The organism is Cellulomonas sp. zg-ZUI22, assembly GCF_017353535.1.
GTDB lineage: Bacteria > Actinomycetota > Actinomycetes > Actinomycetales > Cellulomonadaceae > Cellulomonas > Cellulomonas wangleii.
The window spans coordinates 114,542-172,212 of record NZ_JAFMUZ010000002.1; the positions used below are offsets into that span (position 1 = coordinate 114,542).

Consider the following 57,671-nt stretch of genomic DNA (forward strand, 5'->3'; position numbering starts at 1 on the left):
TGCACGACGCGGAGGACATGCTGCAGGAGACGTACCTGCGCGCGTGGCGTGCGATGCGCGGGTTCGAGAACCGCTCGTCGCTGCGCACGTGGATGTTCCGCATCGCGACCAACACCTGCCTGACGCACCTCGAGGGCCGGCGACGCCGTCCGCTGCCCACAGGACTGGGCGCGCCGGCCGCGGACCCCCGCGAGCAGCCGCGGGAGGACCGCACCACGCCGTGGCTGGAGCCGATGCCCGACCGCCTCGTGTGGGCGACGGCCCCGGCCGACCCGGCGGAGACGGCGGTGGACCGTGACACGGTGCGGCTCGCCTTCGTCGCCGCGCTGCAGCACCTCACGGCCCAGCAGCGGGCCGTGCTGCTGCTGCGGGACGTGCTCGCGTGGTCGGCTGCCGAGGTCGCCGACGCCCTGGGGCTGTCGGTGGCCGCGGTGAACTCGACGCTGCAGCGGGCGCGGGCCCACATGGCCAACGTGCAGGACGTCACGCCCCTGGAGCCCACGGACCCGCGCCACCAGGAGCTCCTCGCCCGGTACGTCGCAGCCTTCGAGGCCTACGACGTGGCGGCCATCGTCGAGCTGCTCGCCGCTGACGTCGTGTGGGAGATGCCGCCCTTTCCCGGCTGGTACACCGGTCCCCGCGCGGTGGGCGAGCTCATCGGGACGTGGTGCCCGGCCCGGGCGGCCGGCGACATGCGCCTGGTGCCGACGTCGGCGAACGGGCTGCCCTCGTTCGCGATGTACATGCGCGACGCGCAGGGTCGTCACCGGGCGTTCCAGCTCCAGCAGGTCGCGGTGACCGCGGCGGGGGTGCGCCACGTGACGGTGTGGTTCGACGACGACCTGTTCGCACGGTTCGGGCTGCCGACCGAGCTCGACTGAGGCCGCGCCGCCCGGCGGGCCGGCGCGCGGACGTTCCCGGGGCGAGCGGTGCGCCGCCCGTCCGGGAGGCGGACGGGCGGCGCGTTGGCCGGGCGGACCCGGCCGGGTCAGCCGCCGACCTGCACCTCGAGGGGAAGGCTCGAGGTCTCGCCGGCGGCGTTGCGGAACGTCGCGACGACGGTGTGCGTGCCCGGCGCCCAGCCTGCGGTCGACGTGCTGACGGTCTGGCGGTGCGGCGTGCGCGCGACGAGCTCGCCGCGGTCGACCTCGACCCCGTCGGCGGTGACCACGTAGGAGGTCGCGTTGGTGCCCCACCACAGGGTCGCCGTGACGGTCGGCGCGCCGTCGGTCCCCGTCGCGGCGGTCAGCCGGGGCGTGCCGGGGCGCGCGTCGCGGACGGCGACCGTGAGCGGCGCGGACCGGGTCGTCCCCCACGGGTTGAGCGCCTCGGCGACGTACGTGTACGTGCCGTCGGGCCGCCCGGAGACCGCGAACGCCACGCGCTGCGCGTGCGGGGTGCGGGGGTCCACCCGCTGCGCGTCGACGAGCACGCCGTCCTCCAGGAGCCGCACGACGGTGGCGTTCTGCCCCCACCACAGGGTCGAGGTGACGGTGAAGTCGCCGTCGTGCAGACCCGTGTCCCAGCCGTTGTCGTGCGACAGCCGCGGGGCGTCGGGGGCGCGCGACGCGCCCGGTGTGCCCGACGGCAGCGTGGCGCCGGCACCCCCGCGGACGGCGTCGGCGACCTGCGCCGCGGGCTGCACGTCCGGTGCGTAGTGGTCCGCGGGGGTCCACCGTGCCGCATCCACGAGCGGGGTCGGCGCCGTGGCGTTGAAGGCGGCGACCAGGTCCACGGGCTCGCCACGGACCAGCGTGCCCTCCTCGCGCAGCATGGTGCCCTTCCAGGCCGTGACCACCGACGCCGGGTCCACCCCGGGGGCCAGGTCCACGACGTTCTGCTCGGCGACGATGCTCGACTCGACACCCGCGCCGAGGAGGTAGGCGTACCCCGTGGCGCGGGTCTGCTCGTACACGTTGTTGTAGACGTGGACGTCGCCGTACCGCACGCGGGGCGCGCGCTGGCCGACGTCCGTCCAGAGGTTGTGGTGGTACGTGACGCGGTGCTGCCCGCGGTCCTGCGTGCGGGAGTCCGACGATCCGACCAGGCTCGTCTTGTCGTGGTCGTGGAAGTGCGTCCACGAGACGGTGACGAGGTCGGAGCCGTGGGTGATGTCGAGCAGCCCGTCGTGCACCTCGTACGGGCGCCCGTAGACGGTCCGGGTCGTGGCCGGGGGGTGGTCCCCGTCGTCGAGCCGGACGTGGTCGACCCACACGCTGGTCGACGACCACACCGAGAGGTTGTCGTAGGCGGAGTTCCAGTTGCCCGCGTCCGTGTCGCCCGGGTCCCACTGGGGGAAGCAGTCCGACGCGTCGGACAACGTCAGGTTGCGGACGATGACGTTCGACGCGTCCCGGATCCGCAGGTTCGCCCCGACGATCCGCGCGTCACCGACGCCCACGATCGTCACGTTCGACCCCACGTGCTGCTGCGTCTGGGCGGCCTGAACGGCCGCGGCCGCGACGCGGGCGTCCTCGAGCGGCCCGCTGGGGTCCGCGCGTCCCCACGGGCCTTCGGGGTCGAAGTGCGCGATGTAGTCGGCCATCGAGAAGGGGGACCCGGTCCCGGCGACGGTGACCTGGCGGGCGAGGTCGTCGCACGTGGCCCGGGACCCGTCGGGCCGGGCGAACGCGTCGATCGTGCCGCGGACGTACACGATGCGGGGCTCGGTGACGGTGCGCGCCGTGGTCCCGGTCGAGCCCGGGCGCCCGCCGAGCGCGTCGCGCAGCTGCGTCCACGAGTCGACGACGTACACCTGCGCCGCGGACGCGGCGGCGCCGCCCGTGGTGCCGGTCGCCTGGACCTCGCGGCCGTCGGGACGCGAGACGCCCGACCACGAGGCCCACCCGTCGCCGGGGGCGAGGGTCTCGCGGCCGAGGTCGCGGGCCGCGGCACCCGGGGCGCCGCCGTCGGTGGCGGCCGCGGCAGCCGGGGCGCCGACCAGCACGGTCACGAGGGCGACGAGGGCCGCAGCCCGCCGGCGGGGCGCGCGGCGGGCGTCGTGCGAGGGCCGGACGGCACGCATGGGGGACTCCTTCGTCTCCGGGTCGACGTCCGAGAAACCGGTTTCCCGTCGACGGGGACGAGCGTGGCACAGATGCGTCGGAAAACGCAATCCCGACGAGTCGGGCGGTGCGACGACCACGGGCCCACGAGCCGGCCGACCGAGGTGGTCGACCGGCCCGCAGGCCCGTCGGGACGATGCAGGTCAGGCCGTGGGTGCGCCCGTGGGCGCACCGGCGCGCCCGCGTCCGCGGCCGCCCCGGCGGCGTCGGTGCGGGGCACCGCTCACGTCACCGGCGCCCGTGTCGCGGCCCGCGGCCGGACCGGAGCCGCGCGTGGCGCTGCCCCGGCCGCGACCCTCGCCGCTCGCGTCGGTGCGAGCCGGGCTGCCCGACTCGGACGTCCAGGCCGTGGCGGGGCCGGCGGGACGCGACGCGGCGCGCGAGCCGGAGCGACGACGTGCGCCGGCGTCGGGCTGGGTCGCCGGGCGGGCGCCACCGGTCGGCGCGGCACCGCGCGCCGCGGTCCGGCCACGTGCGGGGGCCTGGGTGCGACCCGAGCCCCCCTGGCCGCCGGAACGGGTGCGGCCGGACGCGGACGAGCGGTCGCTCGTCATGACCGCGCCGGACACCGGACCGCTCGGGGCGGGCGTGCCGCCGTTGGCGGTGGGGACCGAGCCGGGTGCGTCGGCGAGCCGGCGCACGAGGTCGTCGCCGGGGGTGACAGCCACGGGCGTGACGGTGATACCGGCGGCCCGGGTCATGGAGCGCACGTCGGCGCGCTGCTCGGGCAGCTGCAGCGTCAGCACCGTGCCGCTGGCGCCGGCGCGTGCCGTGCGACCGGAGCGGTGCAGGTACGCCTTGTGCTCGGCCGGCGGGTCGACGTGCACGACCAGCTCGACCTCGTCGACGTGGATGCCGCGGGCGGCGATGTCCGTGGCGACCAGGACGCGCGAGCGACCCGAGGAGAACGCCTCGAGGTTGCGCTCGCGGGCACCCTGGCCCAGGTTGCCGTGCAGGTCGACCGCGGGGATGCCAGCGAGCGTCAGCTGACGCGCCAGCTTCTTGGCGTGGTGCTTGGTGCGCATGAACAGCACCCGCCGACCGGGGCCGGCCGCGAGCGTCTCGACGACGGCGCGCTTGGCGGCCGCGTCCGCGACCTCCAGGACGTGGTGGGTGCTCGCGACGACGGTCTGCGCGGCCGGGTCGACCGCGTGCTCCACCGGGGAGGTCAGGTAGCGGTCGACGAGCGTGCCGACACCGTTGTCCAGCGTCGCGGAGAACAGCAGGCGCTGCCCGCGCGCCGGCGTGCGGTCCATCAGGCGGCGCACGACGGGCAGGAACCCGAGGTCGGCCATGTGGTCCGCCTCGTCGAGCACGGTGATCTCGATGCCGTCGAGCGTGACCAGGCCCTGCTTCAGCAGGTCCTCGAGGCGCCCCGGGCAGGCGACCAGCACGTCGACGCCGCGGTCGAGCGCGCTGACCTGGCGCGACTGCGCGACGCCGCCGAACATCGTCGCCGTGCGCAGACCGACGGCTGCGGCGAGCGGCGCGAAGACCGCGTCGATCTGCGTGGCCAGCTCACGGGTGGGGCACAGCACCAGGGCGCGCGGGCGTCGGGCGCGGCGCTGCGTGCTCGACGCGGCGAGGCGCGCCACGACGGGCAGGGCGAACGCGAGCGTCTTGCCGGACCCGGTGCGGCCGCGGCCGAGCACGTCGGCGCCCCGCAGGGTGTCCGGCAGCGTCGCCGTCTGGATCGGGAAGGGGGAGGTGATCTGCTGGGCGGCGAGGGCGCGGGCCAGCACCTCGGGCACGCCGAGGTCGGTGAAGGTCGTCACAGGGAAAAGGTGCCTCTCGGGCTGAAGAGTCGGGGTCCGCCGCACGATTCCCGGGGGGACTCCACGACGCGGGCGCGCGGTCGATCGCGCTGCCTCTCGGGGTCCACCCTCTCACACCCCGCGTCCGGCGGCCCGGACGGTCGCCGTCGCCGCAGGTCAGCGGCCCCCCACCGAGGTGTCGGTCGGGGCGTCGAGCACGGCGCGCACGGCGTCGGTCGCCGCGGGCGTCCAGCCCGGCGGCGGCGCCACGGCCGCCCAGGCGTCGGCGTACTCGCCCACGTACGTGTGCCCGTGCCCCGCCGGTGCCTGACCGGCGACGAACAGGTCGATGAGCACGCGCCAGAACGTCGCCACGGGGAACCAGCGCACGTCCGGCAGGACGTCCTCCCCGCGCGGCTCGCGCAGCCAGTCGGGCTCGTGCAGCAGCAGGTCCGGCGTCCACCACACCACCCCGTCGGAGGGGTGCTGCAGGTACACGACGCGCGGGTCCTCCCACGTCGCCGTGCCGTCGTCCGCCAGCGAGGCACCGTCCACGTCGCGCAGGGTCCGGCCCCAGCGGACCGTACGGCCCTCGTCGAGGACCGGGCGGATCTCGGGCGACCCCGCCTGCCGGTCCGACGTGAGGCCACGCCACAGGGGGGTCGTGCCGGGCGTGCCGGCCCAGACCGCGCCGTCCGTGCGTGCGGCGACGTCCTGCAGGCTCGCGAAGGCACCCTGCGAGCCGAAGCCGCCCAACGAGATGCCGAACGGGTACAGCGCCGGTCGGTCGTCCTCCGGCAGCTGCGACCAGCGCGCGTGCACGGCCTCGAACAGCGCACGACCCGCCGCGACCGGCGTCGCGCGGTCCCCGACGAAGTTCACCCAGCTCGGCAGGTAGGAGTACTGCATCGCGGCGATCGCGCTGTCGCCGCCCCACATCATCTCGACGGCCGTCGCCGACGCGGGGTCGACCCACCCCGTGCCGGTCGTGGTGACGACGACGAGGACCGACCGGTCCCACGCGTTCGTGCGGTCGAGCTCGTCGACGACGAGGGACGCGAGCTCGTCGAGGTCGTCGTCGCTGTCCAGGCCTGCGTAGACCCGGATCGGCTCCCGGACCTCACGGTCGAGGCCGGCGGCGGCCGACAGGTCGGCGAGCTGCGCGACGTCCGGGCCGCCCGAGACGAACCGCCGCCCCTCGCGACCCAACGACTCCCACGGGGACAGGGACGCCGGCGACCCGCTGCGCAGGGGGTCGGTCGGGCGCACCTCGCCGGGGTACGTCTGCTCGTCACGGGCCGCGTACGTCGTCGTCATCAGGTGCCGGACCCCGGCGACCAGGGTGCCGTCGACCAGCAGGTACGTCGCGACGGCCACCACGACCACCGCGAGCAGACGGGCCGGCACCGGCGGCAGCAGCCGGCTCGTCAGGCGTGCCAGGCCACGCACCGCCGCTCGCAGCCCGCGGGCGAGGAGCACGAGCAGCAGAGCCACCAGCACGGCGAGCACGAGGACGAGCAGCGGCCGCGCGGCGGGCGGCGGCCCCATGTCCAGCAGCGCGCGGGACCGTGCCTGCCAGTCGGCGTCGACGACCAGCGCCGCCACCACCACGGCCAGGGCGACCGCGCCGCCGACCAGCCGCGCGGCCGGTGCGCGGCGCTCGGGCCACGGGGCACGCAGTCCGATCCGTCGTCCGCCCCACCCGAGGGCGGCCCCGACGGCGTAGCCGATCGCGGCGCAGACCCCGCCGATGACGCCCTGGTACAGCGGGCTGCGCGGCAGGAGGGACGGTCCGAGCGCCGCGGCGAAGAGCACCAACGCCCCGACGAGCCCGGCGGGGGAGAAGCGCAACCACCAGTGGGCGACCGCGGACGCGGCACGCGTCCCACGGCCGGGCCCTGCCGTCCTCGACCCGCTCGCGCCCGATGCGTCGGTGCGGGGAACCTGCGACGAGGGCTCGGGGGTCGGGTCCCGCGACCGGCCGCCGCTCGGCCCGTGCGGGGGCGGTCGGCCCGCGTCCGCCGGGTCGTGCGCCGTCGCCGCGTCCCGCGACGCCCCCCTCGTCATCTCCGCACTGTGCCACGGAACGGTGTCCCGGACCCGGCGCCGCGGTCTGCGGCAGGTCCCTGCGGGATCCGGCGCCCCGGTGGGTACGGTGTGTCCGAGCGGCCGTGGGGTCGGCGGACAGGTGGCAGGGATGAGCGACACGGGGTACGGCGACTTCGAGTTCGAGCGGCGGTTCGTCGCGCGCGACGTCCCCCCCGAGCTGCTGGACGCCGCCCCCGCACTGATCGTGCAGAGCTACTACCTCGCCGACGCCGGGTTCGCGCTGCGCGTGCGGGCGCAGGTGTCGTCGGTCGTCGGGGTCGACGTGCGCACGGACGAGACGACCCTGCTCGAGCGGTACGCCGACCAGGTCGACTTCTGCGCGGTCACCGTCAAGGGGCCGATGAACGGTGGCACCCGGTACGAGGCGGAGCGCGAGATCGACCCGCTCGTCGGCGTCGAGATGGTGCGCCGCGGCGGTGCGCGGGTCGCCAAGGTCCGTCACTCGGTGTGGCTCGGTGAGGACGGCTGGGTCGTCGACGTGTTCGCCGGGGCGAACGCGCCCCTCGTCGTCGCAGAGGTGGAGCGCGGCGGCCCGGTGACGGACCTCGCGATCCCGGACTTCTGCGTGACCGAGGTGACGGTGGACCCACGGTTCGCCAACGACGGTCTCGCCCGCGCGCCGTACGCCGCGTGGGCGGCGGCGTGGCAGGCCGAGCTCGAGCAGGAGGGCCCCCGGTTCCTCGAGGGGTTCGGGCACGACCACCGCATGACAGGCATCTAGGCAGGCCCCGCCGCGCCGGGCTCCCGGGGCGGCGCGACCGGACGCCCGGCGTCCTGGCCTCGAGGGCTGCGTCCCGGCGCCACCCTGCCTACAGTGGCGGACCGGTGCGCGGACCGTCCGCGCCCGGGAGGTGAGGTGGTCGTGGCGGGTCTCGGCGGCGGAGCGCGGGTGCGCGGGTGCGTGGTCGTGCTGCTCCTCGCCGTGCTCGCGGCGTGCACCACGGGCACCCCCGGCGACGCCCCGGAGGCGACCACGCCGGCTCCCTCGGCCTCGCCGGACGCGCTCTCCGTGGTCCCCGCGGCGAGCCCGGCAGCGGCCACGGTCGTCGACGGGGACGAGGCGACGGCCGCGGTGAGCACCTCGGCCGCCCTGCTCGACGTGGCGCCGGTCGCCGTCGTGGCGGCAGCGGGTGACGTCGCCGGCGGGCTGACGGGCGCCACGGCGGCGGTCGCGCTGGGCGCCCCGCTGCTGCTGGCGGGTGGTGGGACCGACGCCGGTGCCGAGCTGGCGCGCCTGGGCACCGCCCACCTCCTGGTGGTGGGCGACGTCCCGGACGACGCGCTGCCCGCCGAGGTGGCGCGCGTGCGGGTGCCGTCCGGGGCCGACGGCGCTGCGCTCGCCGCGGCGACCGGCCACCGGTTCGGGTCGACCACCCCCGTGCCCGCCGGCGGGGAGGCCGACGCCGTCCGCGCCCTCGCCGGACCGGAACCCGACGTCCTGGTCCTCGACGAGGCGCCGGCGCCCGCTGCGCCCGCGAGCCCGGCCACCGCGACACCCGCCCCGGCCGGCCTGCCGTCCACCGCGCCCACGGCGGTGCCGGACGTGCTCGCGCTCGCGGACGGCCCCGTGCCCACCGCGGCGCTGGCGACCCTGCGCGCGCTCGACGTCGACGTGCTCGACGTGCCCGGAGGTGACCCGCGGGCCACCACGGTCACGGTGCAGGCGCTGGCGCAGGCCGACCCGGCGGCCGTGGTCGCGTTCGGGCCGACGTTCGGGCAGCCCGACCTGCTGGCCGCCCGGGTCGCGACCGCGCGGACGGGCGTCGAGCTCCCGGGTGGCGGCCAGCTCGTCTTCCCGGCGGTCGCGGGGCAGCCCGGCAAGAAGTACGTGGCGCTCTACGGCACGCCCGGGTCGGGTGCGCTCGGGGTGCTGGGGGAGCAGGACGTCCCGGCGACCGTCGCCCGCGCGCAGGAGCACGCGGCGATGTACACGGGCCTGACGTCCGACACCGTCGTGCCCGCGGTCGAGATCATCGCGACCATCGCCTCGGCGGGGCCGGAGGACGACCAGACGTACTCGCGCCGCCGGGCGGTCGACGACCTGCGCCCGCTGGTCGACGCGGCGGCCGCCGCGGGGCAGTACGTCCTGCTGGACCTGCAGCCCGGGCGCACGGACTTCGTCACCCAGGCGCAGGCGTACGCCGAGCTGCTCGAGCTGCCCCACGTGGGGCTCGCGCTGGACCCCGAGTGGCGGCTCGCGCCCGACCAGGTGCACCTGCGTCAGATCGGGTCGGTCGGGATCGACGAGGTGAACGCGACGGCGGCCTGGCTGGCGGGCTTCACGCGGGAACGGGCGCTGCCCCAGAAGATGTTCGTGCTGCACCAGTTCTCGCTGCGCATGATCACCGAGCGGGAGCGGCTGGACACGTCGTACGACGAGCTGGCCCCGCTGATCCACGTCGACGGGCAGGGCTCCCAGGGCGCCAAGGCCGGCACGTGGGCTGCGCTGCGGGCGGGTGCCCCGCCGGTGCACTGGGGCTGGAAGAACTTCTACGACGAGGACCTGCCGATGCTCGACCCGGCCGCGACGTACCGCGTGGAGCCTGTCCCTGACCTGGTCACCTACCAGTGAGCCGCGCCGGGCACGCCGCGCCCGCCGCGTGTCGCGGCGCTACCGTGGCCCGGTGACCCAGACCCCCGCGACCGACGTGCGCGTCGGCGTCCAGATCCAGCCCCAGCACGCCGACTACCGCCAGATCCGGGACGCGGTCCGCCGCGCGGAGGACCTCGGCGTGGACGTGGTGTTCAACTGGGACCACTTCTTCCCTCTCAGCGGGGAGCCGGACGGCAAGCACTTCGAGTGCTGGACGATGCTCGGCGCCTGGGCGGAGCAGACGAGCCGCGTCGAGATCGGCGCCCTGGTCTCGTGCAACTCCTACCGGAATCCTGATCTGCTGGCCGACATGGCCCGCACCGTCGACCACATCAGCGGTGGGCGCCTGATCCTGGGGATCGGTGCGGGCTGGTTCGAGCGGGACTACACGGAGTACGGGTACGAGTTCGGCACCGCCGGGTCGCGGATCGCCGACCTGGGGCAGGCGATGCCGCGGATCCGGTCCCGCTGGGCGGCGATGAACCCCGCCCCCACGCGCGACATCCCCGTGATGATCGGCGGCGGCGGTGAGCGCAAGACGCTGCGGATCGTCGCCGAGCACGCCGACATCTGGCACTCCTTCGGTGACGTCGACACGCTGCGCCGCAAGAGCGCGATCCTCGACGAGCACGGCGCCGCGGTCGGGCGGGACACCGCCGCGCTGGTCACCCGCTCCCTGGGCGTCGACGGGTCGGACCCGGACGAGGTGGGCGACGAGCTGTACGCCGCAGGTGTGCGGCTGTTCACGTGCGGCACGACCGGGCCGGACTACGACCTGACCGAGGCGGAGCGGTGGGTGCGCTGGCGCGACACGCGGGGCTGACGCCGAGGTGAGAGCGTCGGGTGGTCGCGTCTAGGCTCACCGCGTGGGAGGTCCGACGAACGACGTGCCGGCGCCCGGGCGGCTGCTGCGCGCGCGTCGACCCGTCGGGCGGGTGCTGCGTGCGGTGCGCGGGTGGCGCCCCCGCCACGGGTGGTGGTCGGCGATCGCGCTCGTCGTCGCGGGCGTCCTGGTGTCCGTCGTGGTCGGCGTGACGACCGCGAGCGTGCAGGCGTCCCTCGGGCCCCACGTCACGCGCTACGACGTCACCACCGACGCGACGGTGACGATCGACTTCGGCCCGCTCGGCACGCTCCAGCTCGACTCGCCGCTGCCGGCGACCCTTGGCCTGCGGGCCACCGTGCAGGAGATCCCGGCGACCGTCACCGAGCTCGGCGAGGCGCGCACCCTGGAGGCGCTCGGGGAGGACCTCAACGCGTACGTGGCGTTCTTCTCCGGCCCGGCCGCGGCCGTGCAGGACATCGCGAACGCCCTCGTGCGGGACGCGCTGCTGCGGTCCGGGACCACGTTCGTCGTGCTCGTGGCCCTCTTCTGGCTGGGGCGTGCGCTGCTCGGCGGCCCGCGGAGCAGCGAGCTGACGCAGCAGCTCGCCGCGCACGCGCGCCCGCTGACCGCCGGCGGCCTCGCCGTCGTGGTCGGCGCGACCGTCCTCACGTCGAGCGTCGGGCCCCAGGACCGGCGGGAGCAGGAGCAGCTCGCCTCGCCCGTCTTCGACGGCACCCCGCTGGAGGGTGCCCGCGTGACGGGCAGGCTGGGCGGCGTCATCGACACCTACGGCGCCTACGCGGTGGACGCCTGGCGGCAGAACGAGGAGTTCTACCAGGCGGCCGACGCCGCGCTCGTCGTGGCGTGGGAGGACTGGGAGGAGCAGGAGGCGCTGCTCGCCGCCGAGGCGGCCGCGCAGGCGGCCGCGCAGGAGGCGGCGCAGCGCGCGACCGGGTCGGACGACGGGACGGCGACGCAGGAGGACGGTGTCGAGGGGGACGGCTCCGTGGGGGACGGTGCCGAGGCGGACGGTTCCGTGGGGGACGGGACCGTGGGGGCGGAGGTCGACGGGGGCGCCGCCGCGTCCCTCGACGGCGACGGTGGCGGCGCCGGCGACGGTCAGGACGGGACCGCAGGCGCGGCGGACGCCCTCCTCGGTGCGGGGGACGACGACGTCGCCGCGGCGGACCGTCCGAGCGCGTCGCCCAGGAGCCCTGCGCCGTCCGAGGAGCCCGAGCCGGAGGTCGAGCCCGTGCTGCTGGTCGTCGTGTCCGACCTGCACTGCAACGTCGGGATGGCCCCGCTGATCGGCACGCTCGCGCGGCTGTCGGGTGCGGCGGCGGTGCTCGACGCGGGCGACACGACCATGAACGGGACGTCCGTGGAGCAGTACTGCGTCACGTCCTTCGCGCGCGCCGTCCCGCCGGGGGTCGCGCTGGTGACGGCTCCGGGCAACCACGACTCGCGCGAGACCACGGCGAACTACGCGCGTGCCGGCGCGACCGTGCTCGACGGGTCCGTGATCGACGTCGCGGGGGTGCGCGTCCTCGGTGACAGCGACCCCAACGAGACCCGGGTCGGCGCCGGCGGCACCGCGTCCGCGGCCGACGAGACGGTTCCCGAGGCGGCTGAGCGGCTCGCCGCGACGGCCTGCGAGGACGGGGAGGTCGACCTGCTGCTGGTCCACACGCCGGCGGTGGGCGACGAGGCACTGGCGGCGGGGTGCGTCCCCGCGCAGGTGTCGGGGCACCTGCACCGCCGGTCGGGTCCGGAGCAGGTCGGGCTGGGCATCCGGTACATCTCGGGGAGCACCGCGGGCGCCACCCTCAACCAGCCGACGGTCGGCCCGTTGCGCGGCGTGGCGGAGATGACCGTGCTGCGGTTCGACCCGGGCTCGCGCCGGCTGCTGGACCTCCAGGTCGTCCGGGTCGCGCCCGACGCGACCGTCACGGTCGGCAGCCCGCAGCCGTGGCCCCTGCCCGCGGTGGTCGGCCCCGGTGACGCGGCGGACCAGGGTGGGGACGGCGGTGCGGCGGGCGACGAGGCTGTCGGCCGTGATCCCCAGGAGGAGCCCGGCGCGACGCCGGACGGCGGCACCGACGCGCAGGACGGCTGAGCGCGGGACCGCGTCCCGGGGGGCGAATCGGGCGCAACGGGTTGCGCATCCGTGACGGAGATGATCGCCTGGACCCGAGCCACCACGCCGGCCCACGGGAGAGCCGCGCGGTGCGCCGGGGGGAGTACGCGTGCGACGTCTCGCGATCGCGGTGGTCACCGTGGGGTTCGTGCTGGTCGGCGCCCTGCCGGCGCTGGCCGGGTCCGGTGAGGACGTGCTGCGGCCGGGCGAGCAGCTGGGTCCCGGTGAGGCGCTGCTCGCGCCGGGCGGCGCACAGGTGCTCGTCATGCAGCCGGACGGCTCGCTGGGCATGTACGCGCTGGACGACGTGGTGCGCTGGACGACCGGCCGCGGTGTCGCGGGCTCCGTCCTGAGCGCCGACGCCACCGGCGACGTGCGACTCGTGGCGCCGGACGGCGCCGTGGTGTGGAGCACCGGGACGGGCGGCTCCGGCGGGACGCTGCGCCTGCAGGACGACGGCGACCTCGTCGTGCAGGGTGCCGACGGCGCGGTGGTCTGGAGCAGCGGGACCGCGCAGGCCCCGTCGTCGCTCACCGGCCCCGGCCGCCTGGCCGGCGACGACGTGCTCTCGTCACCGGACGGGCGGCACACGCTCCTGATCGGCCCCGACGGGGTGCAGCTGATGGGACCCGACGGCGCCGTGCGGTGGGCGCCGCAGGCCCCGGTCGGTCCCGAGGAGTCCGACGCGTCGTCGAGCGGGCGGTCGCAGCGGGCGGGCACGTCGGCCACACCGCGACCGTCACCCTCCGCAGCGCCCCGTGCCCCCGCCGTGGCGCTCGAGCTGCGCGAGGACGGCAACCTCGTGGCCCTCGACGCCGACGGCGCCCCGGTCTGGCGCAGCCGCACCGCCGGGCACGGGCCGGCGACGCTGACGCTGCAGGACGACGGCAACCTCGTCCTGCTGGACGCGGCGGGCGCCCCCGTGTGGAGCTCGAGCACGCCGATCGGGCCGTCGGCCCTCGAGCCGGGGGGTGAGGTCGCGGCGGACGCGTTGCTGGGCTCGCCGTCGGGGCACCTGGGGCTGGCGGTGCGCGACGGTGCGCTCGTCGCCTCCTGGGACGGGGAGCCGTTCTGGTCGTCGCCCACCGACGGTGCGGCGTCCGTGCGGCTGCAGGAGGACGGCGACCTCGTGCTCCTCGACGCCGCCGGAACGACGGTCTGGTCCACCGGCACGGCCGGCAGGACCGGGGCACGGCTCGTCCTCGAGGAGCGTGCGGTGCTCCTGGTCACGCCCGACGGTGAGGTGCCGTGGCAGGTCCCGGTGCCGGAGGGCCTCGCGGCCGCACCCGTGGACACCGCACCGGCACCCCGGGCGCAACCGACCGACTGCGCGCTGGTCGACGGGCCGGTGGCCGAGGCGGACGTCGTGCGAACCGGCAGCGGCATCCGCGTCCACCCGTGCCTCGCGGACGCGGTCGACGCACTGGTCACCGCGGCGCGCGACGACGGGGTGGAGCTCGGCGGGGGCGGCTGGCGCAGCCCCGAGCAGCAGATCGCGTTGCGCCGCGCGCACTGCGGTCCGTCCGACGCGGACATCTACGACAAGCCCGCCTCGGCGTGCTCCCCGAGCACCGCCCGGCCGGGCAGCTCGCGGCACGAGCGCGGTCTGGCGATCGACTTCACCAGCGGCGGCCGGTCCCTGTCCGCCGGGTCCCCGGCGTACGCGTGGCTGGTGCAGAACGCGGCGGCGTACGGACTGTCGAACCTGCCGGGGGAGCCGTGGCACTGGAGCGTCGACGGCTCCTGAGACCTCTACGCTGGACGGCGTGACGCAGAGCCCTGTCCCCGCGGCCGCCGACCTCAGCGCGGTGACCCAGGACTACCTCAAGGTCATCTGGGGGGCGCAGGAGTGGTCGGACGCCCCCGTGACGACCAAGCTCCTGGCGGGGCGCCTGGGAGTCGGACCGTCGACCGTGTCCGAGACCGTGAAGCGCCTCGCCGACGCCGGGCTCGTCTCGCACCGGCCGTACGGTGCGGTGGAGCTGACCGCGGCGGGCCGGGCGCACGCCCTGGCGATGGTGCGCCGGCACCGCCTCATCGAGACCTACCTGGTCGAGCGGCTCGGCTACGGCTGGGACGAGGTGCACGACGAGGCCGAGGTGCTCGAGCACGCCGTGAGCGACCGGTTCGTCGAGCGGGTGGCCGACCTCCTGGGCCACCCGGACCGGGACCCGCACGGCGACCCGATCCCCGCCGCCGACGGCACCGTGCACCTGCCCGACGCCCGGGTCATGTGGGAGGTCGAGCCGGGCGACTACCGGGTCGCGCGGATCTCCGACGCGGACCCGGAGCTCCTGCGGTACCTCGAGGGTGTCGGCCTGGTGCTGGACGCGCCGGTCGTGCTCGACGAACGACGCGCCGTGACGGGCGTCGTCAGCGTCCAGGTCGACGGCCGTCCGGACCGCGTGGAGCTGGGCGAGGTCGCCGCCTGCGCGATCTGGCTCACCGCGCGGCACTGACAGCCCCGGGGCCCGGCGTCGTCCGGCCCCGGCCCTCGGTACGATTCACGGGTGAGCGACCAGTCCCCGAACCCGACCCCCGACGACGTCCCGTTCCGCTACACCGCCGCCCTCGCGCAGGAGATCGAGCTGCGCTGGCAGGACGAGTGGGAGAAGCGCGGCACGTTCTTCACGCCCAACCCGGTGGGTCCGCTCACGGACGGCCAGGGGCGGCACGCCGACCCGGCCGCGCGGCCCTTCTTCGTGATGGACATGTTCCCGTACCCGTCGGGCGCCGGGCTGCACATCGGTCACCCCCTGGGGTACATCGCCACCGACGTCGTGGGCCGGTTCCGGCGCATGTGCGGGGACAACGTGCTGCACGCTCTGGCCTTCGACGCCTTCGGGCTGCCGGCCGAGCAGTTCGCCGTGCAGACGGGCCAGCACCCGCGCACGACGACCGAGGCCAACATCGCGATCATGCAGCGCCAGCTGCGCCGGCTGGGCCTCGCGCACGACCCGCGCCGCTCGTTCGCCACGATCGACCCGGACTACGTGCGCTGGACGCAGTGGATCTTCCTGCAGATCTTCGAGTCCTGGTACGACGAGGACGCGCCGCGCCCCGACGGCGGCACCGGCCGCGCCCGTCCGGTCTCCGAGCTGGTCGAGGAGTACGCCGCGGGCACGCGGCCGCTGCCGACGGACGTCGAGGGCGTCACCGAGGGCGCGACCTGGGCCGACCTGGACGAGGCGACGCGCCGCCGCGTCGTCGACAGCCGACGCCTGGCCTACCTGTCCGAGACGCCCGTCAACTGGGCGCCCGGGCTGGGCACGGTCCTGGCGAACGAGGAGGTCACGGCCGACGGACGCTCGGAGCGCGGCAACATGCCGGTGTTCCAGCGCAGCCTGCGCCAGTGGAACATGCGGATCACGGCGTACGCCGACCGCCTGACGGACGACCTGGAGCGCATCGACTGGCCCGAGAAGGTCAAGGCCATGCAGCGGCACTGGATCGGCCGTTCGACGGGCGCGCGCGTCCGGTTCGCGGTGCAGGGCGGCGAGGAGGTCGAGGTCTTCACGACGCGGCCCGACACGCTGTTCGGCGCCACGTTCCTCGTCGTCTCGCCCGAGCACCCGCTGCTGGACGAGGTGCCGCAGGCGTGGCCCGACGGCACGGTGGACACCTGGACGGGCGGGCACGCCTCGCCGGTGGACGCCGTGGCGGACTACCGCCGGCAGGCCGCCGCCAAGACGGCCGTGGAGCGCCAGCAGGACGCGGGCCGCAAGACCGGCGTCTTCACGGGCCACCTGGCGGCGAACCCGGTGAACGGCGAGCTGCTGCCCGTGTTCACGGCCGACTACGTCCTCATGGGCTACGGCACCGGCGCCATCATGGCCGTGCCCGGCGGCGACGAGCGCGACTTCCAGTTCGCCGAGGCCTTCGGGCTGCCCGTCGTCTACACCGTCGACGCGCCCGAGGGCACCCCGCCGGGTGCGCGCACCGGTGACGGTGCGGTCATCAACTCGTCCAACGACGAGATCAGCCTGGACGGCCTGCCCGTCGCCGAGGCCAAGGACCGCATCGTGGAGTGGCTGGCCGCCCGCGGCGCGGGGGAGCGGACCGTCACCTACCGTCTGCGCGACTGGCTCTTCAGCCGCCAGCGCTACTGGGGCGAGCCCTTCCCGATCGTCTACGACGAGGACGACCACCCCATCGCGCTGCCCGCCTCGGCGCTGCCGGTCGACCTGCCGGAGGTGCCGGACTTCTCGCCGCGCACCTACGACCCGGACGACGCGGACTCCGAGCCGGAGCCGCCGCTGGGCCGCAACCCCGACTGGCTGTACGTCGAGCTGGACCTGGGCGACGGGCCGAAGCGTTACCGCCGTGACGCCAACACGATGCCCAACTGGGCCGGTTCGTGCTGGTACTACCTGCGGTACCTGGACCCGCACTCCGACGACGTCCTGGTCGACCCGGCGCTCGAGGAGTACTGGATGGGCCCCGGCCACGGCGCCCAGCCGGCCGGCTCCACGGGCGGCGTCGACCTGTACGTCGGCGGTGTCGAGCACGCCGTGCTGCACCTGCTGTACGCCCGGTTCTGGCACAAGGTCCTGTACGACCTGGGCCACGTGCGCAGCTCGGAGCCCTTCCACAAGCTCTTCAACCAGGGCTACATCCAGGCCTACGCCTACACGGACGAGCGGGGCGTGTACGTGCCGGCTGCCGAGGTCGTGGAGGACGAGTCGTCGCCGACGGGCTTCACGTGGGACGGGCAGCCCGTCAACCGCGAGTACGGCAAGATCGGCAAGTCGCTGAAGAACGCCGTGTCGCCGGACGAGATGTACGAGGCGTACGGCGCGGACACGCTGCGCGTGTACGAGATGTCGATGGGCCCGCTGGACCTGTCGCGGCCCTGGGAGACGCGTGCCGTCGTCGGGGCGCAGCGGTTCCTGCAGCGGCTGTGGCGCAACGTCGTCGACGAGACCACGGGCGAGCTCGTGGTGTCCGACGACGAGCCCGCGGTGGAGACGCTGCGCCTGCTGCACCGCACGGTCGCCGACGTGCGCGCAGACATGGAGGGCATGCGGATCAACACCGCGATCGCCAAGCTCATCGTCCTCAACAACCACCTGACGACCCTCGACCGCAGCCCGCGCTCGGTGGTCGAGGCGCTCGTCGTCATGACCGCTCCGGTGGCGCCGCACGTCACCGAGGAGCTGTGGGCGCGGCTCGGCCACGACGAGTCGGTGGTGCACGCGGAGTTCCCGCAGGCCGACCCGCAGTACCTGGTCGAGGAGACCGTGACCTGCGTGTTCCAGGTGCAGGGCAAGGTGCGCGGGCGGGCGGAGGTCTCGCCGTCGACCGGTGAGGACGCGCTCCGCGAGCTCGCGCTCGCGGACGCCGGCGTGCAGCGCGCCCTCGCGGGTCGCGACGTGCGCACGGTCGTGGTGCGTGCCCCCCGGCTCGTCAACGTGGTGCCTTCCTGAGCCCCGCGACGGGTCGGCACGCGCCCCGGGTCGCTGTCGTCACCGACTCCACGGCCGCGCTGCCCCCGGGCCTGGCGGCGGAGGTCGGCGTGCACGTGGTGCCGCTCGAGGTGAGCATCGACGGCGCGCGGTACGCCGAGGGCGTCGACGTCACGCCCGAGCAGCTGCTGCAGGCGCTCGCGCGCGGGTCCCGGGTGACGACGTCGCAGCCGCCGCCCTCGGCGTTCGCGGCCGCGTACGAGCAGGCGGCCGCCGAGGGTGCCCACGCGATCGTGTCGGTCCACCTGTCCGGCGAGATGTCGGGGACGGTGCGCTCGGCGCGGACCGCGGCGACGGTCAGCCCGGTACCCGTGCGGGTGGTCGACTCGCGTACCGCTGCGCTCGGGCTCGGGTTCGCCGCGGTCGCCGCGGCGCGGTACGCGGCGACGCCGCTGCCGGACGAGCCGGACGACGCCGACACGGAGGACGGCGTCGGCGGCACCGTCCGGCGCTGGGTGGCGCGCACGGTGCACCGGACCTCCGCCCCCCGGTGGCCGGACGCCCAGCAGGTCGCCGACCTGGCGGCTTCGACGGCGGCGGGCAGCCGGGTGTGGTTCCTCGTCGACTCCCTGGAGCACCTGCGCCGGGGCGGACGGCTGGGGACGGCGGCCGCCGCGCTGGGCACCGTGCTGGGTCTGCGTCCGCTGCTGACGGTGCAGGACGGCCGGCTCGTGGTCTGCGAGAAGGTCCGCACCCGGCGGGTGGCCCGCGAGCGCCTGGAGCAGCTGGCGCTCGCCGACCTCGTCGGCCGGCCCGGCGCCCGGGTAGCCGTGCACCACGTGGGCCCGTCGGACGTCGCGGACGAGGTGGCTGCGCGCCTGGCGGAGGCGGCGGGTCCCGCGGTCGGCGAGGTCGTCGTGGCCGACGCGGGCGCCGTGCTCGCCGCGCACGTGGGCCCCGGTCTGCTGGCGGTCGTCGTCACCGACGCGTAGGGGCCGCACCGCCGCCGGCCGCGCCGCGGCTGGCACGCCGCGCGCCTGCAGGCGCGAAGGGCGGTCGACGAGCCGACCCCAGGACCGCGGGTGCGCCGTACGATCCACCGCCGGGCCGTCGCCCTCGGGACGACGGCTCGGGTGGTCCTAGCGTCGCGACGGTGCCGCCCCTCGACCGCCGCCGCCTCCCGCCCGACGTCGCGCACCGCCTCGCCGCCCTGACGGCCACCGCGCGCGACGGCCGGACGGGAGGGGCGCACGGACACGACCCGGGGGCGGACCCCGGGAACGACGTGCCGGGGGGTGAGGCGCGGGCCGCGGACACCGGCCGACGACCCGGGCCCGCCCCCGGTGAGGACGGGTCGCCGGCCCTGCGCCGGACGGTCGCCCCTGGTCACCGCCCGGCAGGGCACCCCCTGGCGGATGCGGCGGTACCCGGTCCCGGACGCGGCGACCGCGCTCCGGCCGGTTGGACCCCTCACACCGGTGGTGCCCCCGCCACGGCCCCCGCGGACGACGGGCTCGAGGGTCCGTCGCCGGAGCGGTGGCGTCCGGACGTGCGCGCGGCGCTCGCCGCGGCATCACCCGGGCCGCCGCCCGCCGCGCCCCGGGTGCGGTGGGCGCCAGGCTGGCGGGCGGCGGGGGCGGCGACCCTGGTCCTGGGTCTGGTCGCGGGCGGCATCGTGCTGCGCGCGTCCGCGGTGCCCCAGGGGGAGCCCGTCCGGCTGCCGACCCCCGCGGTGGCGGGCGCCTCCGCCGTGCAGCCGGACGGCGAGCCGGGATCGGGGCCGGGGACGGCGTCCGTGGACGGTGCGGGCGACGACGTGGTGGTGCACGTCGTCGGGGCCGTCGTGCGGCCCGGTGTCGTCCGGCTCGCGCGCGGTGCGCGGGTGGGCGAGGCCGTCGACGCGGTCGGTGGCAGCGTCCCGGGTGCCGACCTGGCGGGCGTCAACCTGGCGCGCGTCCTCACCGACGGGGAGCAGCTGGTCGTGCCGGTCGTGGGGGCGCCGCCCCTCGCGACGGGCGGCGGTGCCGCCGCCGCCGCGGACGGGCTGGTCGACGTCAACACCGCCGACGCCGCGACGCTCGAGGACCTGCCCGGGGTGGGCCCGGTGCTGGCGGAACGCATCGTCCAGCACCGGACGGAGCACCCGTTCACCACCGTCGACGACCTCGACGACGTGACGGGGATCGGCCCGGCGCTGCTGGCCGACCTGCGGCCGCGGGTACGCGTGTGAGCACGGGAGCCGCGGGGCCGGTCGACCTGCGGATGCTCCCGCCCGCGGCCGCCGCGTGGTGCGCCGGAGCGGTGGTCGTGCACGCCCCCGACGCCGTCGCCCGGACCACCGCGGTGCCGGGCGTCGTGCTCGGGGTCGCGGTCGTGGCCGCGCTGGTGGGTGGGGGCGTCCGGGCGTCCCGGGCCCACGCCGCCGACCACGGGCCCGCGACCGGGCGACCGCGCGGTGCGCTGCCCGCGCTGGCGCTGGCGGTGGTGACGGCGGCCGTGGTCCTCGTGGCCGGCGCGGCCGGCCACCAGGCCCGTGCGCCGCACGTCCTGCTGGGAGCCGCGCAGGACCGCACCACGGTCGAGCTGACGGGCCGGGTGTCCACCGCCCCCCGGCCGGTGGCCGGTGGGGGCGCGCGGTTCACCGTCACCGCGTCCGCCGTCCGGGTCGAGGGCACCTGGTACCGCGTGCGTGCACCCGTCGACGTCCTGGCACCGACGGGCGCGGTGCTCGACGCGGTCGTGCGCGTGCGGGGCGTCCCGGCGGCCGGGGGCGCCGGTGTCCGCACCGCCGTCACGCTGCGGTCCGGCCGGGCGCCGGTGGTCTCCGCACCGCCGCGGGGGGTCCGGGCGTGGGCGGCGGGCGTGCGCGACGGGGCCCGCGCCGTGGCCGCGCCCCTGCCCCCGGACGTGCGAGGGCTGCTGCCGGCGGTGACGGTCGGTGACACGGGTGCCGTCCCGGCCGACCTCGAGGTCGCGATGCGCGCGGCCGGGCTCGCGCACGTCATGGCGGTCTCCGGCGCCCACTTCGCGATCGTCGGTGCGATGGTGCTGGCGGGGGCGGCTGCGGCGCGGGCACCGCGGCTCGTGCGCCTGGGACTCGTGGCGTCCGCGGGTGCCGCACTGCTGCTCGTGGTCGGACCCGCGCCCAGCGTCCTGCGGGCGGCCGTGATGGGGGCGGTGGGTCTGGTGGGCCTGCTCGCCGGGCGCCGCGCCGCCGGGCCGGCTGCACTCGGCACGGCCGTCGTCGCGCTGCTCGTCGCCGACCCGTGGCTGGCGGCCGACGTCGGGTTCGCGCTGTCGGTCGCGGCGACCGCGGGCCTCGTGGTGCTCGGCTCGCCGCTCGTCGAGCGGTGGGCGCCGCGCTGCGGCCGACCGGTCGCCGCGCTGCTCGCCGCCCCCGTCGCCGCGCAGCTCGGTTGCCTGCCGGTGACGCTCGCGGTGTGGCCGACCTTCGGCCCGTGGGCGGTGCTCGCGAACGTCGTGGTGGCCCCGGCCGTCGCCCCCGCGACGGTGCTCGGCCTGCTCGCCGCCGCACTCGCCCGCGTCTGGCCGTGGGCCGCCGACGTCGCGGGCGCGGGGGCCGGGGCGGCCTGCTGGTGGATCGCCGCGGTCGCACGGTGGGCGGCCGGCCTGCCGGGCGCCGCCCTGCCGTGGTGGCCGGGCGTCGGCGGAGCGGTCTGCGCGCTCCTGGTCGCGGCGGCCGCATTCGCCCTGACCCTGTGGCGGGCGTCCGCCCGGTGACGGGTGCCCAGGGCGGGCCGGGATGTCCGCGGCGCGTGGCAGGCTGGTCCCGTGGCCGCCCGTACACCCGCACGTCCGTCCCGCAGCACCACCGGCTCGTCGCGCGGGCGGGCCGCCGCCTCGACGGGCGGTGTGCCGTGGACGCAGGCGGCACCGGCCCCCGTGGTCCTGGTCGCCGGCCCCGAGGCGCTGCTGGCCGACCGGGCGTGCGAGCGCATCGTCGCGCAGGTCCGCGAGGCCGACCCGGAGGTCGAGGTGACCCGGGTCGACGCCGCGACGTACGCGCAGGGCGAGCTGAGCGTCCTGACCAGTCCCTCGCTCTTCGCGGAGGCCAAGGTCATCCTCGTCGAGGGCGTGGAGCGTGCGGGGGACGCGCTCCTGCTCGACGCCGAGGCGTACCTGGCGGCCCCGGCACCCGACGTCGTCGTCGTGCTCCGGCACGGCGGCGGCCAGCGGGGCAAGCGGCTGCTGGACGCGGCGAAGCGGGCGCAGGTCCCCACCGTCGCGTGCGACCAGGTCCGCACCGACGCGGACAAGACCGCGTTCGTCACCGAGGAGCTGCGGCGGGCAGGCCGACGCGCGGACGGTCGTGGCGTGCGGGCGCTGGTGGACGCTGTCGGCTCGGACCTGCGAGAGCTCGCCGCCGCGTGCGCGCAGCTCGTGGCGGACACGACCGGCCTGATCGGCGAGGAGGCCGTCCAGCGCTACCACGGCGGGCGTGTGGAGGCGACGGGCTTCCAGGTCGCCGACGCCGCCGTCGCCGGGGACGCGGGCCGGGCGGTCGCGCTGCTGCGGCACGCGATGGCGACCGGGCTCGATCCCGTCCCGGTCGTCGCGGCGGTCGCCGCGCGGCTGCGCACGCTGGCGAAGGTCGGGGCGGTGCGCGGGAGGGGCGCCGCTGCCGCACGAGAGCTGGGCATGGCGCCGTGGCAGGTGGACCGTGCGGCGCAGGACCTGCGGCGATGGACCCCCGAGGGTCTGGCCGTCGCCATCTCCGCCGTGGCGCAGGCCGACGCGGAGGTGAAGGGCGAGGGACGCGACCCGCGGTTCGCGGTGGAGCGCGCGGTGCTGCGGGTGGCGGCTGCTGTCGACCGCTGAGGCGTGGACCCCGCTCCCGCGGGTCATGCCCGCGCCGGGTGCCCGGGGCACCCGCCTGTGACTGGGGAACGCCGGCGGTCACCCGTCCGGGCGCGTCCGTCCGTGCAGCGCCGTGACACCCCCGGCACCGCGCCGGCAGGGCACGTGCGGGTGGGTGCGGACGTCAGTGCCCGACGAGCCGGGCCCCCGCCCGGTCGAGGACGCCCGCCCGCTCGATCAGGTTGCCCTGGAAGAGCGTGAACCCCAGGTCGCGCGCATGGCGCAGGACCTCGGGAGACTCGACGTACTCCGCGACGAGCATCGCGCCGAACGAGCGCGCGACACGGACCACCGGGTCGCCCTCGACGTCCAGGTCGCGCACGTCCACCTTGACGAAGTCGGCGTGCGGCAGCAGGCGCCGCTGCTCCGGGCGGTCGACGAAGGCCGGCAGCGCGATGCGGAAGCCCTGCTCACGGAGTCGACGCAGGCCGGCCAGCGCCGCGGCGTCGACCTCGGCGGTGGTGCTGACCTCGATGACCAGGCGGTCCGGGCGTGCCGGGACCGGGAGCTCACCCAGCAGGTGCGCGCGTGGGCAGCGGACGAACAGCAGGCGCCCGTGCGCGACGTGCTCGAGGTCGGCGCGCCCGAACGTGGCGCGCAGCACGTGGTCCGTGGCGTGCTCGTGGGCGGCCCGGTCCCACGTGCGGGCGAGGTCCGGGTGGTGGCCGGGCGCGCGGTAGGAGAGCTGGTACGCGAACGGCCGCCCGTGCGTCGAGTAGATCCCCTGCCGGGCGACGAGCACCGGGTCGTGCGCCAGGTGCTGCTCCCAGGCGCGCCGCAGGGCGCGGGGGATCGCCGCATCGACCGCCGCGCCGAGCCGGGCGAGCGTCGCGTCCTGGTCGTCCGATGTCATGGCCCCTATGACACCACAGGTGCGGACGGGTGATCACGTGTCGAGGGGGTGGAAATCCGACCGACCCGTTCGGGTGTACGGGTGTTCGCGCAGATCCTTCCGATGTGTCACCCTGTCGGCGACGCGTCCCGACCTGGCGGGCCGTCGATCTCACGCCCCCAGGGAGCACGAAGCCCTCTGACAGGAGAACGACCATGAAGCCGCTCACCAGTGCAATCGCCGCTCTCGCCATCGCCGGTTCCCTCGTCGTCGGCGTTCCTGCCGCCACCGCCTCGGTCTCGATGAACGGTGGCGCCAGCGGTTGCTGCAAGGCCCTCTGATCGCGCGCACCGCGGGACGCAGGTCGACGACCGGTCGGTGGTGATCAGTCACGCTCCGCCAGCCGTCGGCGTCGCGCGCCGGGTCGGGAGGTCGTCGTGCCCGGCCCGGCGCGCCGCGCATCCCTCAGGGTGAATGGCACGTAGTTCATCGCCAGGGGGATGGCTTTCACGGACGTCATACGTAGAATGACTTTTCATGACGACGATCGGTGACCGCGTGCGTGAGGCGCGGCTGGCCTCCGGGCTCTCCCAGACGGCGCTGGCGGGCAACGCGTTCTCGCCCAGCTACATCTCCCTCATCGAGGCGGGGCACCGCGAACCGACGGACACCGCGCTCGGCGTGCTGGCGGAACGTCTCGGTACGACGCTCGAGTTCCTCAAGCACGGTGAGGACGGCCCGAACGAGGCGCGGACCCGGCTCGAGGTCGACTACGCGCGGCTCGACCTGGCCAGCGGCGACGCGGCCGGCGCCGCCCGGCGCATCGACGCGCTGGACCTCACCGTGGTCACGCCCGTGCTGCGCGTCGAGGCGCTCACCACGCTCGCCTGCGCCCACGAGGTGCTCGGCGACCTGGAGACGGCGATCACGCTGCTCGAGCCGTTGCTCGCCGAGACGCGGGAGCGTCCCGACCACCTGCGCGCCGCCTCGCTCACGACCGCCCTGGTCGGCTGCTACCTGGAGGCGGGCGACCTGCACCGGGCCGTCGAGGTGGGGGAGGGCACGCTCGCGGAGCTCGACGCGGCGGACCTGCTGGGGACCGACGAGCACCTGCGGCTCGCGTCGACCGTGCTGTGGGCGTACGTCGAGCGCGGCGACCTGCTGTACGCGACGCACCGCGCGGCGGAGCTCGTGCGGCTCGCGGAGTCGCTCGGCACGCCCCGCGGCCGGGGCAGCGTGTACTGGAACGCCGCTCTCGTGGCCGAGCAGCGCCGGGACTACGAGCTCGCGCAGCGGTACACGGAGCGGGCGCTGGCCCTGCTCTCGGAGGGGGAGCCGGACCGGGACCTGCCCCGCCTGCGGGTGAACTACGCCTGGCTCCTGCTGCGCTCCGAGCCGGCGGACCCGCGGGCGGCGCTCGAGCAGATCGACAGGGCGGAGCCGGGGGTGAGCGCGGTCGGCTCGGCGCTGGACATCGCGCGCCTGCAGGTCGAGCGGTCGCGGGCGCACCTGCTCCTGGGTGACGAGGACGCGGCTGAGGCCGACGTCCGGCGGGCGCTGGACGGCCTGGGCGACTCGCCCCGGCTGGAGTCCGCCACGGCGCACGTCGCGCTGGGTGACGTGCTCGACGCCCGCGGTGACCACGAGGGGGCGACCGCGTCGTTCAAGTGGGCGGCCGACCTGCTGGGCATGATGGCGGCCACGCGGTACTCCGCCGGCGTCTGGCGTGACCTGGGCGACCGCTACCTGCGTCGCGGCGACGTCGACGCGGCGGCGCGGGCGTTCGACCGGGCCCTGCGCGAGGCGGGGTTCCACCCGTCGGTGCCGACGGGTGCGCCGCGCGAGACGTGGGCGCTGGGTGGCTGACGCGGTCCTGGTCGGCTGACGAGGTCCGACGAACGCCGGAAGGGCGGCACCCCTCGCGGGGTGCCGCCCTTCCGGCGTTCGTGCGGGACGTCGAGGTCCCTGGCGCAGGTGGAAGCTGCGCTGCGGGCTCAGAGGCCGTTGACGGCCTTCGAGAGCGCCGACTTGCGGTTGGCGGCCTGGTTGGCGTGGATCACGCCCTTGGACACCGCCTTGTCGAGCTTGCGCGCCGCGACGGCGAGCGCAGCGTTCGCCGCGTCCTTGTCGCCACCGGCGACGGCCTCGCGGACGCGACGCACGTACGTCTTGAGCTCGGACTTGACGGACTTGTTCCGCAGCCGGGCCTTCTCGTTCGTGCGGATGCGCTTGATCTGGGACTTGATGTTCGCCACGTGTGGACTCTCTTGGTTAGGTCGCCGGAGCGATCCGACAGGTCGTAGAGGGCATGCGCAGCGCCAGGACTGGGGCGTGGGGACACCCTCGGGAAAGGCCTGCGCCCGCGCCCGCCGACCCAGGCGGGCACGCGGTTCGACATCTTACCAGCCGTGTAGCCGGGCAGCCGCACCGACGACCTCGTCGTACCGGCGGCGGTCCAGTGCGGCGCCCTCGCGCCGGACCTCGTCCGCGGGGAGCCGCAGCACCCGGTCGAGCCGTACCTCGCTCGGTCGACCCCGCGGGTCCCACGCGCCGCTGCCCACGTCGAGCCAGACGCGTCCGTGCCGCGCCTCGTCCGCGGCGTCCCGGTCATGGTCCTTGCTGGTGAGCATGAGGGCGACGACGGTGGCGTCCTCCACCGCCAGCACGAGCACCGGGCGGTCCTTGCCCCGCCGTGGGTCGTCCTCGTAGGGCACCCAGGTCCACACGACCTCGCCCGGGTCCGGCCGGCCGTCGGCGCTCGGCGCGTACGCGGGACGGACGGGCCCGGTGCCGCGGGGCGAGGGGTGCAGGAGCCGGCGCACGACGCGCCGCAGGGCGGAGGGTCGGCGGCCGTCGGTCACGGTCGCCGAGCCTAGCCGCGCCGCGTCGACGGCGCGGTGCGGGCGGTGCCGCGGTCCTCCGCCGGGGGCCAGGTCGCGGCGACCGCGTCACGTAACGCGACGTTGACACGGGCCGACTAGATTCACGCCATGGCCGACCTCTTCGACGACTACCCGGCCGGTACCGCGTGGGACGAGATGATCGGCCCGGACGGCGAGATCCGGACGGCGTACCGCCACGTGCACTCGACGCTGGCGCAGCTGTCGGCGGGTGAGCTGCGCGCGCGGGCGGACACGCTGGCGCGGTCGTACCTCAAGCAGGGCGTCACGTTCGACTTCGCCGGTGAGGAGCGTCCGTTCCCCCTGGACGTCGTCCCGCGCGTGATGGCGGGCGACGAGTGGGAGCACGTGGCCCCCGGCGTGTCGCAGCGGGTACGGGCGCTGGAGGCGTTCCTGGCGGACGTCTACGGTCCGCAGAAGTCGGTCGCCGACGGCGTCGTGCCGCGCTCGGTCGTCGTCTCGTCCAACCACTTCCACCGGGCCGCACGGGGCATCGAGCCGCCCAACGGCGTGCGCGTGCACGTCTCCGGGATCGACCTGGTGCGGGACTCCCTCGGTGGCTGGCGCGTGCTCGAGGACAACGTGCGGGTGCCGTCCGGTGTCAGCTACGTGCTGTCGAACCGTCGCGCCATGGCGCAGACGTTCCCCGAGCTGTTCGCCACGCTGCGGATCCGGCCGGTCGTGGACTACTCGCGCCGCCTGCTCGCGGCGCTCACCGCGGCCGCGCCCCACGGCGTCGACGACCCGACGGTGGTCGTCCTGACGCCGGGGGTCTTCAACTCGGCGTACTTCGAGCACACGCTCCTCGCCCGGACCATGGGCGTCGAGCTCGTCGAAGGGCGGGACCTGTACGTCTCCGGGGGTCGGGTCTGGATGCGCACGACGCAGGGGCGCCGCCGCGTCGACGTCATCTACCGCCGGGTCGACGACGAGTTCATCGACCCCGTGACGTTCCGGTCCGACTCGCTGCTGGGCTGCCCGGGCATCATGACCTGCGCGCGCCTCGGCAACGTCACCATCGCCAACGCCGTGGGCAACGGCGTCGCGGACGACAAGCTGCTCTACACCTACGTCCCCGACCTCATCCGGTACCACCTGGGCGAGGAGCCGATCCTGCCGAACGTGGACACGTGGCGGCTCGAGGACCCGGGCGCGCTCGAGGAGGTGCTGGACCGGCTGCCCGAGCTCGTCGTGAAGCCGGTCGACGGGTCGGGTGGCAAGGGTCTGGTGGTCGGGCCGCGCGCGACCCCTGCCGAGCTCGACGTGCTGCGCGCCCGGCTGCGGGAGGACCCCCGTGGCTGGATCGCGCAGCCGGTCGTCCAGCTCTCGACCGTCCCGACGCTCGTGGAGGACGGCCTGCGCCCGCGGCACGTCGACCTGCGGCCGTTCGCCGTGAACGACGGCGACTCGGTCTACGTGCTGCCCGGCGGCCTGACCCGGGTGGCGCTGCCGGAGGGCCAGCTGGTCGTCAACTCCTCGCAGGGCGGCGGCTCCAAGGACACCTGGGTCCTGGGCGGCCGCGTCCCGCGCCGGGCCCAGACGCAGAGCCAGTCGCGGCCGAAGGCCGTCCCCAAGGACGCGTCCGTGCCGATCGACTCCAACCCGTCCGACGCCCGCGTGCAGGTCATGCAGCAGCAGCAACAGCAGCAGCAGCGGACGACCGGGGGTGCGACGTGCTGAGCCGCATCGCGGAGTCGCTGTTCTGGATCGGCCGGTACGTCGAGCGCGCGGACGACACCGCCCGCCTGCTCGACGTCCACGTGCAGATCCTGCTCGAGGACCCGTGGGCCGAGGAGGACCTGGCCTGCCGCTCGCTGCTGTCCGTCATGGACCGCCCGGCTCCGCCCGACGACCTCGAGGTGGGGCGCGAGCACGTCCTGGACATCCTGGCGTACGACCGGTTCTCGCCCTCGTCGATCGCCGGTGCCCTGGTGGCCGCCCGCGAGAACGCGCGCCGGGCGCGGGAGATCGTCTCGACCGAGCTGTGGGAGTGCCTCAACACCAGCTGGAACCAGCTGCCGTCCCAGATGCGTCCGGCCCGCCCGCACGACTACTTCACCTGGGTGCGGGAGCGGGCCGCGATCGTCACCGGGATCATGGAGTCGACGACGTCGCGGGACGAGACCTGGCACTTCATGGTCCTCGGGCGGTCGATCGAGCGCGCCGACATGACCGCGCGGCTGCTGACGACGCGCGCGCTGGCCGGGTCGGCCGGCCCGAGCTGGGCCACGCTGCTGCGCTCCTGCGGGGCGCACGAGGCGTTCCTGCGCACCTACCGCGGCAACGCGTCCGACGAGCGCGCGGCGGGCTTCCTGCTGCTCGACCGCCTGTTCCCGCGGTCGATCGTCTACGCCCTGAACGAGGCGGAGGCGTCGCTCGCGGCGCTGGAGCCGATCGCCGACCGCGCGACCATCGACGACGCGCGCCGCCACATCGGCCACGTCCGGACGAGCCTGGAGTACCGCCCGCTGATGGAGATCGTGGACGACCTGCCGAAGGAGATGGAGCTGGTGCAGCGTGCGTGCTCGGCGGCGTCCGACGCGATCCGCGGGCGGTACTTCCCGTCCGGGGCCGAGCTGACCTGGGTGGGGGAGGCGCTGTGAGCCGCCTGCGGATCGTGCACACGTCCACGTTCCGGTACGCCGACCCCGTGGTGGCGTCGTACAACGAGGCGCGCATGACGCCGCTGTCCCAGCCGGGGCAGTCGGTGCTCGAGACCCGCGTCGAGGTCCACCCGCAGACGTGGACCCACGACTACCGGGACTACTGGGGGACCCACGTCACGGCGTTCGAGGTGCTGGCGCCGCACCGCTCGCTGGTGCTGACGGCGGAGCACCTGGTCGAGGTCGCCGAGCGCCCCGGGCCGACCGCGTCGGTGGGCTGGGAGGTGCTGCGTGGGCCGGAGGTGCGGGACCGGCTGTCCGAGCACCTCGCGGACACCAGCACGACCGAGGTGCCCGACGACGTCGTGGAGATCGCGCGCCGCGCGGCGACCGGCCTCGAGCCGTCGGACGCCGCCGAGGCGGTGTGCCTCGCCGTGCGCGACGAGCTGGAGTACATCCCCGGCGCCACGACCGTGCACACCCCGGCCGCGGAGGCGTGGGCCAAGCGCACCGGGGTGTGCCAGGACATGGCGCACCTCGCGCTCGGTGCGCTGCGGTCGGTCGGCATCCCGGCGCGCTACGTGTCCGGCTACCTGCACCCCGACACGTCCGGTGAGCTCGGCGCGACCGTCACGGGCGAGTCGCACGCGTGGGTCGAGTGGTGGGCGGGGGAGTGGACCGGGTACGACCCGACCAACCGCGTGCGTGCCGGGGAGCACCACGTGGTGCTCGGGCGTGGTCGCTGCTACGACGACGTCCCGCCCCTGCGCGGCATCTACGCCGGGCCGCGCACGCAGGACCTGCAGGTGCAGGTGCGGATCACGCGCGAGGCCTGAGCCGTGCCGTGAGGGTGAACGACGCCGGCAGCCTCTCGGGCCGGTCCGTCAGCCGGCACTCACCCGTCGCGGCGTCGTGGGTCATCAGACCGGCCAGCGCGTCCCACGGCACGCTGTCGTGCTCGTGCAGCCCGGTGATCTCCATGCCGGCATCCAGCACGGCCGTCACGATCTCGCCGAGGCCGTGGTTCCACTCGACCGAGAGCGGTGCCGCGACGGGCTCGCCGCCCGTGTAGGTGAAGGTGTCGTGCCAGCGCAGCGGCTCGGGCTGCTCGAAGTACGGCAGCTCCAGCGCGGGCGTCGCCGTGCCGGGTGCGGTGATCCAGGGCTGCTGGGCCCGATCGGGATGCTCCGCGCCGACCACCATCCCCAGGGACGCGAGCAGGACGGGGTGCGCGTCGCGGACGAACAGCCGCCCGCCCGGCCGCAGAAGCCCAGCCACGGTCCGGGCCCAGCGCTCGATGCTGGGCAGCCAGCACAGCGCGCCGATGCCCGTGTACACGAGGTCGAACCGCGCCGGTCCGAGCACGTCGACCGCGCTGTACACGTCCGACACGACGTACTCGACGTCGGTCCCCGCGCGGGCTGCCAGGTCCTGCGCGGCAGCGATCGCGTCGCCCGACAGGTCGAGACCGGTGACCCTCGCCCCCAGCCGCGCGAGGCTGAGCGTGTCGGTGCCGAGGTGGCACTGCAGGTGCACCGCGTCCAGGCCGGCGATGTCACCGAGGCGCGGCAGGTCGAACCGCACGACACCGGACAGGGCCGTCGGGTCGGCGACCAGCTCGTGCGTGCCGTACCCGCTCGCGAGGTGCACCGGCACCCGGGCGTCCCAGTTGGCGCGGTTGATCGCGAGGTAGTCGTCCATGCGCCGGACCGTAGCCCTGCGGCCGTCCGCCGTGCACGAGGAAATCTGCGCGCACGAGCAGGTCAGGGGGTCAGGGGACCTCCCAGTGCCGCTTGCAGGGCGGCACGGTCGCCCGTCGCCGCGAGGTGCGGGTCGTCGAGCGTCGTGCGTCCCCACAGCAGCAGGGCGAGCGAGGCCGCCGGACCGGCCACCTCGGCGAGGGGCGCCGCAGGCGCGTCGTCCCGCGCGTGCACGGTCCACGTCCGGCCCGCGTCCGTCGCGGCGAGCCCGACCCGCACCGGCGACGCTGTCGACCGGCCCAGTCGCACCTGGCGGGGATGCATCACGTGCACGACCTCGTCGACCGTGTCGGCCCACAGCGCGGGCGGGACCTCCAGGGGCAGGTCGCCGGCGGTCCGCAGGTCCCACAGGTGCACGAGGGTCTCGTGGACCTGGCGGCGGTGCCAGAAGCGCACGACGCCGCTGTCGTCGAGGGTCCAGGCGGGTGCGGCCGGGTCGAGGGCCGCGAGGGTCTCGTACAGCTCGGCGGCCTGCGCGGCGTACAGGTCGTCCAGGACGAACGGGCCGCGGCCGAGCGGGGTCTCCTGGCGGCGGCGCGCCTGCCCGGCGGCCCAGTGGTGGATCCGGGCGAGGTGCACCACGAGGTGGCGCACGCGCCAGCGCCCGCACCACGGCACCGGCACGTCCGGCGCCACCTCGCCGATGCCGGTGCGGAACCGCTCCTGCAGCGCGGCCAGCGTCGCCAGGTCCGGCTCGGAGCCGGGCACCGTCGTCACGGCTGCGTCGCCCAGGTCGCGTGTCATGGGACCATGGTGGTGTCCGCCGCCGACACCCGACAGGGTCGGGTCCGCCACCGGGGGTCGGGATCCCGCCGACCACGGGCGAGCCCGGCGTCGCGACGGCACCAGCGCCACGGTCGACCGACCGCCCACAGATCGTCCAGAAGCCGGAGAACGCCGAGTTGCCGATCCCGTCCGCCACCGCCGCCGAGGCGATCCGTCCCTCGGCGACCGCACCCGAGCTGCTGCGCAACTTCTGCATCATCGCGCACATCGACCACGGCAAGTCGACGCTCGCCGACCGGATGCTGCAGCTGACGGGCGTCGTGGACGCGCGCGCCATGCGTGCGCAGTACCTCGACCGGATGGACATCGAGCGCGAGCGCGGCATCACGATCAAGTCGCAGGCCGTGCGCATGCCGTGGGGGGTCGCGGACGCGACGGGCACCGTGCAGCCGTACGCGCTCAACATGATCGACACCCCGGGCCACGTCGACTTCACGTACGAGGTGTCGCGCTCGCTCGCGGCGTGCGAGGGTGCCGTCCTGCTGGTCGACGCCGCCCAGGGGATCGAGGCCCAGACGCTCGCCAACCTCTACCTGGCGCTCGAGAACGACCTGCAGATCATCCCCGTCCTCAACAAGATCGACCTGCCGGCGGCGCAGCCGGAGAAGTACGCCGAGGAGCTCGCCAAGCTCATCGGCGGCGAGCCGGAGGACTGCCTGAAGGTCTCGGGCAAGACCGGCGTCGGGGTCGAGGCGCTCCTGGACCGCATCGTCGAGCTGGTCCCGCCGCCCACGGGCGACGCGGACGCGCCCGCGCGCGCGATGATCTTCGACTCCGTCTACGACACCTACCGCGGCGTCGTCACGTACGTCCGCGTGGTCGACGGCAACCTGAACCCGCGCGAGAAGATCGTCATGATGTCGACGCGCGCGACGCACGAGCTGCTCGAGATCGGCGTGAGCTCCCCGGAGCCGGTTCCGACCAAGGGGCTCGGTGTCGGCGAGGTCGGCTACCTCATCACCGGCGTGAAGGACGTGCGCCAGTCCAAGGTCGGCGACACGATCACCAACGCCGGCAAGCCGGCCGCGGAGGCGCTCGGTGGGTACTCGGACCCCAAGCCGATGGTGTTCTCCGGGCTCTACCCGATCGACGGGACCGACTACCCGATCCTGCGCGACGCGCTCGACAAGCTGAAGCTCAACGACGCGGCGCTGAACTACGAGCCGGAGACGTCGGTCGCGCTCGGGTTCGGCTTCCGCGTCGGGTTCCTCGGCCTGCTGCACCTGGAGATCGTGCGCGAACGGCTCGAGCGCGAGTTCGACCTCGACCTGATCTCGACCGCCCCGAACGTGGTCTACGAGGTCACGCTCGAGGACAAGAGCGTGGTCACGGTCACCAACCCGAGCGAGTTCCCCTCGGGCAAGATCCTGGCCGTGCGGGAGCCGATGGTGAAGGCGACCATCCTGGCCCCGTCCGAGTTCATCGGCGCGATCATGGAGCTGTGCCAGACCAAGCGCGGTGAGCTCCAGGGCATGGACTACCTCTCCGAGGACCGCGTCGAGCTGCGCTACGTGCTGCCGATGGCCGAGATCGTGTTCGACTTCTTCGACCAGCTCAAGTCCCGGACGCGCGGCTACGCGAGCCTCGACTACGAGCGCGTCGGGGACCAGGTCGCCGACCTGGTCAAGGTCGACATCCTCCTGCAGGGCGAGACGGTCGACGCGTTCAGCGCGATCGTGCACAAGGAGAAGGCCTACGCCTACGGCGTCATGATGACGGCCAAGCTCAAGGACCTCATCCCGCGCCAGCAGTTCGAGGTGCCGATCCAGGCGGCGATCGGCGCCCGCATCATCGCCCGCGAGACCATCCGGGCCATCCGCAAGGACGTCCTGGCCAAGTGCTACGGCGGTGACATCTCCCGCAAGCGCAAGCTCCTGGAGAAGCAGAAGGAGGGCAAGAAGCGCATGAAGACCATCGGTCGGGTCGACGTGCCGCAGGAGGCCTTCATCGCCGCGCTGTCGTCGGACGGCGGCGGCGGCAAGGACGCCAAGGACGCGAAGAAGAAGTGAGCAGCGTGGCCACGGGCGGTGCCCGGTGAGCCCCGCGCTGCCCGACGGCGACCCCGCCCCCGCGGACGGTGCGCTGCCCGCCTCGGCCGCCGAGGGTGCGCAGGGCCGCGCCTTCGGCGTGTACCTGCACGTGCCGTTCTGCGCCGTGCGCTGCGGGTACTGCGACTTCAACACCTACACGGCCACCGAGCTCGGTGGCGGGGCGAGCCTCGCCGCGTACGCCGGCACCGCGCTGAGCGAGGTCGCGCTCGCGGACCGGGTGCTGCGGGCGGCCGGGCTGCCCCCGCGCGAGGTGGCCACCGTCTTCGTGGGCGGGGGCACCCCGACGCTGCTGCCCGTGGACGACCTGGTCCGGATGCTCGACGGGGTGCGGGACACGTGGGGTCTGGCCCCGGGCGCCGAGGTCACGACGGAGGCCAACCCCGACTCGGTCACGCCCGACGGCCTGGCGCGGCTGGCCGCAGCCGGCGTGACGCGCGTGTCGTTCGGCATGCAGTCCGCCGTCCCGCACGTGCTGCGCACGCTCGAGCGCACCCACGACCCCGACCGGATCCCCGACGTCGTGCGCTGGGCACGCGACGCGGGGCTGCGGGTCTCGCTCGACCTGATCTACGGCACGCCGGGGGAGTCGCTCGACGACTGGCGACGGTCCCTGGACGCCGCGCTCGCCACGGGGGTCGACCACGTGAGCGCCTACGCCCTGGTGGTGGAGCCCGGCACGCGCATGGCGGTGCAGGTGCGCCGCGGCGAGCTGACGCTGCCCGACGAGGACGACCAGGCGACCAAGTACGAGCTGGCGGACGACCTGCTGACCGCGGCGGGCCTGCACTGGTACGAGGTGAGCAACTGGGCGCGCACACCGGCCGACGCCTCACGGCACAACCTCGGCTACTGGCGCGGCGACGACTGGTGGGGGATCGGCCCCGGGGCGCACAGCCACGTCGGCGGCGTGCGGTGGTGGAACGTCAAGCACCCGCGGGCGTACGCCGACCGGCTGGGGCGCGGGCTGAGTCCCGCCGCGGGGCGTGAGGTCGTCGACGGTGCGACGGCGGAGCTGGAGCGGGTGATGCTGCGCGTGCGCATCGCGGAGGGCCTGCTGGTCGACGACCTGCCCGCGGGTGCACGTCCGGCGGTCGCGGGGCTCGTCGCGGACGGGCTGGTCGACCCGCGCGCCGCGCTCGGTGGTGACGGTCCGCGCCGGGTCGTCCTGACCCGACGGGGCCGGCTGCTGGCCGACGCGGTCGTGCGGGCGCTCACCGTCTGACCGGTGCGCGTCCCCGGCTCAGGGGACCAGCCGCAGCGTCAGCGGGTAGCGGTACCACTCCCACCGGCTCGCGGCGACGGCGGCGAGGATCTCCAGGACCACCCACAGCACGGAGGCGACCAGCAGGACGAGCGCCGGGACGCCGAACAGGACCAGCGACAGGAGCGCGCCGGCGACGACGGCGATCAGTACCGTCAGCTGGAAGTTCAGCGACTCCTTGGCGTGGTGCTCGAGGAACGGCCCGCAGCCCTGGAAGACGAGCCAGACGACGAGCGGCGCCAGGAACCCCAGCCCGAGGAGCGGCAGCAGGTGGACGAGGATCGCTCAGGTCCGCTCGTCCTCCGGGCGCAGCGGGGAGACGGGTGCAGGTGCGTCCCACCCGGACGGGGGTGCGGGCGTGCTCACCGGACGAGCTCGAGGCTGTACGGGTAGCGGTACGACCCGCCGCGGTACACGGCGGCGGCCGCGACGATCGAGAGCACGAGCGCGACGACCCCGACCGCGAGCTTGCCGATCCACCCGATGATCCCGATCACGGGGAACTGCTCCACGACGTGCAGCACGACCATCGCGATGAGCGCCGTGAGCTGGAAGTTGAGCGCGACGCGCGCCTCCTGCGCCGCGGCCCGGTCCTGGTCCCGCTGGACCAGCCAGACCACGAGGGACACGACCCACCCCGCGAACAGGTAGGTGAGCACACCGCCGAGGTGCGCCACCATCGCCAGGGTGTTGCCCGGCGCGGGCGGGCGGGGCGGTGTGTCCCGGGGGTCGTACGACACGGGGCGGCTCCAGGAGTGGTCGGTGGTGGCGGGCGTCCGCAGCGTACGGCCCGGTGACCGGGGCGCGCCACGGTCGGCGGCGCGGTGCCTTGACACGCCGCAGGGCGGGTGGGTTCCCTGCGAGGAGGGCGTGTCCGCGCCCTGGTCACGCCTGGAGGCACGCATGAGCGAGAACACCGGCGGCACGCCGCCGAGCGACGACGGCGGCAGCGCGGTCCCGCCGCCCCCGCCCGCCCACGGCGAGGGCGCCCACGAGGTGCCGGGCCCGCCCTCCGCCCCCGGTGAGGCCGCGCGGGACGTGCCGCCCGCGCAGGCTCCCACGCCCCCGCCGGTGGCACCGGGCCCGGCCGCGCAGGACGTGCCGCCCCCGCAGCCTCCGACACCGCCGCCGGGCGGGTACCCGCCGCCGGGGGCCGGCTCCCCGCCGTACCCGCCACCCGCCACCTCGTCCGGGCCCGGGAGCACCCCGCCCGCCGCGCCCTACGGCGCACCGTCGCCCTACGGCACCCCGCCGGCCCACGGCGCACCGCCGCCCTACGGCGCACCGCCGCCCTACGGCACGCCGGGTCAGCAGTCGCCGTACGGCCGGCCGTACGCGTCGCCGTCCGGTCCGGTCGACATCGGTGCCGGGTTCTCGTGGTCGTTCTCGAAGTTCGGGCAGAACTGGGCGGCCTTCGTGCTGGGTGGCCTGGTGTGGTTCGTCGTCATCGCGGTCGTCGCGGTGATCGGTGCAGCGATGGTCGGCGGCGTCGCCGCCGTCATCGGGTCCGGGGACGCACCCGGTGTGCTCGCGGGCATCGGTGGCTCCATCGGCATCACGATCTACGCCGCCCTGCTGCTGCTCCTGCTCGTCCTGTTCGGTGCGGCGTTCGTCAAGGCCGCACTCAAGGTCGCCGACGGCCGCCCGCTGTCGATCGGTGACCTGTTCGACACGTCGTCCGCGGGTCAGCTGCTGCTGTTCGCGCTCATCGCCTGTGCCGCCGGCGTCGTGGCGAGCGTCATCCCGTTCCTCGGTCAGGTCGCGCTGTTCGTCGCCGGGTTCTTCGTGTTCTACGCGGTGGTCGCGATCGTGGACCGCGGCGAGAGCGCGGTGCAGGCGATCCGCACGAGCGTGAACCTGCAGACGCGCGACCTCGGCACGGCGATCCTGGTGTACCTCGTCGTCGCGCTGGTCAGCTGGGTCGGCAGCCTGGTGTGCGGGATCGGTGTGCTGGTCTCGCTGCCGGTCGGCGCCCTGCTGACCGTGTACGCCTACCGTCGTCTGACCGACGGGCGTCTCGCGGCCTGAGCCGCACGCAAGACGCGGGGGCCCCGTCCGCCGGGCGGACGGGGCCCCCGCGTCGTCGGCGTCAGGCGGTGACGAAGTCGATGAGCTCCTCGACGCGGCCCAGCAGGCTCGGCTCGAGGTCCGCGTACGAGCGCACCGAGCGCAGGATGCGCTGCCAGGCCCGCGCCACGTCCGCCTGGTCGTCCGCCGGCCACCCCAGCTCGCGCAGGATGCCGCGCTTCCACTCCGTGCCGCGCTCGATGGTCGGCCACGCGTCGAGCCCGACGCGCTCGGGGCGCACGGCCTGCCACACGTCGACGTACGGGTGCCCGAGCACCAGGACGGTCCCGGCGGGCGCGGCACGCAGGGCGTCGGCCGCGATGCGGCTCTCCTTGGAGCCGGGGACGAGGTGGTCGACGAGCACGCCGACGCGCCGGTCCGCGCTCGGGCGGAAGTCCCGCAGGGCGTCCGCGAGGTGGTCGACACCGTCGAGCAGCTCGACGACGACGCCTTCGACGCGCAGGTCGTCGCCCCAGACCTTCTCGACCAGCTCCGCGTCGTGCTTGCCCTCGACCCAGATGCGCGATCCGCGCGCCACGCGGGCCCGCGCGTCCGGCACGGCCACCGACCCCGACGCGGTGCGGGTGGGTCGCGCGGGTGCCCGCGAGGTCACCGGCGCCGTGAGCACCACCGGCTGGCCGTCGACCCAGAACCCGGGACCGAGCCGGAACGTCCGCGTGCGCCCGCGCCGGTCCTCGAGGACCACGACGTGCTGGCCCCCGGACTTCTCGACGCGGACGACGGCGCCGACCCATCCGGTCTCGACGTCCTCGACGACCAGACCGGGCTCGGCGGCCTGCTCGCGGGACGTGCGCGCGGGGCGGTGGTGGACGGGACGGGACGGGGAGCGGTCGCCCGACAGCACGTCGGAGCCGTAGCGGTCGTCGGTCACGCGGGCACTCTAGGAGGTCCCGGCGCGCCGCCGCGGCGGACGCGCGGGGACGGTGGCGGGGACGGTGCGGGGGACGCCACCCCGCCTCCTGGACGTGCGCGTAGAATTGGCACTCGGTACGGGCGAGTGCTACCCAGGACGCCGCGGTGCGGCGCCGCGGGGGCGCTCGAGGGCCACGGGGGCAGGAGGGAGCGACATGAGCATCAGCGAGGACCGGCGGCTGGACGTGCTGCGCGCCATCGTCGAGGACTACGTCGCGACCCGTGAGCCCGTGGGCTCGCGCGCCCTGGCGGAGCGCCACGCGCTCGGCGTCTCGCCGGCCACCATCCGCAACGACATGGCCGCGCTCGAGGAGGCCGGGCTCATCGTCCAGCCGCACACGTCGGCCGGTCGCGTGCCCACCGACCTGGGCTACCGCGAGTTCGTCGACCGCCTGTCGGGCGTGCGTCCCCTGTCCGCCGCGGAGAAGCGGGCGATCGGCACGCTGCTCGAGGAGGCGGTGGACCTCGACGACGTCATCGACCGTGCGGTGCGGCTCATCGCCCAGCTGACGCACCAGGTGGCGATCGTGCAGTACCCGTCGCTGCGCCGCTCGGCGCTGCGGCACGTCGAGCTCGTCCCTGTCGGTGAGCGTCACCTGCTCGTCGTCATCATCACCACGACGGGTCGCGTCGAGCAGCGCACCCTGGAGCTCACCACCGACCTCGACGAGGCCGTCGTGGCGCGGCTGCGCGTGCGGTTGAACGTCGTCGCCGCGGGCCTGCGCCTCGCCGAGCTGGACGGCGCTCTCGAGGCTCTCGCCGCCGAGTTCACGTCGGGCGGCGAGGACCTCGCCCGCTCGGTCGTCGCGGTCGTGGCCGAGACCCTCGCGCAGGAGCGGGAGGAGCGGGTCGTGGTCGCGGGTGCGTCGCACCTGGCCCGCAGCGCCAACGCCGACTTCCCGCACACCATCGGACCCGTCCTCGAGGCCCTCGAGGAGCAGGTCGTGCTGCTGCGCCTGCTGTCCGAGATGGCGGAGGACTCCGGCGGCGTCGCGGTGCGGATCGGCCGCGAGACCCAGCACGAGGGGCTGGCCGAGACCAGCATCGTCACCAGCGGGTACGGCGGCGACGGGTCGTCCGTCGCCGTGCTCGGGGCCGTCGGCCCGCTGCGCATGGACTACCCCCAGACCATGGCGGCGGTCCGTGCCGTCGCCCGGTACCTCACCCGGATCCTTGCGGGCTGACCGGTACGCCCCGCGGACGCGCCGCCGGGCGCGCCGCGCGCGCGGCCGGGCACGCCACCCACGAGCAGGAAGCGAGCAGCACGCCACGTGACCGACTACTACGAGATCCTCGGCCTGCCGCGCGACGCGACGCCCGAGCAGATCAAGAAGGCCTACCGCCGGCTCGCCCGTGAGCTGCACCCCGACGTGGCGGGCACCGACCCCGCGTCCGAGGAGCGGTTCAAGGACGTGTCGCGCGCCTACGACGTGCTGGGCAACCCGGAGAAGCGTCGCGCCTACGACATGGGCGCCGACCCCGCGTCCCCGGGCGGTGGCATGGGCGGCGGCTTCGGGTTCCAGGACATCTTCGAGACGTTCTTCGGCGCCGCCGCGGGCGGTGCTCCGCGCGGCCCGGTGGCGCGTGCCCGGCGCGGGCAGGACGCCCTGGTGCGCCTCGACCTGGACCTGGCCGAGACCGCGTTCGGCGTCCACCGCGAGGTGCAGGTGGACACGGCGGTGCTGTGCCCCACGTGCGGTGGCACCTGCTGCCGGCCCGGCACCTCGCCGCGCACCTGCGAGGTCTGCGGCGGGCGCGGGTCCGTGCAGCGGGTGGCACGCTCGTTCCTCGGGCAGGTCATGACGACGCAGCCCTGCGCGGCCTGCCACGGGTTCGGCACGGTCATCCCCGAGCCGTGCACCGAGTGCGCCGGCGAGGGCCGCGTGCGGTCCCGGCGGACGCTGTCGGTGGACGTGCCCGCGGGCGTCGACACCGGCACGCGCATCAAGCTGACCGGTCAGGGTGAGGTCGGCCCGGCCGGCGGTCCGGCGGGCGACGTGTACCTCGAGGTCCGCGAGCGCAAGCACGACACGTTCGTGCGACGCGGCGACGACCTGCACGCGACGCTCCAGGTGCCCATGACCGCGGCCGCGCTCGGCACGGTCCTGTCGATGGAGACCCTCGACGGGCCGCAGGAGGTCGACCTGCGCCCGGGCACGCAGCCGGGGGAGGTCGTCACGCTGCGCGGGCTGGGGATCGGGCACCTGCACGTGGGCGGCCGCGGGGACCTGCACGTGCACGTGGAGGTCCAGGTGCCCACCCCCGCCGACGACGAGCAGGCCGAGCTGCTGCGTCGTCTCGCCGTGCTGCGCGGCGAGGAGCGCCCCGAGGCACGCTTCGCCGCGGCCAACCCCGGGATGTTCGCCAAGCTGCGCGACAAGCTCGCGGGCCGGTGAGCGCGCCGGTCTTCGTCGTCGAGCCCGGCCGGCTCGCCGACGTGCGGCCCGGAGGGGAGTACCTCCTGGACGGCACGGAGGGCCGGCACGCCGGCGTCGTGCAGCGCCGCGGACCGGGGGAGCGCGTCGACGTGGTCGACTGCGCCGGCGTCCGGCTCGTCGGCCGGGTGCGGACCGCCGGCCCCGAGGGGGTGCGCGTGGACGTCGAGGACGTCGTCGTCGAGCCCGAGCCCGTCCCGCGGCTGGTGCTCGTGCAGGCTCTGGCCAAGGGCGATCGTGACGAGATGGCCGTCGAGGCGGCCACCGAGGTCGGGGTCGACGGGGTCGTGCCCTGGCAGGCCGAGCGCTCCGTGGTGATCTGGCGGGGCGAGCGCGCGCAGAAGAGCCGCGCTCGCTGGGTCGGGACGGCGCGCGCGGCGACGAAGCAGTCCCGGCGCGCCCGCATGCCCGTGGTCGAGGAGGCCCTCGACGACCGCGGGCTCGTCGCGCGCGTCGCGTCGACCGTCGCGGCCGGCGGGACGGCCGTCGTCCTCCACGAGTCCGCCACGACACCGCTGCACGGCGTCCCGACGCCCGCCGGGGGCGAGGTGCTGGTCGTCGTCGGCCCCGAGGGCGGCATCAGCGACCGCGAGCTGGAGGCCCTCACCGGGGCAGGCGCCGTGGTCTGCCGGCTGGGCCCGCACGTGCTGCGGACGTCCACGGCAGGCCCCGTGGCCCTGGCGATGCTCGCGGACCGGCTCGGCCGCTGGGGCTGACGGCTCCGGCAGGTGCTGGTCCGCCGTCCCGTGCAGGAGGGGACGTGGGGGCGGCGGTGCGCGACGGGGAGAGAGGTGCCGCCGCCCCCACCGGTCCGGTGTGTCAGCGCGAGTCGCTGCCCTCGTGCTCGATCGCCGCGCGGCCGGCCTCGAGCCGGGCGATCGGCACCCGGAACGGCGAGCAGGACACGTAGTCCAGGCCCACGGCGTCGAAGAACCGGATGGACTCCGGGTCGCCGCCGTGCTCGCCGCACACGCCCAGGGTCAGGTCGGGCCGGGTCGCACGTCCGCGCTCGACCGCGATCTGCACGAGCTGTCCGACGCCCTTGACGTCGAGCGTCTCGAACGGCGACACCGACAGCACGCCGTTCGCGGTGTACTGCGCGAAGAACGCACCCTCCACGTCGTCGCGGCTGAAGCCCCACGTCGTCTGCGTGAGGTCGTTGGTGCCGAACGAGAAGAACTGCGCCTGCGCCGCGATGCGGTCCGCGGTCAGCGCCGCCCGCGGCAGCTCGATCATGCACCCGACCGGCAGGTCGACGGTGACGCCCTGCTCGGCGCTGACCTCCGCCATGATCGCCACGGCGCGCTCGCGGACCAGGCGCAGCTCCTGCACCGAGCCCACCAGCGGGACCATGATCTCGGCGTGCGGGTCGCCGCCGGCGGCCAGCCGGGCCGCCACCGCCTCGGCCACCGCGCGGATCTGCAGGTCGAACAGCCCGGGGATGACCAGCCCCAGCCGGACACCGCGCAGACCGAGCATCGGGTTCGCCTCGTGCATGCGGCGCACCGCGGCGAGCAGCGTGACGTCGTGCTCGTCGACCTCGCCGCGCTCGGCCTGCAGCGCGACCTTGACCGACAGGTCGGTGAGGTCCGGGAGGAACTCGTGCAGCGGGGGGTCGATGAGCCGGATCGTCGTCGGCAGCCCGTCCATGGCGGCGAGGATGTCCGTGAAGTCCTGGCGCTGCAGCGGCAGCAGGGCGTCGAGCGCCGCCTGCCGCTCGGTGTCGTCGGCCGCGAGCACGACCCGCTCGACGAGCACACGGCGCTCGCCGAGGAACATGTGCTCGGTGCGGCACAGGCCGATGCCCTGCGCACCCAGGTGCCGGGCGCGTGCGGCGTCCTCCGCCGTGTCGGCGTTGGCGTGCACGTGCAGCCGGCGGCTCGCGTCGGCGTGCCGCAGGATCCGGTCGACGGCCCGCACCAGCTCGCGGGTCTCGTCGTCGGGGGCCTCGGCCAGCGCGACGTCCAGACCGTCCTCGAGGTAGCGCTGCACGGGCGAGGGGACCACGGGGACGTCGCCCAGGACGACGTCGCCGCTCGTGCCGTCGATCGCGATGACGTCGCCCTCGTGGACGGTGTGCCCGCGCGCCGTCATGGTGCGGGCCTCGGAGTCGATGACCAGCTCCTCGGCACCGACCACGCAGGTGCGGCCCATGCCGCGCGCCACGACGGCCGCGTGCGACGTCTTGCCGCCGCGCGCCGTGAGCACCCCGACCGCGGCGATCATGCCGCCGAGGTCGTCGGGGTTGGTCTCGCGGCGCACGAGGATGACGTCCTTGCCGTCGGCCGCCCACTGCGCCGCCGTGGCCGGGTCGAACACGGCCATGCCGACCGCAGCGCCCGGCGACGCCGCCATGCCCCGCGTCAGCAGCACGCGGTCGGAGTCGTCGTCCACCGGGGCGAACTGCGGGAACTGCAGCTGCGAGAGCTGGGCGCCCGTCACGCGGGACAGGGCCTCGTCCATCGTGATGAGGTGCTCGTCGACCAGCTGGCACGCGATGCGGAACGCCGCGGGTGCGGTGCGCTTGCCCACGCGGGTCTGCAGCATCCACAGCTTGCCACGCTCGATCGTGAACTCGATGTCGCACAGATCGCGGTAGTGGGTCTCGAGCCGGCGCATCGCCTGCAGCAGCTCGGCGTGCGCCGCGGGGTCGACCTCCTCGAGGTCCGCGAGCGACAGGGTGTTGCGGATGCCCGCGACCACGTCCTCGCCCTGGGCGTTGACGAGGTAGTCGCCGAACTCGCCCGTGCGGCCCGACGCGGGGTCGCGGGTGAACGCCACGCCCGTGCCGGAGGTCGGCCCGAGGTTGCCGAACACCATCGAGCAGACGTTGACGGCCGTGCCCAGGTCGTCCGGGATGCGCTCCTTGCGGCGGTACAGCCGGGCGCGCTCGGTGCCCCAGGAGTCGAAGACCGCGACGATCGCCATGTCGAGCTGCTCGCGCGGGTGCTGCGGGAACTCGCGGCCCGACTGCTCGCGCACGATCTGCTTGTACGTGCCGACCAGCGTGCGCAGGTCGTCCGCGTCGAGGTCGACGTCGGCGGTGACGCCGCGCGCGGCCTTCGCCTTGTCGAGCGCCTCGGAGAAGAGGTCGCCGTCGATGTCGAGCACCGTGCGGCCGAACATCTGGATGAGCCGGCGGTAGGAGTCCCACGCGAAGCGCTCGTCGCCGGAGAGCTCGGCCAGGCCCTGCACCGAGGCGTCGTTCAGTCCGACGTTGAGGACGGTCTCCATCATCCCGGGCATCGAGAACTTGGCACCGGAGCGCACGGACACCAGCAGCGGGTCGTGGAAGTCGCCGAGCCGTCGGCCCAGCTGGTCCTCCAGGTGGCGGACGGCCATGGTGACCTCGACCCGCAGCTCGGGCGGCACCTCGCCGGTGCGCATGTACGCCCGGCACGCCTCCGTCGTGATGGTGAACCCGGGGGGCACCGGCAGGCCCAGCCGGGTCATCTCGGCGAGGTTCGCCCCCTTGCCGCCCAGCAGGTCCTTCTGGTCCTTGTCGCCCTCGCTGAAGTCCTTGACGTACCGCGCCATGGTGCTTCCTCCGTCGCCACGCAACACCACCGGGCTCCGTTGCCCGGCTCTGCCCACCAGTGTTCTCCCGCTCGGGCGCCGGTGCCCGGGGACGAAGGACCCACACCGCCGGGGCGCGCGCGCACCCTGCGCCGCGGGCGCCCTCGGCCCGGGTGACCGGCGGCGTAGGATGGGGCGTCCGCAGCACGGCACGCGTCGAGAGAAGGAGCGCACGGCACCCGCCGAGCACATGGCCGAGTCCAGCCCCGCACCCCGTGCACCCGAGCACCGTCACGCGCGCATCGAGCACCGCATCACCGTCCCGCCGGACGTGTCGATGGTCGAGCTGCTCGGGCTGCGCGACGAGGTGCTGCGCAGCATCGAGGACGGCTTCCGTGCCGTCGACGTCCACGTCCGCGGCAACGAGGTGACGCTCGCCGGCCCGGCCGGTGACGTCGCGCTCGTCACGCGCCTGCTCGACGAGCTGGTCGAGATGGCCGCCGCCGGCACGCCGCTGAGCCCGGAGGTGGTGACGCGCTCCGTCGCGATGCTCACCGCCGACGCGGGCGCGCGCCCCGCGGACGTCCTGACGTTCAACATCCTGTCCACGCGCGGTCGCACGATCCGTCCCAAGACGCCGGGGCAGAAGGGCTACGTCGACGCGATCGAGCGCAACACCGTCACGTTCGGCATCGGCCCGGCCGGCACCGGCAAGACGTACCTGGCGATGGCCAAGGCGGTGCAGGCGCTGCAGGCGCGCAAGGTCAACCGCATCGTGCTGACGCGCCCCGCCGTCGAGGCCGGGGAGCGACTCGGGTTCCTGCCCGGCAGCCTCTCGGAGAAGATCGACCCGTACCTGCGCCCGCTGTACGACGCGCTGCACGACATGGTCGACCCCGAGTCGATCCCGCGGCTCATGGAGGCGGGGACCATCGAGGTCGCGCCGTTGGCGTACATGCGCGGGCGGACCCTCAACGACTCCTTCATCATCCTCGACGAGGCGCAGAACACCTCCGTCGAGCAGATGAAGATGTTCCTCACCCGGCTCGGGTTCGGCTCGAAGGTCGTCGTGACCGGCGACGTCACGCAGGTCGACCTGCCCAGCGGCACGCGCTCCGGCCTGCGGGTCGTCGAGGAGATCCTCGCCGGGGTCGACGACGTGGAGTTCTGCCGGCTGTCGTCCTCCGACGTGGTCCGGCACCGGCTGGTGGGGGACATCATCGACGCGTACGCGAGGTGGGACGGGGCATGAGCGTCGAGGTGAGCAACGAGTCCGGCGTCGAGGTCGACGAGGCGGAGTTCGCCGCGCTCGGGCGGTACGTGCTGGACGAGATGCACGTGCACCCGCAGGCGGACCTGTTCGTGCGGCTGGTCGACGTCGCGACCATGACGGACCTGCACGTCCGGTGGATGGACGAGCCGGGACCGACCGACGTGCTGTCGTTCCCGATGGACGAGCTGCGCCCCGGGCGCGAGGGCGACCCCGCGGGCCCCGGTGTGCTCGGTGACGTCGTGCTGTGCCCGGAGGTCGCCGCCACGCAGGCGCGTGCCGCGGGCCACTCGACGGCCGAGGAGATGCTGCTGCTGACGACGCACGGGATCCTGCACCTGCTCGGCTACGACCATGCCGAGCCGGACGAGGAGAAGGAGATGTTCGCGCTGCAGCGTCGCCTGCTCCTGACGTTCCTGGCCGGTCGATGAGCGGCGTCCCCGTCGCCCTGCTCCTCACCGTCGCGCTGCTCGGGATCGTCCTGGCGGCCGCGCTGTCGGCCGGTGAGGTCGCGGTGCTGCGCGTCACGCGTGCCCGCGTCGCCGAGCTCGAGGGGGAGCGTCCCGGTGCGGCAGCCCGCGTGCGCCGGCTCGTCGACGACCCCGCGCGCGTCGCCGCCGCCGCGGCGTTCGTCCGCCTGCTGGGGGAGATGACCGCGACGGTCTGCCTGACCCTGGCGATCAGCGCGGGCACCCTGTCGTGGTGGGCCACGGCGCTGCTGGCCATCGCCGCGTGCGCGGTCGTGGCGTACCTGCTGGTGCGGGTGAGCCCGCGCAGCATGGGGCGGCGCCACCCCGTGGGCGTGCTCGCCAGCCTGTCGCGGCTGCTGCTCGCCGTCACCGCCCTGGCCGGTGGCGTGGGGCGCCGTGCCGACCCGTCGGAGTCGACGAGCGAGCAGGACGACGCCGAGCTGCGCGACATGGTCGAACGGGTCAGCGAGTCCGACGCGATCGAGGACAACGAGCGCGAGATGTTCCGCTCCGTGCTCGAGCTGGGTGACACGCTCACGCGCGAGGTGATGGTGCCCCGCACGGACATGATCACGACGCAGGCCGACACCCCGCTGCACAAGGTCCTGGCGCTGCTGCTGCGCTCGGGCTTCTCGCGCGTGCCCGTGGTCGGCGAGTCCGTCGACGACGTGGTCGGCGTGCTCTACCTCAAGGACGTCGTGCGGCGGATCCCCGCGCGCGGCGCCCACGGGGCGGTGCACACCGGCGAGGACCCGCTCGACGCGCCCGCGTCCTCGCTGGCACGGCCCCCCGTGTACGTGCCGGAGTCGAAGCCCGTCGACGAGCTGCTGCTGGAGCTGCGCGACGGCTCGAGCCACATCGCCCTGGTCGTCGACGAGTACGGCGGCATCGCCGGGCTGGTCACCATCGAGGACGCCCTCGAGGAGATCGTCGGGGAGCTCACCGACGAGCACGACACCAGCGCACCCGGCGTCGAGGACCTCGGCGACGGCGGCTACCGGGTGCCGGCGCGCCTGGGGCGCGACGAGCTCGGTGACCTGTTCGGCATCGCGGTGGAGGACGAGGACGTCGACACGGCCGCCGGCCTGCTGGCCAAGGCGCTCGGCAAGGTGCCGCTGCCCGGGTCGGTGGGCGAGATCCACGGCCTGCGGCTGCAGGCCGAGCGCGTCGAGGGACGCCGCAAGCGGCTCGCGACGGTGCTGGTGCACCGCGCCGCGGCGACGGACGACGACGCACCCACGACCCCCGCCCGCGGCACCTCGGCCGCCGGCACCCCGGCGCGCGGCACCCCCGCCGCGCGCGACCACGGCTCGGAGGCCGCCCGATGACCCACCGTTCCGGCTTCGCGTGCCTCGTCGGCCGCCCCAACACCGGCAAGTCCACGCTCACCAACGCGCTCGTCGGCCAGAAGGTCGCCATCACGTCGGGGCGCCCGCAGACCACCCGCCACGTCGTGCGCGGGATCGTGCACCGCGAGGACGCCCAGCTCGTGCTCGTCGACACCCCCGGCCTGCACCGGCCGCGCACCCTGCTCGGCGAGCGGCTCAACGACCTGGTGCGCGACACGCTGACCGAGGTCGACGTCATCGGGTTCTGCCTGCCCGCCGACGAGAAGATCGGTCCCGGCGACCGCTTCATCGCCGAGCAGCTCGCGCGGCTGAGGCCGCCCGGGCGGACCGGAACGCCCGTGGTCGCGATCGTGACCAAGACCGACACCGTGCCGCGCGCGCGCCTGGCCGAGCAGCTCATCGCCGTCGACCAGCTGGGGGAGTGGGCCGACATCGTCCCCGTCTCCTCGCGGGACGGGTACCAGGTGGACGTGCTGGCCGACGTCCTGGTGAAGCACCTGCCCGAGGGGCCCGCGCTGTACCCCGAGGGCGAGCTCACCGACGAGCCGGAGCAGGTCATGGTCGCCGAGCTGGTGCGCGAGGCGGCGCTCGAGGGTGTGCGCGACGAGCTGCCGCACTCCCTGGCGGTCGTCGTCGACGAGATCGTGCCGCGGGACCAGCCGCCGGGTGCCGACGGCCGTCCGCTGCTGGACGTGCGCGTCCACCTGTTCGTCGAGCGCGACAGCCAGAAGGCGATCGTCATCGGGCGCGGCGGCGCGCGCCTGCGCGACGTCGGCACGCGCGCCCGCACGCAGATCGAGGCGCTGCTCGGGGCCCGGGTCTTCCTGGACCTGCACGTCAAGGTGGCCAAGGACTGGCAGCGCGACCCCAAGCAGCTCGGACGGCTGGGCTTCTGAGGTGGCACTGGGGGTCTCGGGCACGCTGAGGCGTGCCCCACGTCCGGACGACCGCCCGCCGCGGCGCGGCGCGCGGTTCGGCTCGGCGTACCGACTGGTCGCGAGCGTCGCGCTCGGCGCGCTGCTGCTCGCGGTCGTCGGCGCCGTCACCGGACCGACGTGGGACCCGGCGCCGCTCGAGGAGGGCATCGAGGTCGCGACCGCCGACACCGCGATCGGCGGCGCGCCCGCCGCCGTGCGGTACGACGTGCGGGAGGTCGAGGTCACGGTGCCCCTGGACGGGGCGACCGTCGGGGCACGCATCTCCCTGCCCGTGGGGGTCGAGGAGCCGGCTCCGGCCGTGCTGTTCGTCCACGGTGCGGGCACGGGCCGGTACCAGCGGGCGTTCCTCAAGCAGGCCCGGTCCCTCGCGGAGGCGGGGGTCGTCGCGATGGTGCCCGACAAGCGGCTCGACACGTACTCCACCGCGCACCGCGACTACGTGGCGATGGCCCGCGACTACCTGCACTCCTTCGAGCTCCTGCGGGACCGGCCCGAGGTGGACCCCGCGCGTGTCGTGGTGTACGCGGAGAGCGAGGGCGGGTGGATCGCGCCCGTGATGGCGGCCGAGGAGCCCGCGATGGCCGGTGTGGTGCTCGTGTCGTCGCCGGTCGTGCCCCCGCGCCAGCAGGCGGCCTTCGCCGTCGACGCCTACCTGCGCAACACCGGCGTCCCGCACGCGGTGTTCCGGGCCATCCCGCGGGCCGTGGGCATGTCGATGCCCGGCGGCGGGTTCGAGTACGCGGACTTCGACGTCGCGCCGTACCAGCAGCGCATGACCCAGCCGGTCCTGGTCGTCTACGGCACGGCGGACGCCTCCATGCCGATCGTCCAGGGGGCGCTGCAGGTCCGGGCGGACCTGGCGCAGGCGGGCAACGAGGACGTCACCGTCCGCTACTACGAGGGGGCGGACCACGGGATCCGCGTCGGCGGCTCGCCGACCGAGCCCTTCCTGCGGGACCTGGCCGGCTGGGTCCTGGGGCTCCCCGTGACCGGGGACACCCCGCCGCGCGTGGCCGGGGCGGAGCCCGAGCAGACCTACGTCGCCGGCCCGGTGCCGCAGCCCCGGTGGCTGCGCGACGGCGTCGCGCTGCTGGTGCTGGTGCTCGGTGCGCCGGTGCTGATGCTGGTGTGCGGGCTCGCGGTCGGTGTCGCACGCGTGGTGGAGCGCGGCAGGTCGCGCCGGGACCCCGCGGCGCCGGTCCGTCGCTTCGCCCCGGGGATCGCCGGCCGGCTGGTCGCGCTCGGCGGGGTGACGGTGGCGACGGTCGGCGCGATGGTCTGGTACCTGCTGGCCGTCGCACGCCTCGCGCTCGACTACGAGCGCAACGCCTGGGTCGTGCAGGGCGGGTGGATCGGGGTGCGCGTGCTGGGAGTCGGCGCCGTGCTCGCCGCCGTGCTCCTCGCGCACCGCGCCCACGACGCGCGCGAGGAGGGCGTGCCGGTCGCACCGGGCGTGGTGCGGCGTGTCGCGGCCTCCGGCGTCGTCGCGGCCTCCGCCGTCCTGCTGGTCGTCCTGGCCTACTGGGGTGTCTTCCAGCTCAACATCTGAGGGTGAACTGGGCGGACGGACGTGAACCGTTCGGCTCAGGTGAGGCACCATGTGCGCCGATGACTTCTCAGGTCGGGACGGGGTGGTGCAGTGCGAACGTCGTGGGGTTCGGCGACGGACCGAGGTCGGGTCCGTGAGGTGAACGAGGACGCGCTCCTCGCGTACCCCCCGGTGTTCCTCGTCGCCGACGGCATGGGTGGGCACGACGCGGGCGACCTCGCCAGCAGGATCGCGGTCGAGGAGTTCGCCCAGCTCGCGGGTCAGCCGTCCGCGTCGTCCGACGACGTGCACGCCTGCTTCGCGCGCACGTCGACGCGCATCCGCACGGAGTTCACGCGCGGGCGCCAGGGTGGGACGACCGTCTCCGGGGTCGCGGTGACGGAGCACGACGGCGGCTGGTACTGGCTCGTGTTCAACGTGGGGGACTCGCGCGTGTACCGCTGGTCGGACGCCGCGCTGACGCAGGTGAGCGTCGACCACTCGGTCGTGCAGGAGCTGCTGGACTCGGGCGACCTGTCGCCCGACGCCGCGCGCCGGCACCCCGAGCGCCACGTGCTGACCCGTGCCCTGGGGACGGGCGAGCCCCCCGAGCCGGACTACTGGCTGCTGCCCGCCGGTGCCGACGACCGGCTGCTGGTCTGCACCGACGGCCTGACGCGCGAGCTCGCGGACCACGAGATCGGGCGCGTCCTGGCGTCCGTCGACGACCCGCAGGAGGCAGCGGCGATGCTCGTGCAGGAGGCCCTCGAGCGCGGCGGGCGCGACAACGTGAGCGCGGTCGTCGTCGACGTCGCCACCGCCACCGCGCCCGAGCAGACCCACGCCACCGCGCCGCGCTCGGCGCCCGACCTCGGGCCGCACCTGTGGGACGAGATGCTCAACGGCGCCACCGTGCCCCGTCGGCCGGCGGCACGTCCCGACCCCTCGCTCGTCCCGCCCGCGACCGCGGCCGACCACGCCCAGGAGGACCCCGCATGACCGAGCGCGCGCACCACGAGTACCAGGACGGCCGGTGGACCGCCGTCGCCGGTGAGGGGTTCCTCGCTCTGGTGGAGCCCGGCGCGGCACGTCGCGTGGTGGACGGGCTGTGGCAGGTGGCGAGCGCCGGCGGCGACGTCCTGGGTGCCCTCGGCGTGGTGGCGGCCGACGGCTTCGCCGCCCTGCCCGGGTTCGCCGTGGTGCGCACCGACGACGACGGTGCCGTGCACGCCGTGCTGCGAGGGCCGCTGCGGCTGCGCCTGCACGGTGCCGACGGCGTGCAGGAGGTCGCCGCCGGCGAGGGTGCCGTGTGGACCGAGCACCGCGCGCTCGGGGTGGCGGGTCTGGAGGTCGTGGTCGACGCCGCCGCCGTGCCGGGCACGGCGGACTGGTGGCCGTTCGTGGGTGGCGTCGTGCGGGCTGCGGGCCTGCGGTCGGGCAGGGTCGACGACCGCGCCCAGGAGGTCGTCGACGCGGTCGGGACCGCCACGCACGAGCAGCCCGTCGTGGCGGCCGCGCCGCCGCCCGAGGTGACGGCGGCCGCCCCGCCCACGCCGGTCGCGGAGCCGGAGCGGACCGGGCCGGAGCAAACCGAGCCGGTGGCGTCCGAGGTTCGGCACGTCGCGTCCGTGGACGTCGAGCCCGTGGACGTCGAGCCCGTGGACGTCGAGCCGGAGCGTGTGGAGGCGGAGCACGTCGAGCCGACGGCTGTGGAGGCCGAGCCCGTCGTGCTGGCCGCTGTGGAGCCGGAGCCCGTGGTGGAGCCGGAGCCCGTCGCGCCGGAGCCGGTGGTCGAGGTCGTGGAGCTCGAGGAGCCCGTGTCGGCGACGGACGGACCGACGGGGTGGTCGTCGTTCGACGCCTGGCCCGTCGCGCCGGCGCAGGAGCAGCCGCGGGAGCCCGAGCCGGAGCCGGCCGCCGAGATCCCGTGGTGGCCCCTGACGACCGCCGAGCCGGCGACGGCGACCGCGCTGGACGCGCCGCTCACGGCCGCGTCCGTCGGTGCCGCGACCTCGGGCTCCGAGGCCGGCCACGTCTCGCTGGTCTCCGGGCGGCCGGACGTCCTCGAGACGGCCGCCGACGACCACGACGGGATGACGATCCTGTCGAGCGACCTGGCGCGGCTGCGCGACCGCCTCCCGGCCTGGTCCCAGGACGGCGCGTCCGGACCGTTCCCGACGCCCGAGCCCGCACCGACGGCCGCGCGTCTCGTGCTGTCCACGGGCCTCGTCGTGACGCTCGACCGCGCCGTGCTCCTGGGGCGCGCGCCGCAGGTGGCCCGGGTCACCAACCGCGAGCTGCCCCGGCTCGTCACGGTGCCGAGCCCCAACCAGGACATCTCGCGCACGCACGCCGAGGTGCGGCTCGAGGGTGAGCACGTCGTCGTGACCGACCTCGACTCCACCAACGGCGTGCACGTGTCGCGCCCGGGTGAGGGCGTGCGGCGGCTGCACCCCGGTGAGCCGAGCGTCGTCGGCACGGACGAGGTGGTGGACCTGGGTGACGGTGTGACGTTCACGGTGGAGCGCACCGCGTGACCGCTCGCCGTGAGGCGTCCGCGCCGCCGGACCTGCCGGGCTACGAGTACGTGCGCGTGCTCGGGCTCGGGGGCTTCGCCGACGTCTTCCTGTACCGCCAGCACCTGCCGCGCCGCGACGTGGCGGTGAAGGTGCTGCTCGCGGGCAGCCTCGACGACGACGTGCGCCAGCGGTTCCAGACCGAGGCCAACCTCATGGCGCAGCTGTCGCACCACCCCTCGATCGTCACGATCCACCACGCCGCCATCGCGGCCGACGGACGCCCGTTCCTCGTCATGGAGTACTGCTCGCGCCCCGGCCTGGCCGAGCGGTACCGCGCCGAGCGGATGCCCGTGCCCGAGGTCCTGCGCATCGGCGTGCGGCTCGCGTCCGCGGTGGAGACCGCGCACCGCGCGGGCATCCTGCACCGCGACATCAAGCCCGCCAACGTGCTGACCACCGACTTCGGGTGGCCCGCGCTCACCGACTTCGGCATCGCGGCGACCACCGGTCCGGCCGCGCAGACCATCGGCATGTCGATCCCGTGGTCGCCGCCCGAGATGCTGGCCGAGCACCCCGGCGGGGACGAGCGCTCGGACGTCTACGCGCTCGCGGCGACGATCTACTCGCTGCTCGCCGGTCGCACCCCGTTCGAGCTGCCGGGCGGCAACAACAGCGCGCAGCAGCTCGTGGCGCGCATCGAGCGCTCGCCGCTGCCGCCGGTGGGACGCGACGACGTCCCGCAGCAGCTCCAGGCGGTGCTCGAGCGGGCGATGGCGAAGCACCCGTCGCGCCGGCACGCGTCGGCGGTCGCGGTCGCCCGCGCCCTGCAGGAGGTGGAGGCGGCGCTCCGGCTGCCGGTGACGCCGCTCGACCTCCCCGACGACCCGGGCGGCGCTGCCGGCGACACGCGGTCCGACGACGACGCGACCCGCCTGCGCGGCGTCGCGGTCCCCGGCGCGGCCACCGGCCGCCGTGTCGACGACGAGGACGCGACCCGTGCGCGCGCCGTCGTGGTGGGTCGCCCCACGCTCGTGCCTCCCGCTCCCGCACCGCCGGCGCCGCCGCCGGTCGGGGTCCCGGTCGGCCCGGAGCCGCGCCGGGGTGCCCGGGTGGCCGCTGCCGCGGCCGTGGTCGTGGTCGCCGCGGTGGGCACGGTCCTGGTGACCACACTCGGGGGTGCGGACCCCACCGGGCCGGTCGCGCCCACCGACAGCCTGGCCGCGCCGCAGACCGGTCCGGCGGCGGCCCCGGTGCCCGCACCGCACTCGCTCGCCGGCACGCGCGCGGCGGACGGGGCGGTGACGTTCACGTGGCAGAATCCGGACCCGCAGGACGGGGACAGGTACCTGTGGGGCGTGCTCGCCGTGACCGGTGAGCCCACCCTGGAGCTGGTGGACCAGGAGAGCGTCACCGTCCCCGCCGACCAGGGGACGGGTGAGGTGTGCATCCAGGTGTCCATCGTGCGGGCGGACCGCTCCGCGAGCGCGCGTCCCGCGCAGGGGTGCGCGCCGTGACGTGGTGGGACCCCCGCACGTGGCGCCGGCGCCCGGTGACCACGGTCGCGGCGGTCGTCACCGTGCCGGCCCTGGTGCTCACCCTCGCGCTGATGGACCGCGGCTTCCCGCTGGCGCGGGTGGACCTCAACGACGGCGGTGTGTGGCTGACCGCCACCGGCGAGCTGCGCGTGGGCAGGTACAACGTGCCGGTCGAGGAGCTCGACGGCGGGCTGGTGACGACCGGCAGCACGTTCGACGTGCATCAGGACGGCGGCTGGGTGCTGCTGAAGGAGCTGACGGCGGTCTCCGTCGTCGACCCCGCGAGCGTCGCGACGACGACGCAGCTGGCGACGGCGGACACCGAGGTGTCGATGGCGGCGGGCCGCGTCGCGTTCGTCGACCGCGTGGGCGACACCTGGGTGCGGCCGATGGGCGAGCTGGACCTGCTGGACCTCGGCGACGACGCCCCGGACCTGCAGCTCGGCGAGGGCGGCGCCGCCGTGGTCGCCCGCAGCGGGGCCGTCCTCGCCGTCGCACCGCAGGACGGTGCGGTGACGCTCGTGCCCGCGACGCAGCCGGTGGCGCCGCAGCGGCTGGGCGCTCTCGGCGAGGTGACGGTCGACGCGGTCACGGCCGTCGGTGACGAGCTCGTCGTGCTGTCGGGCTCCACGGTCCGCACGCTGGCGGGCGAGGTCACGGTCGACGACACCGACCTCGTGCTGCAGCAGCCGGGACCGGCCGCCCGCACGGTGCTCCTGTCGGGCACGTCGGCGCTGTGGGAGGTCCCCCTCGACGGCGGCGCGCCGCGACGGCACGACACCACCGGATCCGGCCGGCCGGCCGAACCCGTCCGCGTCGGGGACTGCGCCTACGCCGCGTGGGCCTCGGCCGTCGGCTCCTCGCTGCGACTGTGCGACGGCAAGGACCCCGTCGTCGAGGACCTCGAGACCATGACCGCGGCCGACCGGCTCGAGTTCCGGGTGAACCGCGGGTTCGTGGTGCTCAACGAGACCGTCGGGGGACGCGTGTGGCTGCCGCAGGAGGACACCGCGGTCCGCGTCCCGGACTGGGCGGACATCGTCCCGGAGGACGAGCCCGAGGAGTCCGAGGAGGACTCCGAGACCGGCGACGTCACCCAGGAGCCCGTGACGGAGTGCAGCGAGCAGAGCGCGCCGCCCGTCGCCGTGGACGACGAGTACGGCGTCCGGGCCGGGCGCACGCGCGTCCTGCCGGTCATCGACAACGACTCGTCGTCCGACTGCGGCATCCTCGTGATCTCCGTGCTCGACGCGCTGCCCCCCGACTTCGGCACGGTCGAGCGGATCCGCGGCGGGCGCGCGCTGCAGGTGCACGTCCTGGAGGGGGCCACCGGGACGGCGGAGCTGCGGTACACGGTCACCGACGGCCGCGGCCTCAACGCACCCGCGACGGCCACGGTGCGCCTCACCGTCAGCGACGGCGACGCGCCGCCGGAGCAGGTGCGCACGTCCACCCTCACGGTCGAGACCGGTGGCCGGCTCGTGCACGGCGTGCTCGCCGACTTCACGGACCCCGACGGTGACGACCTGCTGCTCGTGGGTGCCACCGCGGACCCGGCGGCCGGCACGGCCCGGTTCCGCCAGGACGGCGTGCTGACGTTCGCCGCGGACGGGGGCGCGCTCGGACGCACGACGGTGGCCGTGCAGGTCTCCGACGGCACGAACGTCGTCGAGGGCCAGGTGGCGGTCGACGTCCGCGCCGCCGGCTCGGTGCCGCCGCAGATCGACCCCGTGCACGTCGTGACGTACGTGGGGCAGGAGGTCGAGGTGCGCCCGCTCGACGCGGTGCGCTCCGCGTCGGCCGACCCGCCGCGCCTCGCCGCCGTGTCCGACACGGTCGGCGCGACGATCGTGCCGGACCTGCAGGCGGGCACGTTCGTGTTCAAGGCTCCCCGGGCCCAGTCGTACTACGTCACGTTCGTCGTCTCGGCGGGGCCCCAGCAGGCGACCGGGATCGCCCGGGTCGACGTGCGCGAGTGGCCGGAGCAGGCGCAGCCGCCCGTGGCGGTCCGTGACCTGGCCCTGCTGCCCGCGGGCGGCGAGGTCACGATCGACCCGTTGGCGAACGACGAGGACCCTGCCGACAACGTGCTGGTCCTGCAGTCCGTCACGGTCCCGGAGGGCTCCGGCCTGCAGGTCGCGGTGCTCGAGCACCGCTACGTGCAGATCCGGGCCGGGCGCACGCCCGACGGTCCGGTCGTCCTGGGGTACGACGTGTCCAACGGCTCGGCCACCGCCCGCGGCGAGATCGTCGTGCAGCCCGTGCCGCCGTCCGCCTCCTCCCAGCCGCCGGTGGTGCCGAACGTCGAGGCCACGGTGCGGGCCGGCGGCGTGGTGACGATCCCGGTGCTCGAGGGTGCGTCGGACCCCGACGGCGACCGGCTGACGGTGCTGCGCGAGCTGCCCGAGCCGCTCGCCGCGGGTGACGGACTGCTCTTCGTGTCCGGGGACGTGCTGCGGTACCAGGCGCCCGACCGGGCGCTCACCGCGCGGGCGACCTTCGCGGTGCAGGACACCGCGGGCAACGTGACCGCCGCCACCGTCACCGTCCGGGTGCACGAGTCGGACCCCGCGACCAAGTCCCCGCCGCGCCCCAAGGACGTCGACGCGCGGGTGTTCGACGGTGACAGGGTCCGCATCCCCGTGCCGCTGGTGGGCATCGACGACGACGGCGACGGCGTGACGCTGCTCGGGCAGGCGTCGGCACCGTCGCTGGGCCGGGTGGTCGAGGTCGGTCCCGACTGGATCGAGTACGAGGCGGACCCGGACTCGCGGGGGACCGACACGTTCACGTACGCCGTCGAGGACTGGGTCGGGCAGCGGGCCGTGGCCCGCGTGCGCGTCGGCATCGCGCCCCGTCCGTCCGGCGTGTCGGAGGTCGTCGCCGTGGACGACGCGGTGACGCTGCGCCCCGGGCAGCGGGTCGAGGTGCGCGTCCTGGCCAACGACATCGACTCGACGAGCCGCGAGCTGCGGCTGGAGTCGATCGAGCCGCCGGAGGGCGTGGTCGCCGAGATCCAGGGGCGACGGATCGTGGTCACCGCGCCGTCGACCCCGGGTGTGGTGCCGATCCCGTACCTCGTGACCAACGACGGCGGCGGGCGCGACTACGGCGTGCTCACGGTCACGGTGACCGACGACGCCCCCGTCCTGCCGCCCGTGGCGCGCGACGTCCTCGTGCCCGCCATCGACACGCTCGGCCGGACCGAGGTCTCCGTGGACGTCCTGGCCGTGGCGCAGAACCCGTCCGGTCCGCTGTCCGACCTCGAGGTGTCGGTGCCCTCGTCGCACGCGGACGTCGCGCGGGTCACCGCCGACGGCGACGTGGTGGTCACGCTCGTGGACCATGCGCAGAACGTGCCGTACCGGCTGGTCAACCGCACGTCGCCGGACGCCGACGCGTACGCGTTCATCACCGTGCCCGCCCTCGGGTTCTTCCCGCCGCAGCTGCGCCCGCGCGCGCCCGAGCTGCGCGTGGCGAGCGGTGAGCAGCTGGTGATCCCGCTCGCCGAGCACGTCCAGGTCGCACCCGGCCGCGAGCCCACCATCGCCGACCCCACCCAGGTCACGGCGCCCCGCTCGGACGGCGCCGAGCTCGTGCAGGACGCCGGCACGCTGGTGTTCAGGTCGGCGCCCGGCTACGCGGGGCCGGCGTCGATCTCCGTCCCGGTGACCGACCGCACCGGACCGACGGACGCGACCGCTCGCACGACCCTGCTGACCCTGCAGATCACCGTCTACGCGGTCGACGACCACCCGCCGACGTTCGACGGTGCCACCATCGAGGTGGAGCCGGGGGAGGCCGCGAAGCGGGTCGAGCTGCTGGCGCTGACGCGCGGGCCCGAGCAGGCCGAGGGCTCGGCGAGCCCCGCGGACCGCTACGGCTACCGGATGGTCTCCGGGACGCCCGCGGGCTTCGCCGTGTCCCTCGTCGGCTCGCAGCTGCAGGTGTCCGCCGACACGGACACGCCCAAGGGCACCACCGGCCGGCTCGAGCTCCAGGTGACGTACGGGCGCAGCGGCGTCCTGGACGTGGCCGTGGACCTGCGGGTCGTCGCGAGCACGCGCCGGACCGCGACGGTGCAGAACTTCGTCGTCGACGACGGGGCACAGGGCCGGGACACCACCGTGCGGGTGCTCGAGAACGCCGTG

The 57,671-nt window shown here is 75.3% G+C and carries 44 protein-coding genes (2 of these 44 running past the window's edge); 32 read left to right on the plus strand and 12 right to left on the minus strand.

Features of this window, described 5'->3' with window-relative positions; genetic code table 11:
- On the plus strand, window positions 1-881 hold the 3' portion of the coding sequence (locus J1G43_RS08275; RefSeq protein WP_249670562.1) for a sigma-70 family RNA polymerase sigma factor. It extends 202 nt beyond the left edge of the window; only the last 881 of its 1,083 coding nucleotides appear in the window; its start codon lies beyond the left edge, outside the window; it ends in the stop codon at window positions 879-881.
- Window positions 882-988: 107 nt separating this feature from the next.
- Here the strand turns inward: J1G43_RS08275 and J1G43_RS08280 are convergent, their stop codons facing one another.
- The 3 genes from J1G43_RS08280 to J1G43_RS08290 form a co-directional block, all read right to left on the minus strand.
- A complete protein-coding gene (locus J1G43_RS08280) occupies window positions 989-3,025 on the minus strand; it encodes a polysaccharide lyase family 1 protein (protein WP_207370598.1) in 2,037 nt (678 codons plus the stop codon).
- 183 nt (window positions 3,026-3,208) lie between these two features.
- On the minus strand, window positions 3,209-4,840 hold the full coding sequence (locus J1G43_RS08285) for a DEAD/DEAH box helicase (RefSeq protein ID WP_207370597.1): 1,632 nt from the start codon (window positions 4,838-4,840) through the stop codon (window positions 3,209-3,211).
- A gap of 156 nt (window positions 4,841-4,996) precedes the next feature.
- Window positions 4,997-6,886, minus strand: a complete 1,890-nt coding sequence (locus J1G43_RS08290) for an alpha/beta-hydrolase family protein (RefSeq protein ID WP_207370596.1) — start codon at window positions 6,884-6,886, stop codon at window positions 4,997-4,999.
- Between the two features lie 130 nt (window positions 6,887-7,016).
- Between J1G43_RS08290 and J1G43_RS08295 the strand changes: the two genes are divergently transcribed.
- From J1G43_RS08295 to holA, 11 genes are all read left to right on the plus strand, one after another.
- Window positions 7,017-7,649 (plus strand): hypothetical protein, encoded by a 633-nt coding sequence (locus tag J1G43_RS08295; RefSeq protein WP_207341030.1) that lies wholly within the window; start codon window positions 7,017-7,019, stop codon window positions 7,647-7,649.
- Between the two features lie 141 nt (window positions 7,650-7,790).
- Window positions 7,791-9,500, plus strand: a complete 1,710-nt coding sequence (locus J1G43_RS08300) for a hypothetical protein (protein ID WP_307859523.1) — start codon at window positions 7,791-7,793, stop codon at window positions 9,498-9,500.
- A gap of 52 nt (window positions 9,501-9,552) precedes the next feature.
- On the plus strand, window positions 9,553-10,344 hold the full coding sequence (locus J1G43_RS08305) for an LLM class F420-dependent oxidoreductase (RefSeq protein ID WP_207370595.1): 792 nt from the start codon (window positions 9,553-9,555) through the stop codon (window positions 10,342-10,344).
- Window positions 10,345-10,387: 43 nt separating this feature from the next.
- Window positions 10,388-12,463 (plus strand): metallophosphoesterase, encoded by a 2,076-nt coding sequence (locus J1G43_RS08310; protein WP_307859524.1) that lies wholly within the window; start codon window positions 10,388-10,390, stop codon window positions 12,461-12,463.
- 130 nt (window positions 12,464-12,593) lie between these two features.
- On the plus strand, window positions 12,594-14,231 hold the full coding sequence (locus J1G43_RS08315) for a D-alanyl-D-alanine carboxypeptidase family protein (RefSeq protein ID WP_207378315.1): 1,638 nt from the start codon (window positions 12,594-12,596) through the stop codon (window positions 14,229-14,231).
- A gap of 19 nt (window positions 14,232-14,250) precedes the next feature.
- The gene (locus J1G43_RS08320) at window positions 14,251-14,943 is read left to right on the plus strand and encodes a metal-dependent transcriptional regulator (protein ID WP_207341033.1); all 693 of its coding nucleotides are present in this window, start codon (window positions 14,251-14,253) and stop codon (window positions 14,941-14,943) included.
- A gap of 51 nt (window positions 14,944-14,994) precedes the next feature.
- On the plus strand, window positions 14,995-17,910 hold the full coding sequence (leuS, locus tag J1G43_RS08325; RefSeq protein ID WP_207378316.1) for a leucine--tRNA ligase: 2,916 nt from the start codon (window positions 14,995-14,997) through the stop codon (window positions 17,908-17,910).
- Window positions 17,907-18,881, plus strand: a complete 975-nt coding sequence (locus J1G43_RS08330; RefSeq protein WP_207378452.1) for a DegV family protein — start codon at window positions 17,907-17,909, stop codon at window positions 18,879-18,881. Before leuS ends, J1G43_RS08330 begins: the two co-directional genes overlap by 4 nt.
- A 557-nt stretch (window positions 18,882-19,438) precedes the next feature.
- Window positions 19,439-20,119 carry a ComEA family DNA-binding protein gene (locus J1G43_RS08335; RefSeq protein WP_307859525.1) on the plus strand — a complete coding sequence of 227 codons (681 nt, stop codon included), beginning with the start codon at window positions 19,439-19,441 and terminating at the stop codon, window positions 20,117-20,119.
- Window positions 20,116-21,630: a ComEC/Rec2 family competence protein gene (locus J1G43_RS19360; protein ID WP_207378317.1), complete on the plus strand. Its 1,515-nt coding sequence runs from the start codon at window positions 20,116-20,118 to the stop codon at window positions 21,628-21,630. Before J1G43_RS08335 ends, J1G43_RS19360 begins: the two co-directional genes overlap by 4 nt.
- A gap of 132 nt (window positions 21,631-21,762) precedes the next feature.
- On the plus strand, window positions 21,763-22,728 hold the full coding sequence (gene holA, locus J1G43_RS08345; RefSeq protein ID WP_307859556.1) for a DNA polymerase III subunit delta: 966 nt from the start codon (window positions 21,763-21,765) through the stop codon (window positions 22,726-22,728).
- A 163-nt stretch (window positions 22,729-22,891) separates the two neighbouring features.
- Here holA and J1G43_RS08350 read toward each other — a convergent pair whose 3' ends face one another.
- A complete protein-coding gene (locus J1G43_RS08350) occupies window positions 22,892-23,620 on the minus strand; it encodes an EAL domain-containing protein (RefSeq protein ID WP_207341036.1) in 729 nt (242 codons plus the stop codon).
- A gap of 194 nt (window positions 23,621-23,814) precedes the next feature.
- Here J1G43_RS08350 and J1G43_RS19365 point away from each other — a divergent pair, with 194 nt between their 5' ends.
- Together J1G43_RS19365 and J1G43_RS08355 are read left to right on the plus strand one after the other, a co-directional pair.
- A complete protein-coding gene (locus J1G43_RS19365; RefSeq protein WP_256439578.1) occupies window positions 23,815-23,940 on the plus strand; it encodes a hypothetical protein in 126 nt (41 codons plus the stop codon).
- A 196-nt stretch (window positions 23,941-24,136) separates the two neighbouring features.
- Window positions 24,137-25,465: a helix-turn-helix domain-containing protein gene (locus tag J1G43_RS08355; protein WP_207341037.1), complete on the plus strand. Its 1,329-nt coding sequence runs from the start codon at window positions 24,137-24,139 to the stop codon at window positions 25,463-25,465.
- 128 nt (window positions 25,466-25,593) lie between these two features.
- Here the strand turns inward: J1G43_RS08355 and rpsT are convergent, their stop codons facing one another.
- Both rpsT and J1G43_RS08365 read right to left on the minus strand, forming a co-directional pair.
- Complete coding sequence (gene rpsT, locus J1G43_RS08360) at window positions 25,594-25,854, minus strand: 30S ribosomal protein S20 (protein WP_089799688.1); 261 nt, start codon at window positions 25,852-25,854, stop codon at window positions 25,594-25,596.
- A gap of 144 nt (window positions 25,855-25,998) precedes the next feature.
- The gene (locus J1G43_RS08365; RefSeq protein ID WP_307859526.1) at window positions 25,999-26,460 is read right to left on the minus strand and encodes a type II toxin-antitoxin system PemK/MazF family toxin; all 462 of its coding nucleotides are present in this window, start codon (window positions 26,458-26,460) and stop codon (window positions 25,999-26,001) included.
- 129 nt (window positions 26,461-26,589) lie between these two features.
- On the opposite strand from J1G43_RS08365, the gene J1G43_RS08370 reads away from it, so the two are divergent.
- The 3 genes from J1G43_RS08370 to J1G43_RS08380 are packed head-to-tail and all read left to right on the plus strand — an operon-like array spanning window position 26,590 to window position 29,938.
- On the plus strand, window positions 26,590-28,179 hold the full coding sequence (locus J1G43_RS08370; RefSeq protein WP_207341038.1) for a circularly permuted type 2 ATP-grasp protein: 1,590 nt from the start codon (window positions 26,590-26,592) through the stop codon (window positions 28,177-28,179).
- Complete coding sequence (locus J1G43_RS08375; protein ID WP_207341039.1) at window positions 28,173-29,102, plus strand: alpha-E domain-containing protein; 930 nt, start codon at window positions 28,173-28,175, stop codon at window positions 29,100-29,102. Before J1G43_RS08370 ends, J1G43_RS08375 begins: the two co-directional genes overlap by 7 nt.
- On the plus strand, window positions 29,099-29,938 hold the full coding sequence (locus J1G43_RS08380; RefSeq protein ID WP_207341040.1) for a transglutaminase family protein: 840 nt from the start codon (window positions 29,099-29,101) through the stop codon (window positions 29,936-29,938). The genes J1G43_RS08375 and J1G43_RS08380 overlap by 4 nt, the downstream gene beginning before the upstream one ends.
- On the opposite strand, the gene J1G43_RS08385 is transcribed toward J1G43_RS08380, so the two are convergent.
- Both J1G43_RS08385 and J1G43_RS08390 read right to left on the minus strand, forming a co-directional pair.
- Window positions 29,922-30,803 (minus strand): bifunctional 2-polyprenyl-6-hydroxyphenol methylase/3-demethylubiquinol 3-O-methyltransferase UbiG, encoded by an 882-nt coding sequence (locus tag J1G43_RS08385; protein WP_207370591.1) that lies wholly within the window; start codon window positions 30,801-30,803, stop codon window positions 29,922-29,924. The two genes, J1G43_RS08380 and J1G43_RS08385, sit on opposite strands and share 17 nt — an antisense overlap.
- Window positions 30,804-30,865: 62 nt before the next feature.
- Window positions 30,866-31,606, minus strand: coding sequence for a maleylpyruvate isomerase family mycothiol-dependent enzyme (locus J1G43_RS08390; protein WP_207378318.1), 741 nt, complete (start codon window positions 31,604-31,606; stop codon window positions 30,866-30,868).
- A gap of 158 nt (window positions 31,607-31,764) precedes the next feature.
- Here J1G43_RS08390 and lepA point away from each other — a divergent pair, with 158 nt between their 5' ends.
- On the plus strand, window positions 31,765-33,657 hold the full coding sequence (gene lepA / locus J1G43_RS08395; protein ID WP_278186609.1) for a translation elongation factor 4: 1,893 nt from the start codon (window positions 31,765-31,767) through the stop codon (window positions 33,655-33,657).
- A 25-nt stretch (window positions 33,658-33,682) separates the two neighbouring features.
- Window positions 33,683-34,921, plus strand: coding sequence for a radical SAM family heme chaperone HemW (gene hemW, locus J1G43_RS08400; protein ID WP_207378319.1), 1,239 nt, complete (start codon window positions 33,683-33,685; stop codon window positions 34,919-34,921).
- Between the two features lie 18 nt (window positions 34,922-34,939).
- Here the strand turns inward: hemW and J1G43_RS08405 are convergent, their stop codons facing one another.
- On the minus strand, window positions 34,940-35,242 hold the full coding sequence (locus J1G43_RS08405) for a DUF4870 domain-containing protein (protein ID WP_307859557.1): 303 nt from the start codon (window positions 35,240-35,242) through the stop codon (window positions 34,940-34,942).
- Window positions 35,243-35,322: 80 nt separating this feature from the next.
- Window positions 35,323-35,700, minus strand: a complete 378-nt coding sequence (locus tag J1G43_RS08410; protein ID WP_207378320.1) for a DUF4870 domain-containing protein — start codon at window positions 35,698-35,700, stop codon at window positions 35,323-35,325.
- 163 nt (window positions 35,701-35,863) lie between these two features.
- Between J1G43_RS08410 and J1G43_RS08415 the strand changes: the two genes are divergently transcribed.
- Complete coding sequence (locus tag J1G43_RS08415; RefSeq protein WP_207341046.1) at window positions 35,864-36,988, plus strand: hypothetical protein; 1,125 nt, start codon at window positions 35,864-35,866, stop codon at window positions 36,986-36,988.
- A gap of 61 nt (window positions 36,989-37,049) precedes the next feature.
- Here the strand turns inward: J1G43_RS08415 and J1G43_RS08420 are convergent, their stop codons facing one another.
- Entirely contained in the window at window positions 37,050-37,919 is an 870-nt protein-coding gene (locus tag J1G43_RS08420) for a DUF3097 domain-containing protein (protein ID WP_207341047.1), read from the minus strand.
- Between the two features lie 202 nt (window positions 37,920-38,121).
- Between J1G43_RS08420 and hrcA the strand changes: the two genes are divergently transcribed.
- From hrcA to J1G43_RS08435, 3 genes are all read left to right on the plus strand, one after another.
- A complete protein-coding gene (gene hrcA / locus J1G43_RS08425) occupies window positions 38,122-39,144 on the plus strand; it encodes a heat-inducible transcriptional repressor HrcA (RefSeq protein ID WP_207341259.1) in 1,023 nt (340 codons plus the stop codon).
- Window positions 39,145-39,231: 87 nt separating this feature from the next.
- Window positions 39,232-40,356 (plus strand): molecular chaperone DnaJ, encoded by a 1,125-nt coding sequence (gene dnaJ, locus J1G43_RS08430; protein WP_207341048.1) that lies wholly within the window; start codon window positions 39,232-39,234, stop codon window positions 40,354-40,356.
- Window positions 40,353-41,111: a 16S rRNA (uracil(1498)-N(3))-methyltransferase gene (locus tag J1G43_RS08435; RefSeq protein WP_207378321.1), complete on the plus strand. Its 759-nt coding sequence runs from the start codon at window positions 40,353-40,355 to the stop codon at window positions 41,109-41,111. Before dnaJ ends, J1G43_RS08435 begins: the two co-directional genes overlap by 4 nt.
- Window positions 41,112-41,214: 103 nt before the next feature.
- On the opposite strand, the gene ppdK is transcribed toward J1G43_RS08435, so the two are convergent.
- Window positions 41,215-43,932 (minus strand): pyruvate, phosphate dikinase, encoded by a 2,718-nt coding sequence (ppdK, locus tag J1G43_RS08440; RefSeq protein WP_207378322.1) that lies wholly within the window; start codon window positions 43,930-43,932, stop codon window positions 41,215-41,217.
- 229 nt (window positions 43,933-44,161) lie between these two features.
- On the opposite strand from ppdK, the gene J1G43_RS08445 reads away from it, so the two are divergent.
- The 9 genes from J1G43_RS08445 to J1G43_RS08485 all read left to right on the plus strand — a co-directional run.
- Window positions 44,162-45,163 (plus strand): PhoH family protein, encoded by a 1,002-nt coding sequence (locus J1G43_RS08445; RefSeq protein ID WP_207341260.1) that lies wholly within the window; start codon window positions 44,162-44,164, stop codon window positions 45,161-45,163.
- Complete coding sequence (gene ybeY, locus J1G43_RS08450) at window positions 45,160-45,612, plus strand: rRNA maturation RNase YbeY (RefSeq protein WP_207341051.1); 453 nt, start codon at window positions 45,160-45,162, stop codon at window positions 45,610-45,612. Before J1G43_RS08445 ends, ybeY begins: the two co-directional genes overlap by 4 nt.
- Window positions 45,609-46,979 carry a hemolysin family protein gene (locus tag J1G43_RS08455; RefSeq protein ID WP_207341052.1) on the plus strand — a complete coding sequence of 457 codons (1,371 nt, stop codon included), beginning with the start codon at window positions 45,609-45,611 and terminating at the stop codon, window positions 46,977-46,979. Before ybeY ends, J1G43_RS08455 begins: the two co-directional genes overlap by 4 nt.
- Complete coding sequence (era, locus tag J1G43_RS08460) at window positions 46,976-47,896, plus strand: GTPase Era (protein ID WP_207378323.1); 921 nt, start codon at window positions 46,976-46,978, stop codon at window positions 47,894-47,896. Before J1G43_RS08455 ends, era begins: the two co-directional genes overlap by 4 nt.
- A 1-nt stretch (window position 47,897) precedes the next feature.
- The gene (locus tag J1G43_RS08465) at window positions 47,898-49,487 is read left to right on the plus strand and encodes a S9 family peptidase (RefSeq protein ID WP_249670558.1); all 1,590 of its coding nucleotides are present in this window, start codon (window positions 47,898-47,900) and stop codon (window positions 49,485-49,487) included.
- 138 nt (window positions 49,488-49,625) lie between these two features.
- Complete coding sequence (locus J1G43_RS08470; RefSeq protein WP_307859527.1) at window positions 49,626-50,465, plus strand: protein phosphatase 2C domain-containing protein; 840 nt, start codon at window positions 49,626-49,628, stop codon at window positions 50,463-50,465.
- Window positions 50,462-52,003: an FHA domain-containing protein gene (locus J1G43_RS08475; protein WP_207378324.1), complete on the plus strand. Its 1,542-nt coding sequence runs from the start codon at window positions 50,462-50,464 to the stop codon at window positions 52,001-52,003. Before J1G43_RS08470 ends, J1G43_RS08475 begins: the two co-directional genes overlap by 4 nt.
- Window positions 52,000-53,499 carry a serine/threonine-protein kinase gene (locus tag J1G43_RS08480; RefSeq protein ID WP_207370586.1) on the plus strand — a complete coding sequence of 500 codons (1,500 nt, stop codon included), beginning with the start codon at window positions 52,000-52,002 and terminating at the stop codon, window positions 53,497-53,499. The genes J1G43_RS08475 and J1G43_RS08480 overlap by 4 nt, the downstream gene beginning before the upstream one ends.
- A protein-coding gene (locus J1G43_RS08485; protein WP_207378325.1) for an Ig-like domain-containing protein crosses the window boundary here: on the plus strand, window positions 53,496-57,671 show its 5' portion. 1,992 nt of this gene lie beyond the right edge of the window; only the first 4,176 of its 6,168 coding nucleotides appear in the window; it begins with the start codon at window positions 53,496-53,498; its stop codon lies beyond the right edge, outside the window. Before J1G43_RS08480 ends, J1G43_RS08485 begins: the two co-directional genes overlap by 4 nt.

What these genes read in the sequence shown, in the direction of transcription:
- J1G43_RS08280 (WP_207370598.1), bottom strand. Translation starts at nt 3,025, where the DNA reads ATGCGTGCCGTCCGGCCCTCGCACGACGCCCGCCGCGCGCCCCGCCGG.
- J1G43_RS08290 (WP_207370596.1), bottom strand. Translation starts at nt 6,886, where the DNA reads ATGACGAGGGGGGCGTCGCGGGACGCGGCGACGGCGCACGACCCGGCG.
- J1G43_RS08295 (WP_207341030.1), top strand. Translation starts at nt 7,017, where the DNA reads ATGAGCGACACGGGGTACGGCGACTTCGAGTTCGAGCGGCGGTTCGTC.
- J1G43_RS08350 (WP_207341036.1), bottom strand. Translation starts at nt 23,620, where the DNA reads ATGACATCGGACGACCAGGACGCGACGCTCGCCCGGCTCGGCGCGGCG.
- J1G43_RS19365 (WP_256439578.1), top strand. Translation starts at nt 23,815, where the DNA reads ATGAAGCCGCTCACCAGTGCAATCGCCGCTCTCGCCATCGCCGGTTCC.
- J1G43_RS08355 (WP_207341037.1), top strand. Translation starts at nt 24,137, where the DNA reads ATGACGACGATCGGTGACCGCGTGCGTGAGGCGCGGCTGGCCTCCGGG.
- J1G43_RS08370 (WP_207341038.1), top strand. Translation starts at nt 26,590, where the DNA reads ATGGCCGACCTCTTCGACGACTACCCGGCCGGTACCGCGTGGGACGAG.
- J1G43_RS08385 (WP_207370591.1), bottom strand. Translation starts at nt 30,803, where the DNA reads ATGGACGACTACCTCGCGATCAACCGCGCCAACTGGGACGCCCGGGTG.
- J1G43_RS08390 (WP_207378318.1), bottom strand. Translation starts at nt 31,606, where the DNA reads ATGACACGCGACCTGGGCGACGCAGCCGTGACGACGGTGCCCGGCTCC.
- J1G43_RS08415 (WP_207341046.1), top strand. Translation starts at nt 35,864, where the DNA reads ATGAGCGAGAACACCGGCGGCACGCCGCCGAGCGACGACGGCGGCAGC.
- ppdK (WP_207378322.1), bottom strand. Translation starts at nt 43,932, where the DNA reads ATGGCGCGGTACGTCAAGGACTTCAGCGAGGGCGACAAGGACCAGAAG.
- J1G43_RS08445 (WP_207341260.1), top strand. Translation starts at nt 44,162, where the DNA reads ATGGCCGAGTCCAGCCCCGCACCCCGTGCACCCGAGCACCGTCACGCG.
- ybeY (WP_207341051.1), top strand. Translation starts at nt 45,160, where the DNA reads ATGAGCGTCGAGGTGAGCAACGAGTCCGGCGTCGAGGTCGACGAGGCG.
- J1G43_RS08455 (WP_207341052.1), top strand. Translation starts at nt 45,609, where the DNA reads ATGAGCGGCGTCCCCGTCGCCCTGCTCCTCACCGTCGCGCTGCTCGGG.
- era (WP_207378323.1), top strand. Translation starts at nt 46,976, where the DNA reads ATGACCCACCGTTCCGGCTTCGCGTGCCTCGTCGGCCGCCCCAACACC.
- J1G43_RS08475 (WP_207378324.1), top strand. Translation starts at nt 50,462, where the DNA reads ATGACCGAGCGCGCGCACCACGAGTACCAGGACGGCCGGTGGACCGCC.